Source organism: Amycolatopsis tolypomycina (assembly GCF_900105945.1).
Classification (GTDB): Bacteria; Actinomycetota; Actinomycetes; order Mycobacteriales; family Pseudonocardiaceae; genus Amycolatopsis; species Amycolatopsis tolypomycina.
Window position 1 is genome coordinate 4,206,265 of the sequence record NZ_FNSO01000004.1, and the last position, 57,671, is coordinate 4,263,935.

The following is a 57,671-nucleotide window of genomic DNA, read 5'->3' on the forward strand; positions in this document are numbered from 1 at the left end:
CGTACGCCACCGACGTGTCGAGCAGCCACTGCCCCGCCCCCACCAGCTGGGCGGCCACGGCCAGGACACCCCGGTCGAACGCGACGCCGCTCGAGGCGCCGGCGGCAGCGGGGACCCGGAACAGCCGCCGCGGCGGGTCGATCGAGCGCACGAAGTCGCCGACGCCCGTGAGCTCCGCGCCGGTGAGGTCCAACACCACGCCCGCGACGTCGGCGTCGAGGGCCAAGGGCACTTCCGGCGGCGCGACGACGGTGGCGACGAGGTCGCCCTCGGCGAGCGCGGTGAGCCGGTCGCCGGTCAGCAGCGAGGGGGCGACGGCGGCCGATTCGACGAGCGGGCCGGGAACGGCGTGGTAGCCGAGTGCTTCGCAGGCGACCACCAGGTCGACCGGGCCGGCGCCGAGGCCGCCGTGGTCCTCGTCGACCAGCAGCGCGAAGACGCCGACGTCGGCGAGTGCGCGCCAGAGCTTGAGGCCGCGGTCGTGCTCCCCCGCCGCCCAGGCCCGGGCGGCGGCCGCGGTGTCCGCTCCGCCCAGCAGCTCGTGGAGCGTCGCGGCGAACTGCCGTTGCTCCGGGGAGAGCCGGAACTTCATCGGCGGGCCTCCCTCGGGAGCTGCAGCAGCCGTTCGGCGATGGTGTTGCGCTGGATCTGGTCGGTGCCGCCGTAGATCGGACCGGCCAGGGAGAACAGGTAGCCGTTCACCCAGGCCGGGTCGGTCTCCGCCGCGGGGCCGAGCACATCGAGCGCGGTCTCGTGCAGCTCGACGTCCAAATGGGACCAGAACAGCTTGTTCACACTCGACTCCGGCCCCAGCTCACCCCCCTCCGCCAGCCTGCTCACCGTCCCGAACGTGTAGAGCTGATAGGCGCGGGCCCCGATCCACGCATCGGCCACTCTGTCCCTTGTGGACTCCGCAGCACCGCACGAACGCCACAGCTCCACCAGCCGATCAGCCGCCGCCAGGAACCGGCCCGGACTCCGCAACGACAGCCCACGCTCGTTGTTCGCCGTGGTCATCGCCACCCGCCAGCCCTGGCCCACCTCACCGATCACGTCCTCGTCCGGCACGAACACCTCGTCGAGGAAGATCTCCGCAAACCCCGGCTCACCGTCCAGCTGCGGAATCGGCCGCACGGTCACACCCTCGCCCCGCAGGTCGAACATGAAGTACGTCAGGCCGTGATGCCGCTGCGCCTCCGGATCCGTGCGAAACAGCCCGAACGCACGATCGGCGAAGGTCGCCCGGGAACTCCACGTCTTCTGCCCCGACAGCAACCAGCCACCGTCGGCGCGCACCGCCGAACTCCGCAACGCCGCAATGTCGCTACCCGCCTCGGGTTCCGACCACGCCTGTGCCCACACCTGCTCGCCGGTCGCCATCGCGGGCAGAATCCGGTCACGCTGCTCCGGCGTCCCGTGGGCGAACAACGTCGGCCCGAGCATGAAGATCCCGTTCTGCGACACCCGCCCCGGCGCCCCCGAGGCGTAGTACTCCTCCTCGAACAACAGCCACTGCAGCATCGACGCGTCCCGCCCGTGGTACTCGACCGGCCACGACACCACCGACCACCGCGCCTCGGCGAGTTCGGCCTCCCACTCCCGATGGGCCGCGAAACCTTCCGCGGTGTCCATCGACGGCAGCACCCGCACGTGCGAAGCCAGCCACTCCCGCGCCTCGTCGCGCAACGCCGCCGAAGCCTCGTCGATGTCGAGATCCATCAGGCCCCCTTGTTCGCGTCACGCATCGACCGCGCCGACTGCCCACCCAGCGAATCCTCCGACGTCTCCGCGTTGTGGGCGTGCGCCAGGTGATGCAGCCCGAACACCGAGTCCATCCCGGACCGCAAACCCATCAGATCCTCGGCCTGGTTGACCGCCTTCTTCGCCAACGCCAGCCCGAACTGCGGCATCCCGGCGATCTTCTCCGCCAGCTCCAGCGTGCGCTCCTCCAGCTCCGCACGCGGCACGATCCGGGTCACCATGCCCCACTCCTTGGCCTGCTGGACCGTGAACCGCTCCCCCGTGAACAGCACTTCCTTCGCCGCGCGGGGACCCAGCACCCACGGATGCGCGAAGTACTCGACACCCGGAATCCCCATCCGCACCACCGGATCGGCGAAGAACGCGTCATCGGAAGCCACGATCAGATCGCACACCCACGCCAGCATCAACCCACCCGCGATGCACGCACCCTGCACACTCGCGATCATCGGCTTCGGGATCTCCCGCCACCGGCGGCACATCCCCAGATACACCTCGGACTCCCGCGCGAACCGCTGATCACCACCGGCCCGGTCGACGTGGTCCCACCACATCACCGCCCGCCGGTCGAACGACTGGTCGGCGTCCCGGCCAGGGCTGCCGATGTCGTGCCCCGCCGAGAAGTGCTTCCCCTCCCCCGCCAGCACGATCACCTTCACCTCGGGATCGTTCACCGCCTCGGTGAACGCGTCGTCCAAGGCGTACGTCATCGCCGAGTTCTGGGCGTTGCGGTAGTCCGGGCGGTTCATGGTCACCACCGCGACCGGCCCGCGCCGCTCCGACCGGACCACCGATTCACTCATGCCTTCTCCTCGGTCAGCAGCCGCTTCAGCACCTTGCCGGCAGCGTTGCGGGGCAGCTCGTCGAGGAACTCGACGAACTTCGGGTTCTTGTAGTTGGCGAGCCGCTCGCGGCAGAACGCCGTGACGTCCTCCGCCGTCAGCCCGGTCCCGACGACGTAGGCCTTGCCGACCTCGCCGAGCCGCTCGTCCGGGACGCCGACGACGGCGACGTCGCGGACGCCGGCCAGCTCGGTCAGCGCGCTCTCGACCTCGGCCGGGTAGACGTTGAAGCCGCCGCAGATGTACATGTCCTTGAGCCGGCCGGTGATGGTGAGGTTGCCGCCGGCGTCGAGCTCGCCGACGTCACCGGTGTGCAGCCAGCCGTCCTCGTCGATGGCCTTGGCCGTCGCCTCGGGGTCGTCGAGGTAGCCGAGCATCACGTTCGGCCCGCGCAGGACGATCTCGCCCGGCGAGCCGTGGATCGCCACCTCGAACCCCGCCGTGGCCCGGCCCGACGTGCTCGCGACGAGTTCCGCGGGGTCGCCGGGACGGCACATCGTCACCATGACGGCTTCGGTGAGGCCGTAGGCGGTCAGGACCGTCTCGAACCCGAGCTCGGCCCCCATCCGCCGGACCAGCGACGCGGGCACGCTGGCCGCCCCGGTGACCGCGAGCCGCAGCGACGAGAGGTCGCCCTTGCGCGGCTCGTGCAGCAGGGACTGGAAGATCGTCGGCGCGCCCGGCAGCACGGAGATCCGCTCCCGTTCGATCGCCTTCAGCGCCTCGCGGACGTCGAAGACCGCCTGCGGGACGAGCGTCGCGCCGGTCAGCAGGCCCACGACGATGCCGGCCTTGTAGCCGAAGCTGTGGAAGAACGGGTTGATCACCAGGTACCGGTCTTCCGCGGTGACCTGGCCGCACTCGGCCCACGCCGCGGCGACGTCGACCGTCTGGCGGTGGACCGAGAGCACGCCCTTGGAGCGGCCGCTGGTGCCGGAGGTGAAGAGGATGTCGGCGACGTCGTCGGGGCCGACGGTGTCCGCCCGTGCCTCGGCTTCGGCTTCGGTGACGTCCTCGGCGCGCGCAAGGAACTCGTCCCAGCCCAGCGTGCCCTCGACCGGCCGGTGCGGCTCCTGCAGCGGCACCCGGACGACGGTGCCGAGGTCCGGCAGCTCGACGCCGGTCTCGCGGATCGCGGCGTGGCGGTCGGTGCCGAGGAAGTCGGCGGCCACGACGAGCGCCCTGGCCCGGCCGCGGACGAGCAGGTCGACCGTCTCGGTCGCGGTGAAGCGGGTGTTGACCGGGATCAGGACCGCCCCCGCGTAGAGGGCGCCCAGGGCCGAGAGGACCCAGTGGTGGGTGTTGGGGAGGGCGACCGCGACCCGGTCGCCCGCCTGGACGCCGCACGCGGCGAACGCCCGCGCGACCGTTCGAACACGTTCCAGAAGTTCGTCGTAGCCGAGCCGCACCGGTCCGTCGACCAGCGCCTCCGCGGACCCGAACTTCGCGGCGGCATCGCGGACGACGGCCGGGATCGTGGTCTGTCCCACCACAGCCTCCTCTGGACCGACAAAGTAGAACGTGTTCTCATTACCCTAGGTGCCGGACCGGCCCGGCAGCAAGGAGGCGTGCGTGGGACCGACGCGATTCCGCGAGGAGGTCGCGAGCTGGCTCGCCGACAACCTCACCGGCGAGTTCGCCCGCCTGCGCGGGCTCGGCGGTCCGGGACGGGAGCACGAGGAGTTCGACCTGCGGCTCGCGTGGGAACGCCACCTCGCCGGCGCCGGCTGGACCTGCGTCGGCTGGCCGGTCGAGCACGGCGGCCGCGGCCTGTCCCTGGAGGAGCAGGTCGCCTTCCACGAGGAATACGCGGCTTCGGGCGCCCCGGCGCGGGTGAACCACATCGGCGAACAGCTGCTCGGGCCGACCCTGATCGCGTTCGGCACCCCCGAACAGCAGCAACGGTTCCTGCCGGGGATCGTCGCCGTGCGGGACCTGTGGTGCCAGGGCTACTCCGAACCCGGCGCCGGCTCCGACCTCGCCGCCGTCTCGACGTCCGCGGTGCTGCGTGACGGCGAATGGGTCATCAACGGCCAGAAGATCTGGACCTCCCTGGCGCACGTGGCCGACTGGTGCTTCGTGGTGGCCCGGACCGAACCCGGTTCGCAGCGCCACCACGGGCTGTCCTACCTGCTGGTGCCCCTGCACCAGGACGGCGTCACGATCCGCCCGATCCAGCAGCTCACCGGCACCTCCGAGTTCAACGAGGTCTTCTTCGACGACGCCCGCACGGCCGCCGACCTGGTCGTGGGCGAGCCGGGCGAGGGCTGGAAGATCGCGATGGCCACGCTCGGCTTCGAACGCGGGGTCTCGACCCTGGGCCAGCAGATCGGGTTCCGCCGCGAGCTCGACGACATCACCGCCGAAGCGAAACGGCTCGGCACCTACGACGACCCGCTGTTGCGCGCCGACCTCGCCCGCGCCCGCGTCGGCCTCCGGGTGCTGCGCGCGCACGCATTGCGGACGCTCGGGCAGGCCGCCGGGCCGGAAGTGGCCGTCGGGAAGCTGCTGTGGGCGCAGTGGCACCGCGGGCTCGGCGAACTCGCCATGCGCGCCCGAGGCGCGCGGTCGATGACTTCCGACGGACCCGAGCTGGACGAGTGGCAGCGGCTGTTCCTGTTCACCCGCGCCGACACCATCTACGGCGGGTCCGACGAAATCGAACGCAACATCATCGCCGAGCGCGTGCTCGGCCTACCCCGGGAGGCTCGCCCGTGATCCCGACCTACCCACCCGGCCACGATCTGCTGCGGGGGAAAGTGGTCGTGGTGACCGCGGCCGCGGGCACCGGGATCGGCTCCGCGGTGGCGAAACGCTGCCTCGAAGAAGGCGCGCAGGTCGTCATCAGCGACTGGCACGAGCGGCGGCTGAAGGAGAAGGCCGCCGAACTCGGCGACGTCCACGCGATCCCGTGCGACGTGACCCAGGAAGACCAGGTCCAGGCCCTGATCGACGGCGCCGTCGAGCAGTTCGGGCGGCTCGACGTCATGGTCAACAACGCCGGGCTCGGCGGCACCAAATCGGTCATCGACATGACCGACGAGGAGTGGTCGCGCGTCCTCGACATCACGCTGAACGGCACTTTCCGCTGCACCCGCGCGGCCCTGAAACAGTTCGTGGCCCAGGGCGGCGGTGGCGCGATCGTCAACAACGCTTCGGTCATCGGCTGGCGCGCTCAAGCGGGCCAGGCCCACTACGCCGCGGCCAAAGCCGGCGTCATGGCCCTCACCCGCTGCTCGGCTTTGGATGCCGCGGAACACGGCGTCCGGATCAACGCCGTCGCCCCCAGCCTCGCCATGCACCCCTTCCTCGCCAAGGTGACCAGCGACGAACTCCTCGACGACCTCACCAAGCGGGAAGCGTTCGGCCGCGCGGCCGAACCGTGGGAAGTCGCCAACGTCATGGTCTTCCTCGCCAGCGACTACGCCTCCTACCTCACCGGCGAAGTCGTCTCCGTCAGCAGCCAGCACCCCTAGACGAGTAATGCGTAACTCGGTCAGTGGTCGTAGGCGGTCAGTGATCGGGTGATGGGTTGGCCGGTGGCGCGGTTGTGCCAGATGGCGGCGGTGAGGGCCAGGAGGCGTTGGGCGACGCGGACGCCGACGCCTTCGATGGTGCGTCCACCGTGCTGTTCCAGGTTCAGCTGGCCCTTGAGGGTGTCGTTGACCGACTCGATGAGCTGGCGGATGGACTTGAGCAGCGGCTCACCGGGATGCGGCTTGCGGTTGCGGTAGGACGGCCGGATCAGCCGGACCCCGCGCTCGGCCAGGAAGCGGTCCAGTTCCGCGGAGACGTAGCCCTTGTCGGCGATGATCAGCAGCCCCGGACGTTCGGTGAGCAGGTGGGGTTCGTGGTCGCAGATGGCCATGAGCACCTGCCGCTCGTCGACCTTCGGGTCGGCCAGCGCCCAGGCGACCGGGAGTCCGGCCGGGGTGCAGACCAGATGCAGCCGCAGTCCCCAGAACCAGCGCGAGTGGGAGCGGCAGAAGCCATACTTTGCCCAGCCGGCCAACTCCGAACGCTGGACCGTGGGTCGGGAGCGACCGCATTCGACCGGGGTGGAGTCCACGATCCAGGTGGTGTCGGTCCACAGGTCGGTGTCCGCCGCCAGCCAGCGCATGACCTGCTTGACCAGCGGCAACGCGGCACGCAGCCGACGGTTGTAGCCGGACTGGCCAGGCAGATAGCGGAACGCGCCGGGCATCCGGGCGGGCAGGAACCGCAGCCAGCGGGCCTCGGAGGTGAACCCCAGCAACGCCTGGGCCACGGCCAAGGTCACCAGCTCCGCGTCGGTCAGCTTCGGCGGCCTGCCCACCCGCCGCCTGCCGGCGAGGTGGTCGTCGATCTTGACGTAGAGTGCGGTGAGAAGGGTGTTCAGGTCTGTCGTCACAAACCGATCTTGAACACCCTTCGCCCATCTCCAGCCACCACCCAGACTTACGCATTACTCGTCTAGGAGTCCCCGTGCCCGAAGCCTTCCTCCTCGACGCGGTGCGCACCCCTGTCGGACGGCGCGGCGGCGCGCTCTCCGGGTGGCATCCGGCCGACCTCGCCGCGCACGTCATCAAGGCCGTCGTCGAGCGCACGAGCGTCGACCCCGACCTGGTCGACGACGTCATCCTGGGCTGCACCGACACTCTCGGCCCGCAGTCCGGCAACATCGCGCGCACCGGGTGGCTGGCCGCGGGTTTCGGCGACCACGTGCCGGGCGTGACCGTCGACCGGCAGTGCGGGTCGAGCCAGCAGGCCGTGCACTTCGCCGCCCAAGCCGTCATGTCCGGGACGCAGGACCTGGTGCTGGCCGGCGGCGTGCAGAACATGAGCCGCATCCCGATCAGCGCGGCGATGCTGGCCGGCCGCGAGTACGGCTTCGACGACCCGTTCTCCGGCTCGAAGGGCTGGCAGGAGCGCTACGGCAGTGTCGAGGTCTCGCAGTTCCGCAGCGCCGAGATGATCGCCGAGCACTGGGACCTCAGCCGCGCGGACATGGAGGAGTACGCGCTGCGCAGTCACCAGCGGGCGTTGTCGGCCATCGACGAAGGGCGGTTCGACGCGGAAACCGTGCCGGTGGAGGACTTCCGGCACGACGAAGGGCCACGCCGGGACACCAGCCTGGAGCGCATGCGCGGCCTGAAACCGCTGAGCGAGGGGTCGCGGCTGACGGCGGCGGTGGCCAGCCAGATCTCCGACGGTGCGAGCGCGGCGCTGCTGGCGTCGGAGGCGTTCGTGCGGGAGCACGGCCTGACGCCGCGGGCGCGCATCCACCACCTGTCGGTGCGGGCGGCGGACCCGGTGTGGATGCTCACCGGCCCGATCCCGGCCACCGCGTACGCCCTGCGCAAGAGCGGGCTCACGGTCGCCGACATCGACCTGTTCGAGGTCAACGAGGCGTTCGCGAGCGTCGTGCTGGCGTGGCTGGACGAGACCGGCGCGGACCCCGACCGGGTCAACGTGAACGGGGGCGGGATCGCCCTCGGCCACCCGATCGGGGCCACCGGCACCAAGCTCCTCGCCACGCTCCTGCACGAGCTGGAGCGCCGCGGGGGCCGTTACGGGCTGCAGACGATGTGCGAAGGCGGCGGCACCGCCAACGTCACCATCATCGAGCGGCTGTGATCAGCCGAGGGCGCGCAGCTTCGGGAGCACGTCCTCGGAGAACTGGGTCAGGAACCGCTCCTGGTCGTGGCCCGGGCCGTGGAACACGAGGTGGTTGAGGCCCGCGTCCAGGTACGGCTTGATCTGGGCGACGGCCTCGTCCGGGTCCGAGGCGACGATCCAGCGCTTGGCGACCTGCTCGATCGGCAGCTCGTCGGCCAGCCGTTCCATCTCCTCGGCCGAGGACACCGTGTGCTTCTGCTCCGCCGTCAGCGACAGCGGCGCCCAGAACCGCGTGTTCTCCAGTGCCTTCTCGTGATCGCGGTCGTAGGACATCTTGATCTCGATGGTCCGGTCGATACTTTCGGCGTCGCGCTCCGCCGCGGCAGCGCCTTCCTTGACCGCCGGCATCAGCTTCTCGGTGTAGAGGTCCATGCCCTTGCCCGAGGTGCAGATGAACCCGTCCCCCGACCGGCCCGCGTACTTGGCCACCACCGGGCCACCCGCGGCGACGTAGATCGGCACCGGCTGCTCCGGCCGGTCGTAGATCTTCGCGTTGACCAGCTGGTAGTAGTCGCCATCGAAGTTCACGTTGTCGCTGGTCCAGAGCTCACGGATCAGCCGGATCGACTCCCGCAGCCGGGCGAAGCGCTCCTTGAACTCCGGCCACTCCCGCCCCGACACCGCGATCTCGTTCAGCGCCTCACCGGTACCGACACCGAGGATCATCCGGCCGTTCGACAGCAGCGACATCGTCGCGAACGCCTGCGCGATCACCGCCGGGTTGTACCGGAACGTCGGGGTCAGCACGCTCGTGCCGATCTGCACCCGCTTCGTCCGCTCGGCCACCGCCGGCATCCACGCCAGCGCGAACGGCGCATGCCCGCCCTCGTGCCGCCAGGGCAGGAAGTGGTCGGACACCCAGACCGAGTCGAGGCCGACCTCTTCGGCGCGCACGGCGTACTCGACCAGGTCCCGCGGCCCGAACTGCTCCGCGGACGCCTTGTAACCGACCTTCAACACCGCTTCCTCATCCTCCCGTTTGCCGGCCGAGGCGCTGCAGGATCTCACCTGCCTCGGCCACCGCGCCCTCGACGATCTGCGCCACCGTGGGCAGGTCGTGGATCATGCCCACCACCTGTCCCGACGCTAGCACTCCCGCGTCCGTCCGGCCTTCGACCAGTCCCGCCCGCAGCAGCATCGGGGTGTTGGCCGCCATGACCAGCTGGCTCCACGTCAGATCGTTGCCGTGCTTCATCGCGAAGCCTTCTCGCAGCATCGCAACCGGGGACAGGCCGGTGATATTCCGGAAGCGCAGCGCGTTGCGCGCCGCCTGCGCCAGCCCGCGGATCCGGCCGGTGCGTTCGAGCTTCTCGACGAGCTCGGTGCGCAGCACGCGGTGCGGGAGGCCGTCGACGCGGCGGGTGACGATCGTCCCGGTGAGACCCTGCTCGAGGTAGAGGCGCTTGACCTCGTCGGGAACGGTGCTCTCCTTGCTCAGCAGGAACCGGGTGCCCATGGCGACCCCGGCGGCGCCGTAGGCGAGGGCGGCGGCGAGCCCGCGGCCGTCGAAGAAGCCGCCGGCCGCGACCACCGGGATGTCGACGGTGTCCAGCACCGAGGGCAGCAGCAGCGTGGTGGCCACGCCCCCGGTGTGCCCGCCGCCTTCGCCGCCTTGGACGATGACGGCGTCCGCGCCCCAGGCGGCGACCTTCTCGGCGTGCCGGGCCGCGCCGACCGACGGGATCACGACGATCCCGTGGTCCCGCAGTTTCGCGATCATCTCTTTGCGCGGCGCCAGCGCGAAGGAGGCAACCTTCACGCCTTCGCGGATCAGCAGGTCGACGCGTTCACCAGCGTCGGTGGCGTCGGCGCGGAGGTTGACCCCGAACGGCTTCTCGGTGCGCTTCTTGACCTCGGCGACGGCGGCTTCGAGTTCGGCGTAGGTCATCGTGGCCGAGGCGAGGATGCCGAGCGCGCCGGCTTCCGCGGTGGCCGAGACCAGGCGCGGGCCGGCGACCCAGCCCATCCCGGTCTGCACGACCGGGTGCTCCACGCCGACCAGCTCGGTCAGGGCTGTCTTCACGCCGGAACTTCCTTGTCCCGCAGGCCCTTCGGATCGATTTCGCGGATGAGCCGCAGCTCCTCGTCCGTCGGTTCGCGGCTGGTCCCGACGCCGGTGAAGTCGATCTCGAACGTCGTCGCCGCGGTCACTTCGTCGCGGGTGACGCCGGGATGCAGGGACACCGCCCGCATCGCGTGGTCCGGGCCGCCGAAGTCGAACACGCCGAGGTTCGACACGACCCGGTGCACGTCGTGGTACTTCTGCGCCGACGGCCCCGCCTTGGCCGCGTTGTCGTAGCCGACCCCCGACACGACGTCCACGCTGTCGACGAAGACGCGGGTGCCGTGGCGGGGTACCCAGTAGCTGGTGCGGTGGTTGACCGTGTTTCCCGGTGCACCCCGCACACCGAGGAGCTGTTTCTTCGGGCGGGCGTGGTCGCCGATGGCGGAGATGTTCTGGTTGCCGTACCGGTCGATCTGGTTGGCGCCCATGACGACGTGCCGTCGTCCGTGCGGGACGATCGTGTCCAGCATCTTGCGGAACGGCTGCCAGCCCTCGACCAAACCGTCGGTGGTCATCAGGTAGGCCTCGCCGTCGGACATCAGCAGGTCCGGCTCGAAGGTCAGCCGCGCGAGCTTGGCGCCCAGCTGCGGGATGAGGCCCATCGGGCTGGCCACGATCTCGCCGTCGCCGCGGAACACCTCCGCCATCGCCACCACGACGATCTCGGCCCGGGTCACGCTCATGCCGCCTCCGCCTCGAACTTGTCCACTTCGGACAGATATGCGCCCTCGTCGCCGGACAGGAACCGGTCCACGAACCCCGGCCACGCCTCGAGATCCTTCGCACACGCCGAATAATGCTTTTGGAAGCGTTCGTCCCGGCCGTAGTCCGGCACCGCCGTGGTGAAGTGCGCACCCCGCGGTGCCTCGATCACCCCGTCGACGGCGCCGCGGTTGAGCAGCAGCGACTGCACCGGCCCGCCCGCGGTCAGCTCGGCCGTCTCGACGACCTTCTCCACCGACACGAAGCACCGGTCCGCGGCGAGGCCGAACAGCTCGTCGAAGTACGGGTCCGGGCCCAGGTACTGGACGTTGCCACGGGCGTCGGCGCGGTTGAGGTGCAGCAACGCCACATCGAGGTGCTGCGCGGGGACCGCGACCAGCTCCTCGCCGTCGTCGTACGGCGAGCGCACGGTCCGCAGATCGGGGTTGGCGCGCATGACTTCGGAGCCGAGCCCGGCTCGCGTCGGCAAGAACGGCAGTCGTTGCGCCGCCGCGGACAACGCCGTCCCGAACATCCCCTCGTCATATTCGGTGACGGCGATCGCGCCGGTTTCCCGGGCGCGGCCGAACCACGGGTCATACGGGATCGAGTCCAGCGTCACGAAGCCGAACACGACCCGCTTGACCTTCCCCGCCGCGCACAGGAGTCCGACGTCCGGGCCGCCGTAGGACACGACGGTGAGGTCCTTCACCGGAGTGCGGAGGATCGCGCGCACGAGAGCCATCGGCTTGCGCCGGGAACCCCAGCCGCCGATGCCGATGGTCATGCCGTCCTTCAGCTCGGCCGCCACGTCGTCGGCGGTCGTGCGCTTATCGGCCATTCAAGAACTCCTCGCGAGCCTCGTCGGACGCACCCAGCAGGTTCAGCTCGAACGTGAAGCCCTGCTCGAACCGGTAACTGCGGTGCACCTGCTGGGTGTCGATCCCGTTCAACGCTTCTTTCGCCGCCCGGATGACCCGCGGATCCTTCTTCGCGATGTCCCGCGCGACTTCGAGAGCGGCCTCGTCGAGTTCGGCGCGCGGCACGACCCGGTAGACCGAGCCGTGGGCGAGCAGCTCGGCCGCGGTGATCTTGCGGGCGGTGAAGTACAACGTGCGCATGAGATGCTGCGGCACCAGCCGAGCCAGGTGGGTCGCCGCGCCGAGTGCGCCCCGCTCGACCTCGGGGACCCCGAACGTGGCGTCTTCCGAGGCGATGATCACGTCGGCGTTACCGACCAGGCCGATCCCGCCGCCGAGGCAGAATCCGTGCACCGCCGCGACCACCGGCACTTCGCAGTCGTAGACCGCACCGAAAGCCGCGTAGCAGCCCCGGTTCGCGCCGACCAGGGCGTCGTAGCCCTCGCTGCGCTGGATCTCCTTGATGTCCACGCCCGCGTTGAAGCCGCGGCCTTCCGCGCGGAGGATCACCACGTGCACGTCGGGATCCCGACCGGCCTGCGTGATCGCGTCGGCCAGGTCGAACCAGCCCTGTACCGGCAGGGCGTTCACCGGCGGGAAGTCGACCGTGACGACCTCGACGTGGCCGTCACGCTTGGTCAGGATGCCCATCAGCTCGCTCCGTAGACGGGTTCGGGCTCGGGCGCTTGCTCGAGCAGCTCCTTCACCACCGGCCCCAGCTCGGCCGGGTCCCACCGCTCGCCCTTGTCCACGACCGGGCCGTGCCGCCAGCCCTGCGCCAGCGACACCTTCCCGCCTTCGACCTCGAAGACGCGGCCGGTGACGTGCGAAGACTCCTCGCTCCCCAGCCACACCACCAACGGCGACACGTTCTCCGGCGCCATCGCATCGAAACCTTCGTCCGGACGGGCCATGGTCGAGGCGAACACAGCTTCGGTCATCCGGGTCCGCGCGGCGGGCGCGATCGCGTTCACCGTGATGCCGTACCGTGCCAGCTCCGCCGCGGCCACCACCGTCAGCCCGGCGATCCCGGCCTTCGCCGCCGAGTAGTTCCCTTGGCCCACGCTGCCGAGCAGACCGGCCCCCGAGCTGGTGTTGATGATCCGCGCGGTCGGCGTCCGGCCGGCCTTGGCCTCGGCCCGCCAATGTTCCGCAGCGTGCCGCAACGGCGCGAAATGCCCCTTCAGATGGACACGCACGACCGCGTCCCACTCGTCCTCGCCGAGGTTGACCAGCATCCGGTCGCGGAGGAACCCGGCGTTGTTGACCAGCACATCCAGGCGCCCGAAGGTCTCGACCGCCGTCCCGATCAGCTCCTTCGCGCCGGCCCAATCAGCCACATCGGACGTATTCGCCACCGCCCGCTCACCGATGGCCTCGACGACCTCGGCGGCCGCGTCGGCGTCCACGTCGTTCACCACGACCGACGCGCCCTCGGCGGCGAACGCCAGCGCGTGCGCCCGCCCGATCCCCCGGCCCGCGCCCGTCACGACGACCACGCGGCCCTGGCACAACCCGCTCACGAATCCTCCCGATTGACATCCGCCGCGGCGAGAAACGCCGGGACCTCACCGCCGCCGTGCACGCGCAAGGTCGCGCCGGAAACATAAGAAGCCAGACCGGAGGCGAGGAACGCGGCGCAGTGTCCGACCTCCGCCGGCTCGGCCAGCCGCCCGAGCGGGACGGTCTTCCCCACCGCCTCGACCGCGGCCTCGCTGCCGTAGTGCAGATGGGACTGCTCGGTCCGCACCATGCCCACGTCGAGCGCGTTGACCCGGACCTTGGGCGCCCACTCCACCGCGAGGCTCGCGGTCAGGTTGTCCAGCCCGGCCTTCGCGGCGCCATAGGCCGCCGTCCCCGGCGAGGGACGGGTCCCGCTCACGCTGGAGATCATCACGATCGCCCCGCCGGAATCCTGCCGCTGCATCACCGCATTGGCGTGCTGCGAGACCAGCAGCGGCGCCAGCAGGTTCAGCTGCACCACCTTCTCGTGCAGCCGCGACGACGCCTCCGCCGCCGACACGTACGGCGCCCCACCCGCGTTGTTCACGACGACGTCCAGGCGCCCGTGCCGCTCGACGATCCCCTCGACCAGCGCCGCCACCTGCGTCTCGTCACGGACGTCGCAGGCCACGAACTCCGCCTCCGTCGGCGCCTCCCGCCGCGCGCACACGACGACGCGGGCACCGTGGGCCAGGAACACGTCGGTGACGCCCCGGCCCACGCCGCGGACACCCCCGGTCACCAGCACCACCGCGCCGGCCAGGCCCAGCTCCGTCTTCACCGGCACACCACCTTCCGCCCCCAAAACTAGAACATGTTCTCGCCGGGGACAAGGTCAGGAGCCGCGGTGGGGCCGCCTCAGGTCTCAGGAGAGGAGAACTCGTTCCGGGCGACCGGCAGGCAGGCCCGCGTCAGCGGACGCCTCCGGGACCCCTACGCCTCCGGAGCGGAGAACTCGTTCCGCGCGACCCGCAACCCCGACGCACGCAACGCGGCCTGCATCGCGAACCGCGCGTCGGGATCGTCGAGGCGATCGCCGAACGCCTGCTTCAGCTGCCGCACCCGGTAGCGGACCGTCTGCGGGTGCACCGACAGGTCGACCGCGATCTTCTCCGAGTTGCCGCCGTTCTGCAGCCAGGACAGCAGGGTCTCGCCCAGCCGGCGGCGCGTCCGCTCCGGGAACTGCTCCAGAGGCGCCAGCTCCTGCCGGGCGACCTGGTCGGCCAGCGGCGAGTCCGACAGCAGCCACAGCTCCGTCAGGTGGTCGGTGCACCACGTCACCGGGGCGTCCGGGAGCGCGCCGTCCGCCACCAGCCGCAGGGCGGCGCGCGCCCAGCGCAGGGAATGCGCCGCCGCGCCGAGGTCCGTCGGCGGGCCGACCGCGACGCGCGTGCCGAGCCGGGTCAGCGTCCGCGCGTCCACCGGGGCGGGCAGCAGCAGGTACGGCTGCGGTGAATCGAGGTCGGCGAGGGCGTCGGGCCCCCACGAGGTGCTCACCGTCGTTTCCGCGGCGACGGCCGCCACTTCGCGGGGCACCGGCCAGCCCGCCGCCGCCGCGAGTTCGGCCAGCACCGCGTTCGGGATGGCGCCCGGGCCGGTCAGCAGCCGCAGCAGGCGCCGGCGCAGGCCCGCCCGGGTGCCTTCGATCTCCACCCACGCTTCGCGGTGGCCCCGGCTCGACATCCGGGCGAGCTCGTCGGCGTAGCCGAACAGCATTTCGGCCAGCTGCGCCATGGCCGCCGACGACAACCGGTGCCGGCGGCCCAGCCGCATGATCCAGCGCCAGCCGACGCGGGTGCCCACGCGGTAGGCCGCCTGCAGGTCGTCGAGGGTCCGGCCTTCGCGGGCCTCGCCGACGCCGAGCCGTCGGCAGGTTTCGTACAGCCGGTCGCGGGAGGCCAGCGGATCCTCGACCAGGTCGACGAACAGCTCGACGGCGCACTCGACGGCGTGGCGGGTCATGCGGCCGTAGGAACCGTCGCCCGGCCGGGCGTAGACGGGCACCGCCCGCAGGACTTCCCGGACGATCCAGTCCGCCAGCGCCGGCAGGGCCGGACGCATGAGCGCCGCCAGTTCTCTTCGCCGGAGAACCTCGTCTCCGGTGTCCCGGGGCGCCGGGACGGGTTGCCGAGCACTGTCGCGGGACACCAGGTTTCCTCCACCGGGGACGGCGGCTTCTCGTGCTTTACCGGACAGTAAAGCAAGGAGTCGTTACAGTACACCTCCATGAGCCGGCAGAGTCCTCCTGATCGATCCAGCGCTCGCCGCAGCCCCGCCGCCCGGCCCACCGACGACGAGCTGCTCGACGCCGCCCGCGCCGTGTTCGCGGAGCGGGGTTACGCCCAGGCCACCATGGGCCTGATCGCCGACCGCGCCGATTCCACGAAGCCCACCCTCTACGCGCATTTCGGGGACAAGGCCGCGCTTTTCCGGACCACCGTCCGGCGCGAGGTCGCCGCGCTGCGCGCCTGGGTGATCAGCGCCCACGAAACCGCGAACACGCGTCCGCTGGAGGAGCGCGTCCGGCTGTCGGTGATGGCCATGTTCGCCTACGCCGGCGCCCACCCCGAAAGTTTCCGGCTGCTGTTCGATTCGGCCGTCGACGAGATGTCGAACGAGCGCCGCGCGCTGGCCGATTCCATTGCCACGCACGTGATCGGGCAGGTGCGCGAGCACCTGCTCGCCCACGGCCGCCCGGTCGGTCCCGGCGCGGAGCTGCTCGGGGCGATGATGGTCGGCCTGGTCGGGCGGGCCGCGATGCACGTGTCCCACTCCCCCGGCGTCGACCCGATCGCCGCGGGCGAGCTGGCCACCGGGTTCGTCATGGCCGCGCTGCGCGGGCTCGACCCGGCGCTGCTGGAGCGGCTCGACACCCCGGACCGGGCCGGGCAGTGCGCCACCTGAGCGTCCACACCGGACTGTTTGTCATCGGCTGAACAATTACCGGCACTCCGGGAAATCACCTCTTGCCGGGTCCGGCAACCACTGCGACGCTGCGATAACCGCAAGCGCCGCAGGTATTTCCGCGCCCCACGGAAAGCGCTTGCCGACCCCTTTTCCCACAACGTTTTCTCACAATGAGGTGTGAACAGCCATGATTCGCGTACCCAAGAAGCGCCTGTCGTCCGCCGCGGCCGCCGTCGGCCTCGCCGTCGCCGGGCTCACGGTCGCCGCCGCACCGGCCGCGTCCGCCGCGCCGTGCACCGACATCGACGTCGCGGTGGCCCGCGGCACGGGCGAACCCGGCACGCTGGGCCTCATCGTCGGCGACCCGGTGTTCTCGGCCGTGCAGAACCGGCTGCGCCCGCGGTCGGTGAGCAGCTACCGCGTCGACTACCCCGCCGACCTCGGCCAGCCCGCCTCGGTGCAGAAGGGCAACACCGACCTGGTCAACCACGTGCGCACGCAGGCCGCGGCCTGCCCGTCCCAGCGGTTCGTCCTGGTCGGCTACTCCCAGGGCGCGAACGTGGTGGACAACTCGATCGGCATCAGCAGCGCCGGCGCGATCGTCGGCGGCCCGATCGTCGCGACCATCCCGGCGGACCTGGCCCCCCGGATCGCGGCGATCCTGTTGTTCGGCAACCCGATCCGCGCGATCGGCCGTTCGGTCACCGGCACCTACCAGAGCCGCACCAAGGACTACTGCGCCCTGGGCGACCCGATCTGCCAGGCGGGCGGCTTCAACATCCTGGCCCACCTGAGCTACGGCGACAACGCCAACGACGCGGCCGCCTTCGCCGCGAGCAAGGTCTGACCGGCCCGAGCGCACTGAAAGACTCTTTCCTGACGTCGGACGTCAGGAAAGAGTCTTTCAGTGCATCGGGATCAGCAGTTCGCCGGAGCCGGTTCCCCGTTGAACCGCTTGACGATCCATTGGTGCGCGTCGGCGTTGCCGGCGAGAATGCCACTGGCGTGCTCGGCCACGTAGGTCGTCCACTGCTCACGGACCCCGGCCGCGCAGTACGCCCGGTGCAACGCTTCCGCCTGCGGCGTGTTCACGATTTCGTCGACGCTCGCGTGGTACTGGAACACGGGCACCCGCGGCGGGTTCGCGCCCAGCTTGTTCTGCGCGAGCCGCGCCTGCCACTGCGGTGTCCCCAGCGGGTTCGACGTCGTGAAATCGCTGATCTTCTTGAAGGAATAGTTCAGCAGCAGTTCCGCTGTGCACGCGTTCTTCTTCGCGTCGGCGAGCTGCTGACGGCCGGTTTCGTTGAGGAACGAATCGAGCCGCAAATCCGGGTACGCCGCGTCCAGACCGACCGCGGCGAAGGCCAGGAACCCGAAGCCGAGGTAGCCGTCGAGACCCTTCGAGACCTCCGTCAGGTCGGCCGGGACACCGCCCGCGACGACGCCGACGACGTTCAGCTCCGGCGCGTACGCGGGCTGCTTCTCCCCGGCCCACATCGATCCGCCGCCGCCCTGCGAGTAGCCCTGGAAGATCACCTTGGCGCCGCGGGACAGCCGGGTGGCCGGCAGGTCCTGCGCCGCGCGCACCGAGTCGATCACGGCCGGGCCCATGGACTGCCCGGTGATGTAGGTCGGCACGGTCGCCGGCGAATAGCCCTCGTAGTCGGTCACGGCGACCGCGTAGCCGCTGGACAGCGAGTCGTTGATGGCCGGCTGGTCGTACAGCGTGCCGCGTTCCATCGCCTTCGACGCCGTGCACTTGAACGCCGGGCCCTGCGTGCCGACGGCGTAGCCGATGATCGGCGCCCTGGCCGGGTCGACGCCCTTGGGCACGAGGATCGTGCCGGTCACGGCGTTCCGGTTCCCGAGCGCGTTGGTCGAGAGGTACATGACCTGCCAGGCGTCGGCGTTGAGCGCGTTCAGCAGCGGTACCGTGGGCCGCCAGCGGATGACGTCACCCGGTTTGCCTGCCGGGAGCGGCGACGGCGGGGTGTAGAACGAGTCGTCGAACGGTCCGGGCAGCAGCGGCGCCGCGCCGGCGGGCGGGCTCGCGGCCGCCACGCCCAGCGCCACCAGGCAGCAGGTCAGGAGCGCCGAAAGCACGGCACGACAACGGGCAGGCTTCACCACAACCTCCAAACGGGGAAAGGGAACCGCTCAGGCCGGGAGGCCGAGCGCGCCGGCCAGGACCGGCCAGGACTGGTGCAGGGCCCGCTGCCAGTACGGCCAGCTGTGCGTGCCGGGCCCGTAGTAGTCGACGGTCGCCGGGATGCCGGCGGTCCGCAGGCGGTCGGTGAAGCTGCGGGACGACATCTCCGCCGTCGACTCCAGGAAGTCCGCCTGGTTCGGCGGATCGAGCGGCCCGGTCTGCCCGTTGCCGCAAGAGACGTAGAGCGCGGTGCCGCGCAGCTGGTCGACGTGGTCGTACGGGTTGTTGGCCGTCCAGAGCGTCTTCAACCCGAACGCGTCGCCCCAGAGGTTGAGGTAGTTGTAGAACCCGGCGCGCGCCAGGATGCCGATGATCCAGACCGGGAGCCCCGGGTAGAGCGTGTTCGGCACCCCGCTGTAGGAGGCGGCCGCGCCGAACATCCCCGGGTGCTTGAACGCGTACGCCATCGCGCCGTACCCGCCGATCGACAGCCCGGCGACCGCGCGGCGCGTGCCACCGCGGTAGCCGCGTTCGACGATCTGGCGCACCTCGGCGGTGTGGAAGGTGTCCCAGTCCGGGGTGTTCCAGAGGCCGAGGTTCCACCACTTCGTGTACATCCCCGCGGCCCCGTCCGTCGGCATCACGACCAGCGCGTCCTTGGCCGCGGTGAACGCCTTGACGTCGGTGAACTGGTCCCACGAGCGGTAGTCGACCGGCTCGCAGCAGCCGTGCAGCAGGTACAGCACGGGCCAGGTCCGGGTCGGCTGCGCCGCCCAGCCGGACGGCACGAGCAGCCGCACCATCCCGGTGGTGCCCAGTGCGGGCGAGCTGATCTGCAGGTCGACGGTCCGGGCGTCCAGCCAGGTTTCCTGGACGACTTTCGCGCCGTCGTCGGCCACGGCCGGGCTCGCCTGGGCCGGCGCCACGGCACTGGCGAGCAGGAGGACGACGGAAGACGCCAGCACGGCGATCCGCTTCATGGTGACTCCTCAGAGGGGGATGTTCCCGTGTTTCCGGGCCGGCAGGCTCTGGCGTTTGGTGCGCAGCGCCCGCAGTGCCCGCGCCACCTGGAGGCGGGTCTGCGACGGCGTCACGACCTGGTCGACGTACCCGCGCTCGGCGGCCAGGTAGGGGCCGCCGTGGCGCTTGCGGTACTCGTCGGTGAGCCGGCGGTGGGCCGCGTCGCGCTCTTCCGGCGGCAACGCGGCCAGCTCGCGCCGGTAGAGCACGCGCGCAGCGCCTTCGGCACCCATCACCGCGATCTCCGCGGTCGGCCAGGCCAGCACGGCGTCGGCGCCGAGGTGCTTGGAGCCCATCACGGCGTAGCCGCCGCCGTAGGCCTTGCGGACCACCACGGTCACCTTCGGCACGGTCGCCTCGGCGTAGGCGTAGATCAGCTTGGCGCCGCGGCGGATGATCCCGGCGCGTTCCTGATCCGTGCCCGGCAGGTAACCCGGGACATCGGCCAGGGTGAGCAGCGGGATCGAGAACGCGTCGCAGAAGCGCACGAACCGCGCCGCCTTCTCCGACGCGTCGATGTCGAGCACGCCGGCCTGGTGCCGCGGCTGGTTCGCCACGACGCCGACCGTGTGGCCCTGCACCCGGGCGAAGGCGCAGATGATGTTGGCCGCGAAAGCGCCGTGCACCTCGGTGAACTCGCCGTCGTCGACCAGCGCGGCGATCAGCTCGGCCATGTCGTAGGTCTGGTGCGGCGAGTCGGGCACCAGCCGGTCGAGCGCGAGGTCGGCGGCGGTGAGCCCGGCGCTGCTGTCGTCGGCGTAGGCGGGCGCGGGGTCGAGGTTGTTGGCGGGCAGGTAGCCGAGCAGCGTCTTGACCCAGTCGACGGCGTCCTCCTCGTCGGCCGCGCGGTGGTGGGCGTTGCCGGCGACCTCGCTCTGCACGGCCGCGCCGCCGAGCTCCTGCGCGGTGACGCGCTCGCCGGTGACGGCGTGCACGACGTCCGGGCCGGTGACGAACATGTGCGAGGTGTCGTCGACCATCACGGTGAAGTCGGTCATCGCGGGCGCGTAGACCGCGCCGCCGGCGCACGGGCCCATGATCATCGAGATCTGCGGGACGACCCCGGAGGCGTGCGCGGTCCGGCGGCCGAGCTCGGCGTAGTACGCCAGCGAGACGACGCCTTCCTGGATGCGCGCGCCGCCGGAGTCGTTGATCCCGACGACCGGGCAGCCGAGCGTCATGGCCAGGTCCATCAGCTTGAGGACCTTTTCGCCGGAGACCTCCCCGAGGCTGCCGCCGAAGACGCTGAAGTCCTGCGAGAAGACGCAGACCTGCCGCCCGTCGACGGTGCCGTGCCCGGTGACGATGCCGTCGCCCCACGGCCGGTTCGTGTCCGTCCCGAACTCGGTGCACCGGTGCCGCGCGAACTGGTCGAGCTCCACGAAGGACCCGGGGTCGAGCAGCAGCCCGATCCGTTCCCGCGCGGTCAGCTTCCCTTTGGCGTGCTGCCGGTCGACGGCTCGCTTTTCGGCGATCCGCACGGCTTCGTCCTGCCGGGCGGCGAGATCGGCGATCCGGAAGGCGGTGGTCGGGGTGAGCTCGTCCATCACCGCACCACCGCCCCGAGCCGGTCGGCCAGCACGTGCACGTGCGGCGGGTCGATCATCGAGACGTGGTCACCCGGGACCCGCACGACTTCGAGGTCCGTGCAGTGTTCGTCCCAGCCGAGGGTGTCGTCGGTGCGCAGGTAGCGGGGGTCCAGCGCGGTGGTGAGCGGGTGGGGTTGTCCGGCCCGCAGCAGGACGACACGTCCGCCGTAGCGCCGCGGTGTGTAGCGTTCCGCCACCCGGGCGTCCACATAGGACTCGTATTGGTGTTTGAGCACGCCTTCGCCGAGGTCCGGCACCTGCTCGGCCAGCTTGGTCATCACCCAGCGGAGCTGCGCGTCCTCGTCCAGGTTCGCGAGGTCGGCGCGGGGCACCGCGAACGGGACGCCGTAGGTGCGGGAGATGTGGCCGGCGAACCGGTCGAAGCGGTCGAGCAGTTCGTCGGCCGGCGTGCCGGTGGCGGGCAGCGGCAGGATGGTGTCGATGAGGAAGACGAGTTCGGTGGGTTTCAGGTGGCGCGCGGTCTCGTAGGCGAGGCAGCCGCCGAACGACCAGCCGCCCAGCCGGTAGGGACCGTGGGGCTGGACGCCCCGGATCAGCTCGGCGTACCGGGCGGCTTTGGTTTCGACGGTGGTCAGGTCGTCGAGCCGTTCGAGCGCGTAGACCGGCGGGCCTTCCGGGAGCAACCGGGCGAGTTCGCGGTAGACGTTGGCGGTGCCGCCGGCCGGGTGGAAGAGGAAGACGGGATCGGCGACACCGTCACGCAGGAGCCGCACGGGACCACCCCCGTGGCCTTCGAGTTCCGCCCGCAGGAGATCGGCCATGGCGGCGATGGTGGGGGTGGCGAAGAGCCGGGCCGGTGCGGGGACGGCGGTGAGGTGTTCGGCGAAGGCGGCGTGCAGCCGGCGGGCTTGGGTGGCGTCGCCGCCGAAGGGCTCGTGGACGCTCGGTTCGGGGGTGCCGAGGATGGCGCGCCAGTGCCGGGCGACCCAGCGCTCGGCGGGATCCCGCGGTCCGACGGCAATCGGTGCAGCAGCTCCAGCCGACTCGGTGACCACGGGCTCGGCGAGCTTCCGCGGCGCGACGGCGACAGGTGCAGGAGCTCCGGCCGACTCGGCGACTTCCCGCGACCCGGCACCAGCTCCGGCCGACTCGGCAACCTCCCCCGTCCCGCCGGCCGGCGCGTCCGGCCCGAACCCGGCCTGCTCGGCAAGGTACCCGGCCAGCTCGGCCAAGCTCGCCCCCCGCAGCAGCAACGGAATCGGCAGCGGCACCCCGAAGTCCTGTTCCACCGCACCGCGCGCCCGCATCGCCGACAGCGAATCCAGCCCCAGCCGCGTCAACGGCACCGTCCGGTCGACCTCCGCCAAGCCCAGCAGGTCCGCGACCAGCCCCGCCAGGTGATCGCCGATCGCCGTGCGGGCAGCTTCCGGTGTCGCCGAACGCAGGGCGTCCAATCCGTCCCATGTGGACGATTCCGCCGGCGGGGAGAACAGGCCGAAGAACGGCCGCTCCCCCAGCCGTGGGAACAGCGCGAGCACCGTCTCCGAGTCCACCCGGGCCACGCCGGTCGCGCCGCGGTCGCGTGCCAGCACGAACTCCAGCGCCGCCAGCGCTTCCTCGGTGCCGAGCGGGTCCAGCACCGGGTTGGCCGCCCCGGCTGCCGCGCCGACCTCGCCCCAGGCGCCCCAGCCGATCGTCGCCGCCGGGAGGCCGTGTGCGCGGCGCCACGCGACCAGCGCGTCGGCCCAGGCGTTCGCCGTCGCGTAGGCCGCTTGGCCCGGCGAGCCGAACAACGCGGCCGCCGACGAGTACACCAGCCACCAGTCGAGGTCGTGCCCCGCGGTCGCTTCGTGCAGGCGCCACGCGCCCAGCGCCTTCGGCCGCCACACGGCCTCGAGCGCGTCGGCGTCGAGACTGATCGCGGCGCCGTCGGCCAGGACACCGGCGGCGTGCAGCACCCCGCGCAGCGGCACGCCCCCGTCGACGGCCACCGCGACCAGCGTCTCGGCCGTCCCCGGCGCGGCGATGTCGCCCGGCACCACCCGGACGTCGACGCCGAGCTCGCCGAGCCCGGGATCGGCGGCGTGCCTGCTGTTCAGCACCAGCCGCGTCGCGCCCCGCGCGGCCAGCCACTTCGCGGCCGCCAGGCCCAGCCCGCCGAGGCCGCCGGTGATGACGTACGCGCCGTCGCGGACCGGCTCCCGCACCGGGTCGCCGGCAGCGGGACGGCCCAGCCGCCGCACGTACCGCACGCCACCGCGCCAGGCGATTTCGTCGTCCGGCCCGTCGGCGCGGATCTCGTCATGGAGCCGGTCGGTGCCGTCGAGGTGGCTGACGCGCAGTTCGGGGTGCTCGAAGGCCAGCACGCGCACGAGCCCGCGCAGCGCGGCCAGTCCGGGGTCGCCCGGCTCTCCCGGTTTGATGGCGTGTGCACCATCGCTCACCAGCCACAACCGCGGCGCCACGGGGAGTTCGGCCAGTTCGGCGACGACGCCGGACAGGGTTTCGACGAGCCTCGCGCCTCGCACGGGGTCGGGTTCGGCGACGACTCCGGCCAACGTCGCGCCGCGCACAGGGTCGAGCTCGGCGGCAGCTCCGGCCAACGTCGCGCCATGCGCCGGGTCCCGCTCAGCGGCAGCTCCGGCCAACCTCGCGCCACACGCCGGGTCCCGCTCGGCAGCGTCGCCGGCCAGGGGCTCGACCCCACCACCGAGCAGGGCGAGGACCGCGGTCGGTTCCCCGTCGCGCAGCAGCTTCGCGAGTTCAGCACGGTCGCCGAGGCGGGCGGTCCGGACGTCCTCACCCGGGAACTCCCGGTCGTCCTCGGACAGCACGATCCAGCGCTGCGCACGCTCGGGCCCGCGGGGGCGCCCCCCGTTTTCCACTCTACCGGCCGGCACCGACAATTCCGGCGCGGCGGGCAGCGGCACCGGCTGCCAGGCCGCCTCGAACAGCAGGCGCGTCACCGCCGCGTCGCGGTAGGGGCGGCAGTAGACGTCGCGGAACTCGACCAGGACCGCGTCGGTGGCGTCGACCAGCTGGACGCTGCCGAGCACGCCGTCGCCGGACTCCTGGAGGACCGCGTCCACCCGCACTCCGCGGCGGGGGTCGCCGGCGATCAGCACCTCGCCCATGCTGAGCGGGAGGTACAGCACCTCCGCGTCGCCGACCGCCGCGGCCAGGGCGTGCAGGCAGGCGTCGGCGAGTGCCGGGTGCAGCACGTACGCGGGGTGGTCGCTTTCCGGCTGGGCGATCGACGCCGACGCGCGGCCCGGTGCGGCGACCACCCGGCGCAGGCCGCGGAAGGCCGGGCCGTAGGACTGGCCCAGCTCCGCCAGCGCGCGGTAGACGTCGAACGGTTCCCCGGTCGTTTCCCCGAACGGTGCCGACGGCGTGCCGCCCGTGGCGAGTCGCGCGGTGGCGTGCCGGACCCACGATCCGGCTCGCGTGTGGACGCTCAGCTCGGTCCCGCGCAGGCTCGTCGTCACCTCCGTGTGTTCGCCGAGCGGAAGGACCTCCTGCAGTTCGAGGTCGCGGACGCGGCCGCCCGGTCCGGCGGCGGCGAGCGCGAGTTCGAGGAACCCGGTGGCCGGGAACACCGGGGTGTCCCCGACGGTGTGGCCGGCCAGCCACGGCAGCGCGGCGATCCCGACGTCACCGCGCCACAGGTGACCGCCGCCGGGGTCCTCGATGTGCACGCCGAGCAGCGGGTGCGTCCCGGCGGCGCGGACGGCCGGGCGCGGCCAGAAGCGTTCGTGCCGCCAGACCGGGCCGGGCAGCTCGACCGGCGGCGTCTGCGGGCGGCCGGCCGGCACTCCGGGACGGCTCAGCGCGAGGTTGTCACCGCCGAGCACGTGCAGCCGGGCGAGGCTGGTGAGGAACGCCGTCCGCTCGTCGATCCGGCGGCTCGCCGAGGGCAGGCCGAGCACACCGGACTGCTCGATAGCGGCGAGGGCCACCGGGTGCGGGGAGATCTCGACGAAGACCGTGTGCCCGTCGGCGGCCGCGGCGGCCAGTGCCTGGCTGAACCGCACCGGGCGGCGCAGGTTCGCCGCCCAGTACTCGGCGTCGAAGGTGGGCTGATCGTCGGAAACGCTGCTGTAGCACCGGATTTCGGGCGTTGCGGGAGTCAGCCCGGCGATCGCGGCGCGGAACGGGCCGAGCACCGGCTCGACGGCGGCGGAGTGCCCGGCCCCGCCGACCGGCAGCCTGCGGGCGAGCCTGCCGAGGCCTTCGGCGTGCGCGACCACGGCGTCGACGCGGTCGGCGGCCCCGCTGACGGTGCACTGGGTCGGCGAGGCGTAGACGGCGATGGTGACGTCGGGGAAGGCCGCGAGCTCGGCGGGCGTGAGTTCGACGACGGCCATGGCCCCGCCACCGCGTTCGTCGAGTTCGGCGAGCAGCCGGGCGCGGGCGGCCATGACCCTGAGGCCGCCGGCGACATCGAGCGCCCCGGCCACGACGGCGGCGGCGACCTCGCCCATCGAGTGCCCGAGCACAGCTGCGGGGACGACGTCGTGCGCCCGCCACAGGGCGGCCAGGGCGAGCTGCATCCCGAACAGGGCGAGCTGGGTCGCGGCGAGGTCGGGGAGGTCGTGTTCGAGGGCTTCGCGCAGGGAGAACCCGGCTTCGGCGCGGAAGACGGGGTCGAGGGCCTCGATTTCGGCCCGGAAGGCGGGCTCGGCTCCCAGCAACAGCCGGCCCATCCCGGACCACTGCGAGCCATAACCCGAGAAAACGAAGACGACACCGCGCTCGCCCCAGCGCCCCAATGTGGCGTTGGGTGCGCTCAACGCACCGAACGCCACATTGGGTGCGTCAGACGCACCGAACGCCACATTGGGGCGCTCGGTACCGGCCGCCAGCGAACGCAGAGCCTCCACCACTTCACCCCGGCTCTCGCCGACCACCGCTCCGCGTACCGGCAGGTGCTCCCGCCGGTGCGCCAGGGTCGCCGCGACGGCGTCCAGGGGTGCCTCGCTCTCCTCCAGCCACTCCGCCAGCTCGCCCGCCCGTGCCCGCAGCACCTCCGCCGACCGGGCCGACAGCGCGAACACCTGCGGCCCACCGGCGCCCGCCCGGGGCGGGAACGCCGCCGCCGGCCACTCCTCCAGCACCACGTGCGCGTTGGTCCCGCCGAAGCCGAACGCCGACACGCCCGCCCGCGCCGTCCCCGAGTACCGCGGCCAGTCCGTCCCCGTTGCCACCACGCGCAACGCCGTGAAGTCGATGTGCGGGTTCGGCTCGCGGAAGTGCAGGCTCGGCGGCAGCCGCCGGTGCGTCATCGCCAGCACCACCTTGAGCAGCCCGGTGATCCCGGCCGCGCCTTCGAGGTGGCCCAGGTTGCTCTTCACCGAACCGATCAGCAACGGACGCTCCGGCGCCCGTCGCTCCCCGAGCACCGCCGCCAGCGCGCCCGCTTCCAGCGGGTCACCCAGCGGTGTCCCGGTCCCGTGCGCTTCGACGTAGTCCACAGAGGACGGATCGACGCCTGCCGTGGCGTAGGCGTCGCGCAGCAACGCCGCCTGGGCTTCCGGGTTCGGCGCCGTCAGGCCGTTGGACCGGCCGTCGGAATTCACCGCGCTGCCGCGGATCACCGCCAGCACCCGGTCGCCGCGGGCCGCCCGCAGGGGCTTCAGCACGACCACGCCGCAGCCTTCGCCGCGGGCGATGCCGTCGGCTCCGGCGTCGAACGGCTTGCAGCGGCCGTCCGCGGCCAGCACGCCGGCCCGGTGGAACCCGGCCGTGATGCCCGGGGAGAGCAGGACGTTCACCCCGGCGACCAGCGCGAGCTCGCTCTCGCCGCGGCGCAGGCTCTGCACCGCCTGGTGCACCGCCACCAGCGACGACGAACACGCGGTGTCCAGCGTGAGACTCGGCCCGCGCAGGTCGAGCAGGTACGACAGCCGGTTCGCCGCGATGCTCGCCGCCGCGCCCGTGCCGGACCAGACGTCGACCCTCGCGACGTCGGTCATCGTCAGCGAGCCGTACTCGGTCGCCGACAGCCCGACGAACACGCCGGTCCGGCTGCCGCGCAGGCTCGACGGCGGGATGCCCGCGTGCTCCAGCGCCGCCCAGACGACCTCCAGGAGGATCCGCTGCTGCGGGTCCATCGCTTCGGCTTCCCGCGGCGTGATGCCGAAGAACCCCGCGTCGAACCCGGCGACGTCGGCGAGGAACCCGCCGCGCGCCGGCACACCGGCGAGGTCCGCCGCCGGGGCGAACGTCTCCCAGCGGCCTTCGGGAACATCGCCGATGCCGTCGCCGCCCGCGGCGAGGAAGCGCCAGAACGCCTCCGGGGACTCGATGCCGCCCGGCAGGCGGCAGCCGAGGCCGACGACGGCGATCGGTTCGCCGTCCTCGGGCAGCGGTACGGCCGCGGCAGCGACGTCCACATCGGACAGGTGATGGGCCAGCGCGGCGATCGTCGGGTACTGCCACACCAGGGTCGGGGCCAGCGGGCGGCCGACGAACTCGCCGAGGTCGGCCGCGAGGCTCGTCGCGTCCCGGGAGGACAGTCCGGTTTCGTGCAGCGGCCGGTCGGGGTCCACGTCGCCGAGCCGCGCGGTGAGCCACGCGCGGATCGCCGCGGCGTCCGGCGCGCTCATCCGAGCCGCCGTGCGGGCAGCGAGCCGTCCAGATAGGACACCCGGCAGCGGGCTCTGCTGATCTTGCCGCTGGAGGTGCGGGGCACCTCGCCCGGTGCCAGGAAGACGACGTCGTGCAGGCGCAGGCCGTGCCCGGCCGACACCGCCGCCCGCAGCGCCGCCGTCGCCGCGGCGATGCCGGCGTCGGCGCCCTTCGCGCGTTCGAGGACGACGACGGCGGCTTCCCCCTCGTCGCCGTCGATCGCGAAGGCCGCGGCCGAGTGCGGCCGGACGGCCGGGTGTTCCTCGACGGTCTGCTCGATGTCCTGCGGGTAGTGGTTGCGGCCGTCGACGACGACCAGGTCCTTCAGCCGTCCGGTCACGAACAGCTCGCCGTCGGAGAGCACGCCGAGGTCGCCGGTCGCCAGCCAGCCCTCGCCGGTGTCCGGATCGCGCGGGGGCAGGCCGAAGGCGGCCGCCGACGCTTCCGGCCGGCCCCAGTACCCGCGGCCGACGTTCGGGCCGCTGACCTGGATTTCGCCGACCTCGCCCGGTTCGGCGGGACGCCCGGTCACCGGGTCGGTGATCCGCACCCGCTGCCCGACCGGGCGGCCGCACGAGACGAGCGTCGTCGCGGACGCGCCCGGGCCGGCCGGCACCGCGTACCCGGCCGCCAGCCGCGCGCGGTCGAAGGTGGCCTGCCGGGGCGGTTTCCCCGCGTCCGTGACCGAAACCAGCACGGTGGCCTCGGCCAGGCCGTAGGAGGACCGGTGCACCTCCGGCCGCAACCCGCACCCGGCGAAGGCCGCGTGGAACTTCGCGATCGTGGCCGGCAGCACCGGTTCGCTGCCGTTGATCAGCGAGACGACCCGGCTCAGCTCCAGGTACACCTTGTCGGCCTCGGAGACGCGGGACGCGCAGTAGGCGTAAGCGAAGTTCGGGGCCGCGCTGATCGCGCCGGGGCTCGCCGAGAGCGCCCGCAGCCAGCGCACGGGCCGTTCGAGGAACGCCAGGGGGTCCATCAGGACCGACTCCAGCCCGCCCGCCATCGGCGCGCCGATGCCGAGGATCAGGCCCATGTCGTGGAACAGCGGCAGCCAGCTGACCGCCGACGTCGTCCCGCTTTCGGCGCCGTAGGCGGCACACGCCTGGCGGGCGTTGGCGAGGACGTTGCCGTGGGTCAGCACGACCCCGGCGGGCGAGCGCGTCGACCCGGACGTGTACTGCAGGTACGCCGGGGCGTCCGGATCGGGCGCCGGCCACTCGCGCGGCGCGGCCGTCGGCACGGCGTCGACGTCGACCACCACCGGGTCGACCGGGGAACCGGCGAGGAACCGGGTGACCGCCTCGTGCTCCCCGGCCGTGGTCAGCGCGACGCGCGGGCCGCAGTCGGCGAGCGCCGCGGCCAGGCGGCCCGCGTGCCCGGGCAGGCCGGGCGCGAACAACGGCACCGCGACCAGCCCGGCCCGCAGCGCACCGAGGAACGCGACGACGTAGTCCGCGGACTGCCCGGCCAGCACGGCCGCCCGCTCCCCCGGACCGGCCACTTCGGACAGCCGGGCCGCGACGGCCTCGACCCGGTCGTCGAGCTCGCGCCAGGTGAGCGTGACCGCCCGGCCGTCGGCGCCGTCGCGGTGGTCGAGGTGGGTCACGGCGATGCGGTCGCCGAGGCGGCGCGCCCAGTGACCCAGCAGGGTCGCGAACGACTCGCCCGCGGCGACGGGGGCACCGGTGACGGGAACCGGCCGGGAAATGGTTTCCAATGCATCCTCGCAGAGAGCGTTTACCGGCGCAGTGAATAACCGCGCCGATGCGGTTGTCAACGATTCAATCGTGGATACTCATGGGGAAACGGGTTACGGGACAGCACGTTTGTCACGCGGCGACGAGGTCTCGGCGGGGCGGGTGCCCGGGATGCGCACGGCCAGCAGCGCGCCGGCGAACGTCAGCCCGGCCGCGGCGAGCAGGCCCGCGGTGTACCCGCCGGCCAGTGCCGCCCCGGCGGGCACGCCCGCGTCGAGCCGCGCCGCGCGCACCGCGGTCAGCACCGCGCCGATCAGCGCGACGCCGAGCGCGCTCGACAGTTCCCGGGCCGCGGTGAGCCAGCCCGACGCCGTGCCGGAATGCCGCTGCGCCACCACGTCCAGCGCGTGCGACGTCATCGGGACGGTGAACGCCGAGCCCGCGCCGATCAGGACCATGCCCGGCACCCGCGGCCACAGCGCGGGAACGTGGTTCACCGCCGCGAGGGCGAGCAGCCCCGCCCCGACCACGGCCAGCCCGGCCGCGACGGTCCGAAGTGGACCGTGCCGGGCGGTGGCCGCCGGCACCAGCGGCGTCGCGGCCACGACCGCCACCGCGACCAGCACCAGGGGCAGCCCGGCGCCGGCCGGGCCGAGCCCGAGGAAGTCCTGGTGCAGCAACGGCGTGAAGAAGAAGACGCCGGAGATCCCCAGTCCCCACAGCAGCTGCAGGCCGAGCGAGCCCAGGAACACCGGGTTCCCGGTCAGGGCCGCCGGAACCAGCCGGCCGGCTGCCCGCCGTTCCCGGACGAGGAACGCCACCCCGGCCGCGATCCCGGCCGCGAGCAGCGGAAGCCGCCACCGGGGTTCGGCCAGCGCGGTGGTGACCAGTACCAGGCTCGCCGTCACCAGGACCATCGCCGCCGGCGGTGGCGTGCGGGTGCCCGCGTCGCGGCCGGGCGCCACGGTGCCCGGCAGCAGGGCGAGCATCGCGGCCACGAACGGCAGGTTGACGTAGAAGATCCAGGGCCAGCCCCAGTATTCGCTCAGGACACCGCCGAGCGCGGGCCCCAGGGCCAGCGCGGCCGCCAGGCACGCGGTCCAGACCGCGGCGCCGAGCGTCCGGCCGCGCGCGTCGAGGTTGGTGCGCAGCAGGCTCAGCAGCCCCGGCACCAGGAACGCGGCCGCGATCCCCTGGAGCACCCGGGCGGCGACGAGCAGCCACGCCGTGCCGGCCAGGCCACCCGCCGCCGCGCCGAAGCCGAACAGCAGGAGGGCACCGGTCAGGGCCGGCCGCCGTCCCCAGCGGTCGACCAGCGCCCCGGCCGCGGGCAGGAGCCCGGCGAACGGGAGCATGTAACCGAGCGCGATCCACGGCAGCGCCTCGACGGCCAGGCCGAGATCGCGGGCGACCGACGGCGCTCCCGCGGCGACGATCGTGTTGTCCAGCGTCGTCACGAACGCGCCGAGCGCGAGCACGACCAGGGTCCGCCGCGTCATCGCACGCTCCCCGCCAGCTCGCCGGCGGCCACGGCCTTCCGGCCCGGGAACCACCAGTTCGCCGCGCCCAGCCGGGCCATCACCGCCGGGACGAGCACGCACCGGACCACCACGGCGTCCAGCAGCACGGCGACGGTCAGCCCGACGCCCGCCTCGCGCACCACCCGGGCGTCGACGAAGGCGAACGACACGAACACCAGCGCCATGATCAGCGCGGCCGCGGTGATGGTCCGGCCCGTCGCGGCGACGCCGTCGACGATGGCGGCGCGGGTGTCGCCGTGGCGGCGCCAGGCCTCCTGGATGCGGGCGATGAGGAAGACCTCGTAGTCCATCGACAGTCCGAACAGCCCGGCGAACAGGAACACGGGCAGGTAGGGCTCGATCGGGGCGCCGAAGGCGAACACCACGGCGCCGGTCGTCGCGGCCGCGGTCAGCAGGTTCATCAGCGCCGCGGTGAGCGGGATCAGCACGCTGCGGAACACCCAGGCCAGCAGCAGGACGGAGATGCCGACGACGGCCGCGAGGAACAGCGGCAGGCGGTCGGTGATCGCCGCGGAGAAGTCGGCCCGTGCCGCGACGACCCCGCCGACGTGGGCGTCCGGGCTGCCGATGACCCGGGCCATCACCCGCGTCGAGGCGAGCAGCTCACCGGTCGCCGGATCGCTCGGCCCGGTCCGCGGGATCACCGTGAGCAGCCAGACGTCCCCGGGCAGCGTGGCGGGCGGTCCGACGTCGGCGCTGGCCAGGAGTGCTTCCCGCAGGTCGCCCACCGCCTCGCCGCCCCCGGTCCCGACCACCAGCAACGGCGCGTCGGCGCCCGGCCCGAAGCCCTCTTCCAGGAGCTCGGCGGCGGTCCGCGTGACGCTGCCGGGCGGGTCGAGCGCGGCGTCGGGCACGCCCAGCCGCAGCCCGGTCATCGGCAGCGCGAGCACGGCCACGACCAGCAGGGCGGCGAGGGTGTACGGGCCGGGCCGGGCGGTCACCGACCGGGCCAGCCGGGCCCACCGGCCGTCCCCGCCGTCCGGGCGCACGCGCATCCGGCGGGCGAGGAGCCGCAGCAGCGCGGGCAGCAGGGTCAGCGCGGCGAACGCGGTCAGCAGCACCGAGACCGCGGCGGCGACCGCGATCCCGTCCAGGAACGGCATGCCGACGGTGAACATCCCGGCCAGCGAGACGCACACGGTGACGCCGGCGAAGACCACGCTGCGGCCGGAGGTCGCGGCCGCGACGGCCAGGGCCGCCGCCGGTGGGGCGCCTTCCCGGCGGCCCTGCCGGTAGCGGGTGAGCACGAACAGCGCGTAGTCGACGCCGACGCCGAGCCCGAGCAGCGCGGCGATCTCGGTGCTGATCTTCGGCACGGTCATGACGTGCGACAGCAGCGTCACGGCGGCCAGGGCGCAGCCGACCGAAACGGCGGCGGTGAGCACCGGGAGCAGCACGCAGGCGAGCGAGCCGAAGGCGACCAGCAGCACCACGGCCGCGGCGAGCAGCCCGATCCCGGCGTTGCCCAGGTCGGGCGCGGCGGCCGTCATCGCGGCGAGCTCGCCGGACACCCCGGCGGTGAGGCCGTCGGCGGCACGGACCGCGGCGGCCAGCGCGTCGGCCGTCTCCTGCCCGAGGTCGGCGGCCGGCGCGTCGAAGCGCACGGTGAGCACCGCCGTCCGCCGGTCGGCGGACAGCTGCCCCGGCGGCGGGTCGACGGCCGTGACGTGCGGCAACGCCGCCAGCCGGGCGGCGAGCGCGTCGAGCCGGGCGCGGCCCGGGCCGCTGTCGACGGGGCCGTCCGGCGAGCGGACGACGACGCGTTCCCCGGCGCCGGTGGCGCCCAGCAGGTTCGCCGCCGCGGTGCTGTCGGCGGCGGGCAGGTCCACCGTGTCGCGGAAGGCCGGGCCGGCGTGCAGCGCGGCGGCACCGAGCCCGCCCAGCGCCACCAGCCACAGCACGATGACGACGCCGGCCCGGCGGAAACACCAGGAAACGAGCGCCGTCATCGGTTGTTCTCCTCCCGCGTGCCGGTTGATCACGCTAACAACGCGGCGGGTGGCGAAGATACCGCCCGAGCTCACAAATCGAATTCCGGAAACCTTTGCCGCGGTTAGTGTTCCCGCATTTGTCCGGCAGGTGACAAACTCCGGGGCAGCCGTTGATCCCGGCGTGACAGAACCCGCTCCCGGCGCAGAACCGGCGGTTGCCAAGTCCGATCCCGTGTGAGTACATGGCGTCCGCGCCGACGACGGCGCGAACTTTCCACGACGCGCGGCAAGGGGTGTGAGCCATGACCCGGACGATCACGCAGGCGATCCCGCAGCCGCGGGGCACCGGCCGCGCGCGGCAGCTGTGGTGCTCGCTGCCGACGGAAATGGCGCGCCGGTTCCGGCCGCACGCCGACCCGCTCGCGCGGCGGATCCTCGAGGAGGTCCAGAAGGCCGTCCCCGAGTACGCCAGGCCCCTCGAAGGCGAGTTCGGGAAGATGATCGTGCTGGCGATCGAGCAGGCGGTGCTCGGCTGCATCGACAGCATCGAGGACCTGGCGTCCACACAGGACAATGGGGCGAAGCTGTTCGCGGAGGTCGGCAGGCGGGTGCACCACGACGGCGGCAGCCTCAACTCCCTGCAGGCCGCCTACCGCGCGGGCGGCCGCGCGGCGTGGCGGTACGTGGCCGAGCTGGGCCAGGCCCACCGCTTCCCGGCGGCGGTGCTCTGCATCGGCGCGGAGGCGATTTTCGCCTACGTGGAAGAGATTTCCTCCTACTCGGTCGAGGGCTACACATTGGCGCAGGCGATGGCGGCAGGCACACTCGAACGACGACGGCGCCGGCTGTTCGAGCTGCTGCTGGCCACCCCGCCGTCCTCCCCGGCCACCCTGGACACGATGGCCAAGGCGGCGCAGTGGACGATGCCGGAGTGGGTCACGGTGATCGCCCTCGACCCGCGGAGCGACCAGCATCCGCCCCCGACGCCGCAGCTCGCCGCCGACGTGCTGGTGGACCTGGACGGCCCCGAACCGTGCCTGCTGACACCGAAGCCGGACCGGGACCTGAGAGGCCTCGAAGGCCGCCTGCCGGGCTGGCGCGCGGCGGTGGGCCCCCGGGTCCGCCCGGCGGAGGCGGCGACGTCGCTGCTGTGGGCCCGCCGCACACTGGACCTGGTCCGCCGCGGCCTGGCCGGCGACAGCGCGGTCACCCACACGGACGACCACCTGGCGACGCACTGGCTGCTGATCGACCGGTTCCTCCTGGACGAGCTGTCGGCAAAGGCACTGGCACCGTTCGCGGGCTTGACACTGAAGCAGCAGACGCGGCTGTCGGAGACGTTGCTGAGCTGGCTGGAGCACAACGGAAACACGCCGGAGATCGCGGCGGCCCTGCGGATCCATCCCCAGACGGTCAGGTACCGCGTGAGCCAGCTGAGCGACCTGTTCGGCGACCGGCTGGCGGACCCGGCGAAGCGGCTGGAGATCCAGATGGCGTTGCGCGCCCACCACCTGCTGGGCACCCGCCCGGCAGCGGGCGAACACTGACGGGCCCGGGAGCGCGTGCGGGCTTCCACCGGTGTCGCGACGTTCGCGCCCGCGGCCGGACCCGGCTGACAGCGGCAACGCGGTCGGCTAAGGTCTTCCCGGGCTGTTAGCGCTAACAGCCGGTTGGAGGACCCAGCGATGACCGAGTTCGAACTCACCCGCGAGTTGTTCGGCCAGGCCGACGGCGCCGACGTCCATCGGTACACGCTGGGGCGGCCCGGTGGGCCCGTCGTGCGCGTGCTCGACTACGGCGGCGTGCTCCAGTCCTTCGAAGCGCCGGACCGCGACGGGCAGCCCGGCAACGTCGTCCTCGGCTTCGCCGATCTCGGCTCCTACGTCGCCAACAACCGGCCCGATGCGGACCGGGTCTTCCTCGGCTCGGTCATCGGGCGGTTTGCCAACCGGATCGGCGGTGGCACCTTCACCCTCGACGGTGTCCGGTACCGGGTGCCGCTGAACAACGGGAAGAACAGCCTGCACGGCGGCCCCGCCGGGTTCGACACGCGCGTCTGGGACGCGACCGAAATCCGTGACGACGACGGCGTCGCCGTGCGGCTCACGCTGGTCAGCCCGGACGGCGACCAGGGCTACCCCGGCCGGCTCTCCGTCGAGGTCACCTACCGCCTCGATGCGCGCGATCGGCTGCGCATCACCTACCGGGCCACCACCGACGCGCCGACCGTTGTCAACCTCACCAACCACACCTACTGGAACCTCGCCGGCGAAGGGACCGGCGACGTCCACGGGCACCGGCTGGAGATCGCCGCGAGCCGGTTCTGCGCCACCGGTGATGATCTCATCCCGGCCGGTGAGCCGGTTCCGGTCGAGGGCACGCCGTTCGACTTCCGCCGGGCGGTGGCGATCGGTGCGCGCATCGGTGAGGCCGATCCGCAGCTCGTGATCGGGCAGGGCTACGACCACAACTGGGTGCTCGACGACGGCTCGCCGTTCGCCGCCCGGGTGTGGGAGCCGGTGTCCGGGCGGGTGCTCACGATGTGGACCACCGAGCCGGGGCTGCAGTTCTACTCGGGCAACTACCTCACCGCGGCGCTGACCGGCACCGGTGGCCGCCCGTACCACCGCGGAGCCGGCTTCGCGCTGGAGGCGCAGCACTTCCCGGACTCCCCCAACCGGCCCGACTTCCCCAGCACCGTGCTGCGGCCCGGCGAGGTCTACCACCAGGAGACGGTGTACGCCCTGACCACCGCGGACGAGCCACCCGTGGCGTGAGCGACAATCGCGCGGCGGACGCCCGCGACCGCCGTTACCCTCGCCGGTCATGGGAGACCTTTCCGCCGTCGCCGGGGACCTCGCGCCCACCGGCACCCTCCGCGCCGCCGTCAACCTGGGCAATCCCGTGCTCGCGCACGGCACGCCGGCGGAGCCGGGCGGGGTCACGGTCGACCTCGCCCGCGAAGTGGCCGCACGGCTGGCCGTTCCGGTGCGGTTCCTCTGCTTCGACGCGGCCCGGAAGTCGTTCGAGGCGCTGACCTCGGGCGCGGCCGACCTCGGCTTCCTGGCCATCGAACCTGCCCGCGCGGACCGGGTGGCGTTCACGGCGCCGTACGTCGTCATCGAAGGCGTGTATGCCGTCGCGGAGGACTCGCCGTTCGCCACGACGGCCGACATCGACCGGCCGGGCGTCCGGATCGGCGTCAAGGAGGGCTCCGCGTACGACCTGTACCTGACCCGGACCGTGCGGCACGCCACGATCGTGCGCGGCGCGGACGGCGTCACGGCGTTCGAGGACGGCGGCCTGGAGGTCGCCGCCGGGATCCGGCAGCCGGTGACCGCCTACGTCGCCGCGCATCCGGGCACCCGGGTGCTTCCCGGGCGCTTCATGGAGATCCGGCAGGCCGTCTGCACCACGCCGGACCGCGGTCCGGAGACGATCGCGTTCTTGAACGACCTGGTCGAGGAGCTGAAGGCGACCGGGTTCGTCGCCGACGCGCTGCGCCGGGCGGGCCAGGACGCCACGGTCGCCCCGCCCGCCTGACGGCGCTACTTGCCGGTGACGCCGTCGACCAGCTCGCGGCCGACGTCCAGGTGCCCGGCGTGCCGGGCGAAGCTCTGCACCAGGTGACACAGGATCCACGCGAACGTCGGGTGTTCTTCGGCCCCACCGCGGCGGGTCGTGCGCACGGCCCGGCGCTCCAGCGGCGTGACCGCGGCGAGCCGGGCGCAGTTTTCGCGCTCCGCCAGGAAGAAGGCCGTGATGTCCGCCGAGGGTTCCTCCGGCGCGACGAACCACTCCTGCGCGGCCGTGCCGGGCCAGGAGAAGTCGACGTCCTCGCCGGAGAAGAGGTACCGGATCCAGAAGCGTTCGGTGCAGGCGAGGTGCTTGACCATGCCCAGCGGCGTCCAGCCCGAAGGCAGCACGCTCCGGCGCAGATCGCGCTCGGAGAGACCGTCGAGCTTGCGCAGGACGGCGGCGGCGTTGTGGTCGAGGTAGCCCAGCAGCAGGGCGCGCGGATCGGCCAGGGTAGGCGGGGGTTCGGGAGTCTCGACCATGATCGAAAAGCTACTGGGCGACCACCCGCGGTGACGGGTTCCCGCGCCCTCACGACGGGGTGACCTCCGCCCGCGACAAGGCGGACACTCGCCGTATCGCTGTCTCGTCGCCATCGTCAAGGGCGCGACATTGCGCCTTCTCGACGGTCGCAACGAGTGCTACGTTCCTGAAGGGGACCGAGCGAGACAGAGGGGCTGCGATGAGGCTTACTCCCAGCGCTCACACCGACTCGTTCTGCCGCGACCGGCTGCCGCCGTCCGAGCAGTGGCCGCGGCTGGTGTTCGACCTGCCGGAGCTGCGCTACCCCGACCGGCTCAACGCCGCGACGGCCTTGCTCGACGACACCGTTGCCCGCCTCGGCCCGGATCGGCCCTGCCTGCGCTCGCCGCACGAAACGTGGACCTACGGCGACGTCCTGGCGCGCGCCAACCGGATCGCCCACGTACTCACCGCGGAGCTCGGGGTCGTGCCGGGCAACCGCGTGCTGCTGCGCGGTACCAACACGCCGTGGCTCGCGGCGTGCTGGCTCGGCGTCCTCAAGGCCGGCGCCGTCGCCGTCACGACCATGCCGATGCTGCGCCGCGGCGAGCTCGCCAAGATCACCGAGCGGGCGCGGCCCACGGTGGCCCTCTGCGACGAGCACCTGCTCGACGAGCTGCCGCCCGGGCTCCCCGTGGTGTCCTACGGTGCCGCGTCCGATCACACCGGGCTCGCCGAACGCTGCGCCCGGCACCCGGCGACGTTCGCCGACGTGCCGACGGCCGCCGACGACGTCGCCCTGCTCGCCTTCACCTCCGGCACGACCGGGACGCCGAAGGCCACGATGCACTTCCACCGCGACCTGCTCGCCATCGCCGACACGTTCTCCCGGCACATCGTCCGGCCCACCCCGGACGACCTCTTCTGCGGGACCCCGCCGCTGGCGTTCACCTTCGGCCTGGGCGGCCTCCTGGTGTTCCCGCTGCGCGCCGGCGCCTCGGTGCTCCTGGTGGACCGCGCCACCCCTCGGGAGCTGGCCTCGATCGTCGCCGAGTACGGCGTGACGGTGCTGTTCACCGCACCGACCGCCTACCGCGCGATCCTCGGCTCCGGTGACGGCCCGCTGCTGGCCGGGGTGCGCCGTGCCGTCTCCGCCGGCGAAGCGCTGCCGGCCGCCGTCGCCGAGCAGTACCGCGACACCGTCGGATCGCCGTTGATCGACGGCATCGGCAGCACGGAGATGCTGCACGTGTTCATCTCCGCGGCCGGCGACGACGCCCGCGTCGGCCGGACCGGCAAGGTCGTTCCCGGCTTCCGCGCCGCCGTGCTCGACCTCGACGGCCACCCGGTGCCGGACGGCACGCCCGGACTGCTCGCCGTCCAGGGCCCGACCGGCTGCCGCTACCTCGGCGACCCGCGGCAGACCGACTACGTCCGCGACGGCTGGAACATCACCGGCGACACCTACGTGCGCGAACCCGACGGCTACTTCCGGTTCGTGGCGCGCAGCGACGACATGATCGTGTCTTCCGGTTACAACATCGCGGCTCCCGAGGTCGAAGAGGTGCTCCTGACGCACCCGGACGTCGACGAGTGCGCGGTCGTCGGCACGCCCGACCCGGATCGGGGCGCGGTCGTGACCGCCTTCGTCGTGCTGCGGCCCGGCGTCACCCCGGGCCCGGACGTCGTGCACGCCCTGCAGGAGCACGCCAAGGCCGTGGCCGCGCCGTACAAGTACCCGCGCCGGGTGCGGTTCCTCGACGCGCTGCCGCGCAATGCCAGCGGCAAGCTGCAGCGGTACCTGCTGCGCGAGCGCTGACGGGGGTGACGGGCCCGCTGCCGAGGTGGGGTGGCGGTGGACCCGTCACGTCTGAGGGAGGACATGCCTCAAGCCTAGCCACGGATTCGAACACATGTTCAGGGCCATTCAGGTAGTTCTCGACTACGAAACGTCACCACAACACCGGCTTTCCCCGCCGCACCAACACTTCCGGGTGACAAACAGTCCTCTGTGGACACCGAAGGACCACGGCAAACGAGCCACCGGCGCCGCCCGCGACACCGTCACCCGGACCGCCGGCCGGGCCGGACCGGCGCGGCCGTTTCCCTGCCGTCACCGGGAAAACTCCACACACCGCGCTGACCTGCACGGAGGACCATCACCCTGGCGCGCCGCCGAGGCGGTGACAACGCCCGCGACCCGACCCCATAAAGTCTTCGCGCAGCCATCGGAGGTGACCACCCGCGTGCCCGACGTCGACTACTACGAGGTGCTCGGCCTCCGTCGCGACGCCACGGCGGCCGACGTCAAGACGGCCTACCGCAGGCTGGCCAAGACGATGCACCCGGACGGCGGCGGCACGGTCGGCACGTTCCGCCTGCTGCGCGAGGCCTACGACGTCCTGAGCGACCCGGTCGCCCGCGCCCGCTACGACACCGGCGGCGCGACGGTGGTCCCCGTCCCGGTCCGGCCCCGGCCGCGGCGGCGCTTCGGCGACGAGCCCGGCTTCGTCCCCGACCTGCCCGAGCTGGACGCCGAAGACCTGAGCTGGTGGCACTTCGCCGGCGAGGACACCCGCATGCGGCACGGCCGCCGCCGCGGCCCCGGCCACACGCCGGTCGTGGTCGCGGTCGCCGGGATGGTGCTGGTGCTCCTGCCGCTGGTCACCGGCGTCGGGTTCAGCACGCCGGTGCTGCTCGTCTGGCTGCTGCTGACCGCCGGCACGGCCCTGCTGGTGCAGCGGCTGGCGCGCGGGTACCTGCGGGCCGCGAAGGCCCGCGAGGCGTACGCCGAGGAGTTCGGCGGCCGCACGGTCTTCGGCGCGCCCGGCACCGAGCGCGACGAGCTGGCCGAGCGGCTCACCGCCGACCTGCTCGAGGGCTACCTGACCCGGCTGCCCGGCGCCCGCATCTTCCACGGGCTCGCCTGGCCGGGCTCGGTGTTCGCCGACGTCGACCACGCGGTGCTGTGCGGCAAGCGGCTGGTGCTCATCGAGTCGAAGCTGTGGCTGCCGGGCCACTACGAGACGGCCGAGGACGGCAGGCTGCTGCGCAACGGCCGCCCGTTCCGCGGCGGCGGGAGCCGGCTCGCCGAGAGCCTGGCGGCCTACCGCGACCTGCTCCCGGGCGTGGCGCTGCGCGGGGTGATGATCGTGTACCCGAGCCGCAGTGGCGACCTGACGACGGCGGACCCGGGCGATCTGCCGGTCGCGCCGATGACGCCGGAGGAGTTCCTGCACGAGATCGGCGAATGGCTCGCCGCCGATCCGTCCACTGTGGACCACGAGACGCTGCGGACGATGCGCGACCAGGTGGTCGGCGGCGGCCGGGCGGCCTGACCCGGTTCCGCGAAAAGCGATCGGCTGCCAGACTCCCCACTCGTGCGCGCGCTGATCTTCGACTTCGACGGGCTGCTGGTGGACACCGAGGCCTCGGCCTTCCACGCCTGGCGGCAGGTGCTGGCCGAGCACGGCGCCGACCTGCCGCTGCCGGCCTGGCAGGCGGTCATCGGCGGGCAGTCGAGCGTCACCGCCGTGCTGACCCACCTGGAAGCCGCGATCGGGACGGTCGACCGCGAGGCCGTCGTCGCGCGGTGGCGGGAGAAGCACCTGACCACGGCCTCCCGGCTGCCGCTGCGGGACGGTGTCGGCGAGTTCCTCGAGGCCGCGCGGGCCGGCGGGCTGCGGCTCGCCGTCGCTTCGGGCGCGACGCGCGACTGGGTCGGCGAGCACCTGGAACGGATCGGGGTGCGCGGCCACTTCGCGGTCGTGTCCGCCTTGGACGGGCACCGGCCCAAGCCCGCGCCGGACGTCTACCTGGCCGCGCTCGACGCACTCGGGGTGCCCGCCGCCGACGCCGTGGCCTTCGAGGACAGTCCGACCGGCGTCGCCGCCGCGGTCGCGGCCGGACTGCGCTGCGTCGCCGTGCCGAACGAGGTGACGTCGGGGCTGGGGTTCCCGGGCGCGGAGCGGGTGCTGCCGTCGTGGGCCGCGATCACCCTGGGCGATATCACCCATGATCGATCAAAATGCCACAGAGATTGACAGGACGATGGCCCCGATGTGAAGCTCATCAACCAGGATCGAACAGTCTGCGACACTGGGGGGTCAGATGTCGGGAGTGATGGGGCACCGCGGCCATGCGGCTCGCGCTTTCCTGTCGTGACCTCGCCGCCGACCGGTTCCTCGGCGACGGCGCCCGGGTCTTCGCGCGAGCTCGCGCGGCGGCCGAGGCCGGCCACCGGGTGTTCCTGGTCGCCGAGAAGCTGCCACCGTCGCGGAAGGACGATCGCGTCGCGTGGGTCCCGACCGCGCCCGCGCGGCCGGACCACCGCTACTTCGCCGAGGCGCACCGCTACGCCGACCGCGTCCTCGACACCCTCCGCACCCTCGGCGACCTGGACGTCGTGGAGTTCCTGGACGCCGGTGCCGAAGGCCTGAGCACGATCCGGGCGAAACGCCTGCTCGGCGAGTTCGGCGGCACCACGCTGACCGTCGTCCGCTGCCCGTGGTCGACCGCCGGCGGCGGTCCCGCCGCGCACCGGCCGCTCACCGCGGAGCACCAGTTCACCGTGTTCGCCGAGCGCTACTGCGCCGAGCACGCCGACGTCACCACCGCGGTCACGACGTCGGTGACACCCACCGCGAGCCGGACCCGGCCCGCGGTGTGGCGGCTCGGCGCGTACCGGCCGGACGCCGGGATCGAGACGTTCCTCGACGCGGCCGCGCTCGTGCTCGACGCCCACCCGGGAACCCGGTTCGAGCTGCGCGGCGAGGACACCCCGACCGATCCGCTCGGCCGGTCCTATCGCGACCACCTGCGCCGCGGCCTGCCGGCACACCTCTCCCGCGCGGTCACCTTCGGCGGCCCGCCCGGAGACGAGCCGCCGGGTGCCCGCTGCGTCCTCCCGGCCGGCGACACCGAATGCCCGAGCACCGCCGCGTTCGCCCTGGCGCGCGGGAGCACCGTCGTGGCGCCGAAGGGTAGTACCGCGGCCGACGTCGTCGAGCGGCACGGCGGCGGCATCGTCGTCGCCCCCGACGACCCGGCCGCCCTCGCCGAAGCCCTCTTCGCCGACGCACCGGAGTGCGCCGAGAGCCGGCCAGTGCTCCACTTCCCGCAGGTCGAGCCCGTCGCCACGGCGGTCGAGCCGGGGCTGGTGAGCGTCGTGATCCCGCTGTTCGACCAGGGCCGGTTCCTCGACGGCGCGCTCGCCTCCGTGCGTGCCGCCGGGTATGCCGACGTCGAGATCGTGGTGGTCGACGACGGGTCCACCGATGCCGGGACGGTCGCCGCGTTCGACGCGTTGACCGACGTGGTCAAGGTGCGCCAGCCCAACGCCGGGCTGTCCGCCGCCCGCAACGCCGGGATCGCCGCGAGCCGGGGCGAGTACGTCGTCCCGCTCGACGCCGACGACGAGCTGCCGCCGGGCTTCCTCGGCCCTGCCGTCACCGCGCTCGCGCGCCATCCGGAACTGTCCTATGTAGTCGGTCACGTGCGCTACACCGGCCTGCTGGACCACGTCCAGGCGCCGCTCGGGCACGCCGGCGACGTCAGCACGGTGGTCAACACGCACGGCCGCGCGACCGGCGTGTTCCGCAGGGAGGCGCTGCAGGCCGTCGATGGGTACGACGAGAGCCTGCCCGCGTACGAGGACTGGGACCTGTACCTGCGGCTGGCCCGCGCGGGTTTCGAGGGCGACGTCGCGCCGGTCGAGGGCCAGCGGTACCGGCGGCACGCCGATTCGATGACGTTCGGCCACAGCCGCGACGACCGGCGCGAGCTCACCCAGCTGCTCCTCAGGAAACACGCGGCGGACCTGCCGCCGGACCGGTCGCTGCCGCTGCTGCTGACCCTGGCCGAGCTGTGGAAATCCGGGTACGAGCCGAGCGCGTCGGCCCGGCTGCTGGAGGCGGGCGATGGCTGACACCATTCCCGGGCTGCTGCGCGACCGCGCGGCCCGCGAACCCGACCGCGTCGCGATCCGCGTCGGCGCGAACGCACTGACGTTCGGCGCATGGCACGACCGGGCAGCGCGGATCGCGGGCGGACTGGACGTCCGGCGGGGCGACCGCGTCGGGCTGCTCTTCGACGAGCACGACTGGCTCGACTTCGCGGCCGCCTACGTCGGGGTGCAGGCGGCCGGGGCGGTCGCGATGCCGATCTCCGCCCGCACCCCGGATCCCGAAGTCACCAGGCTGCTCGCCGACTTCGGCGCGGTGGGGCTGATCCGTGGCTCAGGTCTCGACGCCCAGGGCCGGCCGGTCGAGGAGGTCATCGCGGACCGGCCCGGCGGCGTCGACGTCGGGCCCGGCGACCTCGCCCAGATCCTGTTCACGTCGGGGACGACGGGCCGGCCGAAGGGCGTCAGCGCGACCCACGCCAACCTGACCCACGGCTACCACCCGCGGATGCGGCGGCGGCCGCTCGCCCACTCGAAGCTGTTCCTGCACGCCTTCCCGCTCGGCACCAACGCGGCGCAGACGATGCTGTTCAACGCCCTCACCGCCGAGCCCGCCGCACTCGTCCTCCCCCGGTTCGACGCCGAGGAGTTCTGCCGGCTCGTCGAATCCGAAGGCGCCGGGACGGCGTTCCTCGTCCCGGCGATGGCGATCGACCTCGTCGCGAGCGGTGCGCTGGACCGGCACGACCTGTCCTCGGTGGTGATGCTCGGCTCGACGGCCGCCGCGTTGCCGCCCGAGATCGCCAAGGCCCTGGCCACGGCGTTCCCCAAGGCCGACATCGTCAACTACTACAGCTCGACCGAGGCCGCGCCCGCCCAGACGGTGATGATCTTCGACCCGGACCGGCCCGCGGCGGTCGGGCAGCCCGCCGACGGCGACCTGAAGATCACCGACGCGGACGGCCACCCGCTGCCGGCCGGCGAAACCGGCGAGGTCTGGCTGCACTCCCCGACCACCGCGCGGACCTACTTCGGCGACGCGAACGCGACTTCGGCGGTGTTCCGCGACGGCTGGATCCGCATGGGCGACCTCGGCCGGCTCGACGACGAGGGCTACCTCTACCTCGTCGACCGCGAGAGCGACGTGATCAAGTCCGGCGCGTTCAAGATCTCGACCCTGCGGATCGAAGCCGAGCTGTACACGCATCCGGACATCCGCGAGGCCGCCGTGCTCGGCCTCCCGCATCCCGTGCTCGGCTCGGTCCCCGCCGCCGCCGTCGTCCTGCGCAAACCGGTCGACGACCTGCGCGCCTTCGCCGCCGGCCGGCTGGCGCGGCACGAGATCCCGGCGCGCTGGCTGGTCGTCGACGCGCTGCCCCGCAACGACGCCGGGAAGGTGCTCAAGCGGCAGCTGCGAGACCTCTTCGACGCGCCTTCCGAGCCCGCCGCTCCCGCCTCGGACGTCGAGGCGCGGCTCGCCGGCCTGTGGGCGCGGGCGCTCGGCCGGGACGTCCCGGCGGGCGCCGACTTCTTCGCCGCGGGCGGGGATTCGTTCGCCGCCGCCCGGTTCGCCGCGCTCGCGACCGAGGAGTTCGGCGTCGAGGTGCCGGTGTCGTTCGTGTTCGACTTCCCCGGACTCGCCGCCCAGGCCACCCACCTGCCCGACCGCCGATCCGCACCGGCCGAGGCCGACGTGCCGGACGGCGTCCCGCTCAGCTCCCTGCAGGAGTACTTCCTGCGGTGGCTCGGCGAGACGGCCGAGCCGCGGGCGGTCTCGGCGGTCGCGGTGGCGATCCGGATCACCGACCTCCTGGACGTCCGGGCGCTGCGCCGCGCCTTGGACGACGTCGTCGCCCGGCACGACGCGCTGCGCACGGTTTTCCCGGGAGGCCGCGCCGTGGTGCTGGACCGCTGCGAACCGGACTTCGACGAGGTCTTCGCCGACGATCCGGTGCGCCAGGCGTGCACCGAGCTGGAGCGCCCGTTCGACCTCGAACGCGGCCCGCTCGTCCGGGCGCTGGTCATCGAGGAAGGCCCGGAGGAGTTCGTGCTGGTGCTCGGCGTGCACCACCTCGTCTTCGACGGGCACTCGATGGGCGTGCTGCTGCGCGAGCTCGGCGAATGTTATGCGGGTCAAGGTCATCGGCTGCCGCCCGCGGGCCGCGCGGCCGACGTCTCGGCCTGGGCGCGGACCCGCTGGCCCGCGGCACGCGAGTTCTGGCAGCGCACGCTCGACGGCGCCCCGGCCGCCCTCCCCGGCGCACCACGCGCGGCCGCAGTCCCGGCGTTCGAAGGACATTCCGTGCCCTTCGAGATTCCGGTGGAGCTGTCCGAGCGGCTGCGGAAAGCCGTCGCCGAGCGGCGCGCGACCGTCTACATGGGACTCCTGGCCGTGTGGGCGAAGGCGATGGCGGAGTGGGCGGGCAGCGACGAGGTCGTCGTGATGTCACCGCTGCCCGGACGCACCAAGCCGGAGTTCGACGCCGTGGTCGGCTGCCTGGTCCAGTCGCTGCTGCTGCGGATCGACGTCTCCGACGACCCGCCGTTCGACCGGCTGCTTCCCCGCGTCCGGCGGGTCGTGCTCGACGCGACCGAGCACCAGTACCACCCGTACGAGGAGTTCAGCCGCCGGATCCCGCAGCCGGCCTGGCTGCGCTTCGAACGCTGGGGCGGGCCGGTGCACTTCCCCGGCCTCGACTCCGGGCCGGTCGAGCTGCCGCGCGAGCTGATGTTCGCGTGGCCGATGCCGGGCCCCGACCTGAGCGTGCCGGAACTGGCGCTCACCGAGCACCCGGACGGCCGGATCACCGGCTGGCTCGTGCACAACCGGCTCACCTACGCGCCGCCGGAGATCGACCGGCTGGCCGAGCTCGTCCTGGCCCAGCTGAAGGAGGTCCGATGAGGCAGGCATCGCTGGCCCAGAACGGGATCTGGTTCACCGAGCACGCGGTCGACGCGGGGTCGGCGTACCACATCCCGCTGTCCGTCGTCCTGCGCGGCGACCTCGACGTGGCCGCGCTGGAAGCGGCGTGCGGCGACGTCGTCACGCGGCACCCGCTGCTCGCGTGTGGACTGTCCGAAAGCGACGGCTCCCTTACCCTCGTCGAAGAGGATCCGCCGGTCCTGGAGCGCGCTGCGGGTACCCGGCGTGAGCTGATCGCGCGGCCGTTCGGCGACGGCCCGCTGTCCCGGTTCGTCCTGTTCGAGGACCACGAGCTGCTGATCGTCGTGCACCACCTGGTGTTCGACGGCGCGTCGAAGGACGTCCTGCTGCGCGACCTCGCGGCCTGCTACAACGCTCGCGTCGCCGGGACCGGGCCGCAGCTCCCGGCCGCGCCGCCGGACTACCGGGAGCACGTCGAGGGCGAGGCCGAACGCGTCGCCGCGGCGCTCGAGCAGGCCAAGGCGTTCTGGGCGACGCGGCCGCTTCCCGAGGACGTCGTGCTGCCCGGGCTCGACGGCCCGCCGGACGCCCGGGACGGCGAGTTCGTCAAGCTCACCCTGCCCGCCGGGCTGCGGGAGTCGGCCCGCGACCTCGGGCTTTCGCAGTTCGAGCTGCTGCTCGCCGCGATCCAGGTGCTGCTGTTCCGGTACGGCAACGCGCGGCCTGCGGTGGCGATCGACCTGTCGACGCGCACGCCGCGGCACCGGCACGCCGTCGGCGTGTTCGTCAACGAGCTGCCGATCGCCCTCGACGCCGACGCCGCAACGCCGTTCCGGGCGTTCGGGGAAGGCGTGCGGGCCGAGCTCCGCGAGCTGTACCGGCACTGGGAAGTGCCACTCGCCCGGGCGGTATCGGGCGTCCGGCCCGCGACCGCGCTCGCGCCGGTGTCGCTGAGCTACCGGGACCGGGCCAAGGCGCCGGAGTTCACCGGCCTGGAAGCCACCGTGGACTGGACGGAGTTCGCGTTCGCCGCGCGCAACGCGCTGCACTTCCAGGTCGTCGCCGGGGACGGCGAGCCCACGCTGATCCTGCAGTACAGCAGCCGCCGGATCGGCCACGCCGACGTCACCCGGATCGGCGAGCACCTGCGCACGCTGCTGGCCGCCGCCGTCGGCGCGCCGGACACCCCGCTCGGCGAGCTGCCGGTGCTCGGCGACGCCGAGCTGGCGAACGTCCTGACCGCGTGGAACGACACGGCAGGGGACTTCCCCGAGACCACGCTGACCGCGCTGGTCGAGGCACAGGCGGACCGGACGCCGGACGCGGTGGCGGTCACCTTCGACGGCGTCGAACTGTCCTATGCGGAGCTCGACGCCCGCGCCAACGGCATCGCCCGGCAGCTGCGCGGCCAGGGCGTGGGCCCCGATGACGTCGTCGCGATCTGCGCCGAACGCTCGCCCGAGCTGGTCGTCGGGCTCCTCGCGATCCTCAAGGCCGGGGCGGCCTACCTGCCGCTGGATCCCGAATATCCCGCCGAGCGGCTCGCGTTCATGCTCTCCGACGCCGCCCCCGCCGCGATCCTGACCCAGCGCCGCCTGCTCGACGAGCTGCCGCCCCTGGAGCGCAAGCCGATCCAGCTCGACGACGTCGTCCGCGGCGAGCGCCTGGACCCCGTCGCCGGGCCGGACAACGCGGCCTACGTCATCTACACCTCGGGCTCGACCGGCCGCCCGAAAGGCGTGGTCACCGAGCACCGCGCGATCGTCAACCGGCTGCACTGGATGCAGCGGACCTACGGGCTCGGCGCCGACGACGTGGTGCTGCAGAAGACCCCGGTGAGCTTCGACGTCTCGGTGTGGGAGCTGTTCTGGCCGCTGACCACCGGCGCCCGGCTGGCACTCGCCAAGCCGGGCGGGCACAAGGACGCCGCCTACCTCCAAAGCCTGCTCGCCGCGGGCGTCACGACCGCCCACTTCGTCCCGTCGATGCTGGAGGTGTTCCTCGCCGAGGAGACGGCCGGCGCACCGGCCCTGCGCCGGGTGATCTGCAGTGGCGAGGAACTGCCAGCCGGCCTCGCGCGCCGGTTCACCGCCCGCTTCCCCGGCGTCGAGCTGCACAACCTGTACGGCCCGACCGAGGCGGCGATCGACGTCAGCCACTGGCACTGCCGGCCGGACCTCCTCGACGGGCTGACGCGGGTGCCGATCGGGCGGCCCATCGACAACGTCCGGCTGTACGTCCTCGACGCCGGACGGCGGCTCGTCCCGCCGGGGACACCCGGTGAGCTGCACATCGGCGGCGTCGGCGTCGCGCGCGGCTACCTGAACCGGCCCGAGCTGACCGAAGAGAGGTTCGTGCCGGACCCCTTCGAACCCGGCTCGCGGCTGTACCGGACCGGCGACCTGGCGCGCCACCGGCCCGACGGCACCCTCGAGTTCCTCGGCCGGATCGACACCCAGGTCAAGATCCGCGGCCAGCGCGTCGAGCTGGGCGAGATCGAGGCCGCGCTGCGCGGTGACGACGTCCGCGACGCCGTCGTGGCCCTGCGCGAGGACCGGCCCGGCGACCAGCGCCTGGTCGCCTACCTCATCGGATCGGCGCGACCGGAGGAGCTGAAAGACCGGCTCAAGCGCCTCCTGCCGGACTACATGGTGCCGAGCGCGTACGTCGCCCTCGACGCGTTTCCCCTGACCCCGAACGGCAAACTCGACCGGAACGCCCTCCCCGCACCCGCGCCGTCCACAGTGGACGCGGGCGGTACCGAGCCGCGCACGGATGTCGAAAAGCTGATGGCGCAGCTCTGGCAGGAGGTGCTGGGCCTCGACCGGGTCGGCATCGACGACGACTTCTTCGACCTCGGCGGGCACTCCCTGCTGGCCACCAAGGTCGTCTCGCGGCTGCGCCGCCGGCTGCCCGAGGGCTCGCCCGGCATCACGGTGATGGACGTCTTCGCCGAGCCGACGATCCGCGAGCTGGCCGCGATGATCGAAACCCCGGACGCGGAAAGCCGCGCGGGCAAACGGCTCTACGAGCTGACCCGGCCGCTCCCCGACCACGAACGCGTGGTGACCTACGTCGGCGTGCCGTACGCGGGCACCAGCGCGGTCGTCTTCCAGCCCCTGGCCGACGCGCTGCCACCCGGGTGCACGCTGTTCGCCGTCGCCCTGCCGGGGCACGACCCCGGCATCGTCGAGGAATCGCTGCCCCTGGAGGAGATCGCGCAGGAGTGCGTCGCCGAGATCCTCGAGCGCGTCACCGGCCCCCTGGTCCTCTACAGCCACTGCCTGGGCAGCGCGCTGACCACGGAGATCGCGCGGCGGCTGGAGGCGGCCGGGCGCGAGATCGACGCGATCTACGTCGCCGCGAACTTCCCGTTCGCCCTGCCGGTGCGGGGCGCGCTCGGCAAGCTCGGCCAGCTGACCAAGCTCAAGCGGCTGCGCAGCGACCGGTCGTGGGCCAACTGGCTGCGCGGCATGGGCGCCGACCTCGAAGGCCTGCCGCCCGAAGAGATCCAGCTGATCGTCAAGCTGATGCGCGAGGACGGCGCCCACGCCGAGGACTACTTCTCCGCGCTGCTCGACACCGGCGCCGCGAAGCTGCGCGCGCCGATCATCTCGGTGGTCGGCGAACGCGACCCGATCACCGAGTACTACCAGGAGCGCTACCGGGAGTGGCAGATCGTCACCCGGAAGACGGCATTGGTCGTCCTCGACGAGGCCGGGCACTACTTCCTGCGGTTCCGTCCCGAAGAACTCGCCGAGATCATCACGTCCGTGCACCCGGCCCTCGCGGCCGGGACCACCGACGAGCTGACGCACGAGGCCCGCGGCGAGGACGCGAGCTGGTGGTTCACCGAGGTCTCCGAAGCACCCGACGACCTACCGCCACCCCGGACGCCGCAGCCGAGCCTCGGGCGGTTCCTCACCGTCGCGGCCGGGCAGCTCGTGTCCATCACCGGCTCGCAGCTGACGGAATACGCGATCCCGCTGTGGATCTACCTCACCACGGGCTCGCTGACGTCGTACGCGACGTCGTGGATCTTCGGCATGCTCGGGCTGTTCCTGGCCCCGGTCGCCGGGGCGATCGTCGACCGGTGCGACCGGCGGAAGGTGATGCTGGCCGCCGACTGCGCGTCCGGCGTCATCCAGGCCGTGTTCGCGCTGATCTACTTCACCGGGGAGCTGCGGATCTGGCAGATCTGGATCGGGCTCGGCCTGCTGTCGGTGGCACTGGTCTTCCAGCGGCTGGCCTACCAGTCCGCGGTGCCGCAGCTGGTGCCGAAGCACTTCCTCGGCCACGCCAACGGCGTCGTGCAGCTCTCGACGGGTGTCGGCCAGTTCATCGCGCCGCTGCTCGCCGCCGCCGCGATCTCGCTGTTCAGCCTCGGCGGCATCCTGGTGTTCGACCTGGTCAGCTTCGCGATCGCGGTCACCGTCGTCGCCGCGGTGAAATTCCCGCGGTCGATGCCGCACAAGCACCGCGAGTCGCTCGGCCGCGAGATCGTCCACGGCTGGCGCTATTCGGTCGGCAACCGCTACATCCGCGGCATGGTCGCCTACATGGGGCTGCTGAACATCTTCCTCTCCGCGGTGATCCTGCTGATCTTCCCGCTGGTGCTGTCCTTCGGTTCCCTGTCCACCGTGGCCACGGTGTCGTTCCTCGGCGGGATCGGGGCCGCGCTCGGCGGGCTGGCGATGTCCATGTGGGGCGGGCCGAGCCGGCGGCGGATGCGCGGGATGCTGACCGCGGGCGTCGCGATGGGCGTCTGCGGCGCGGTCGCCGGGCTGCACGCCGGCATCGCCGTCGTCGCGACCGGGCTGGCCGGGATGTTCTTCTGCGTGGCGCTGGTCAACGGCATCCACGCGACGATCGTGCAGGTCAAGGTGCCGCAGCGGTACCACGGCCGGGTGTTCGCGCTCGACCAGATGATCGCCTGGTCGACCATCCCGCTCGGGCTGATCGTGGTGGCGCCGCTGGTGATCGGGCTGTTCGAGCCGCTGCTCATGCCCGGCGGCGGGCTCGCCGAGAGCGTCGGCGCGGTGCTCGGGACCGGGCCGGGCCGCGGCATCGGGTTCAGCTACGTCGTGCTCGGGCTGCTGATCGTCGCGCTCGGCCTGGGGGCGCTGCGCACCCGCGTGCTCTCGCGCTTCGACGAGGACATGCCGGACGCGCTGCCCGACGACGTCGTCGGCATCCAGGCCCTGCGGGAACGGCGGGGAGAAGGAGCGCGCCGATGATCGAACCGGCCCGCGACGACCGGCCGGCGTTGCTCGCCGAGGACGGCACGGTCACCACCCACCGCGAGCTGGCCGGCCAGGTCGACGTGCTGTCCGCCTGGCTGCGCGGGATCGTGGAGCCGGACCAGGTCGTCGCGGTGGCCATGGGCAACACGCCCTCCGCGGTCGCCATGCTGCTCGCGACGGCGTCGGTCGCGGTCTGCGCGCCGCTGCCGCCCGGCGGATCGGCCGAGGGGCTGGGCGCCTCCGTGGTCATCGCGGAAGCGGCCGAGGCCGATGTTCCGGTGGTCCGGCCGTTCGACGACGTCGGGCGGGTAGCCGGGCCGCGGTGTTCGGTGCCGGGAACTGCTCTGCTCGTACGGACCTCCGGCAGCACCGGCGCGGCGAAGCTCGTGCCGCTGTCCGGTGACGCCGTGCGGTACGCGGCGTCGCTGGTCGCGGAGACACTCGAACTCACCCCGGCCGACCGCGCGCTGAACGCGCTGCCGTTGCACCACACGCACGGTCTCGTCGGCGTGGTGCTGTCGAGCCTGACGGCCGGTGCGAGCGTCGTCTGCCTGCCGGGCTACCGCGACGACGGGATGCTCGCCGCGTTCCGCGCGTTCACGCCGACCTGGTACAGCGCGGTTCCGGCGATCCACGCGCGCGTGGCCGCGTTCGCCGCCGACGGGAAACTCGAGGGACACCGGCTGCGGTTCGCGCGGTCGGCGTCCGCCCCGCTGCCGGAGGCCTTGCGCCGTCGGCTCGGGGACGCGCTCGGCGTCCCGGTGCTGCAGGCGTACGCGCTGACCGAAGCGCCGGGCGAGATCTGCGCGCACCGCCCGTCGGTGCCGGTGCCGCCGGGCACGGTCGGGCCGCCGGTCGGCTGCGAGGTCTCGGTGGGCGCGTCGGGCGAAATCCTGGTGCGCGGACCGCACGTCTGCGCCGGCTATCTGTCCACAGTGGATGGCCCACTGATCGGGCACCCGGATGGACTGCTGGCCACCGGCGACCTCGGGCGGCTCACCGAAGAGGGCGAACTGGTCCTGGCCGGGCGCCGCGACGACGTGATCAACCGCGCCGGCGAGAAGGTCTTCCCGGCGGACCTGGAGAACGTCCTGGCCGGGCACCCTGGCGTGACCGACGTCGTGGTCGGCGGTGCGGCCGACCCGGTGCTGGGCGAGGCCGTGGTCGCCGTCGTCGTCGCCGGGGACGTCACCGACGACGACCTCCGCCGGTTCTGCGCGCGGACGCGCCCGGCGCACGGCCCGGACCGGATCGCGCGGGTCGCCGAGATCCCGCGCTCGGCCACGGGCAAGGTGAACCGCCGCGCGCTGGTCGCCTCGCTCGGCCCCGCGCCCGAAGCCGCCGACGTGCTCGACGCCGTCGCCGCCATCTGGGCGGAGGTGCTGTACCTGCCTTCGCCCGATCCCGACACCGGGCTGGACGAGCTGGGCGGCGAGTCGCTGCACGGCGCCCGCATCGAGGCGCTGGTCGCCGAACGCCTCGACGTCCGGCTGCCGCCGTCGGCCGTCCTGGACCGCGGGATGACCATCCGCAGGATGGCGGCCCTGGTCCGGGATTCGTGAGCCCTGCCGCCACCCTCGCCACGGTGCTGCTGGCCTACCTGCCGGCCGCGGTCACCCCCGGCCCCAACTTCGTGCTGATCGCGCACACCGCCGCGGCCGGCACCCGGCGCGCCGCGGTGGCCGTCGCGCTCGGGGTGGTCGTGGCGGGTGGCCTGCTGGCCGCGGTCGCGGTCTTCGGGCTCGGCAGCCTGCTGGCCCGCACACCGTGGCTGGCGACGGCGTTGCGCGTGGTCTGCGGCGCGTACCTCGCCTGGCTCGGCGTGCGGCTGTGGCTCCGGGCCCGCGCCCCGGACACGGCCCCGCCGTCGGGTCACGGCAGCGCCTTCCGCCAGGGCGTGGTCAGCAACCTGACCAACCCCAAGGCCGCCGCGTTCTTCGGCAGCGTCCTCACCGCGACCCTGCCCCCGGCCGAACCCACGGCCGTCAAAGCCGCCGCGGTCGCGCTGATCGTCACCGCCTCGGCCGCGTGGCACCTGAGCGTGGCCCTGTTGTTCTCCGCGTCTTCGACCCAACGCTGGTACGCGCGCGCGAAACCGGCGCTCAACCGGGTCGTGGGCACGATTCTCGTCGTCCTTGGCCTCGTGCTCGCCTGGACGCCGTGAAGGCCTCCCCGCGCGCGGCGAGGAGGCCTTCACGAACGAGCCGCGGTCCTACCGGGTGCCGCCCGAAGCGCGCTGCTTCTGCGCGTGCGCGGACCGGGTGCAGACCTCGCCGACGTCGACCGTCTGGCCGCGGTCGGCGTAGACGTCGGCCACGCCGACCAGCTTGCCGCCCGGCGTCGAGCAGGTCAGCTGGTAGGCCTCCTTCGTCCCGTAGGTCGGCGGGATCGGCGACGAGAACGACACGTCACCGGTCCAGTCGTCGACCGCGTCCGGGTTCGCCTGGTCGTAGTTGACCACCACGGCCTTGTAGTCGCCGGCCGGCGGGTCGAACAGCACGGCGTGCTCGGCCGTCGTGCCGCCGTTGGCCGACGAGCTGACCAGGTTGCCCGCCGAGTCGTAGACGTAGAGGTCCCAGTCGGTCGAGGTGCTCGCCCAGTTGATGTTGACGCTGAACTTCCCGTTGTCGACCTTCGGCAGGCCGTCGACGTGGAAGGTGAACGAGTCACCCGCCGGGTCGGCCGGGTAGTTCTGGTTGATCGGCGGCACGCCAGCCGGGTTGGCGACCGCGTAGCCCTGCTGCGCGGGACCCTGCGGGGTGCGCCCGTACCGGCCGGCCACGTACGGCCGCGTCGACGGGTTGACCGACCACGCGAAGCGCCCGCCGGTGGCGGTGAACTTCGAGTTCAGGTCGTCGGTGATGTAGATCGGCGGCTTGGTGGAGCCGTCGGGCTGGATCACCGGCGACGTCGGCGTCTGGAACGTCTTGTGCAGCTTGAGCTGGTAGCCCTTGGGCGCCGAGCCGATCAGCGTCGAGTGCTGCTGCGGGTCGGCCGCGTTGCCCAGCATGTCCAGGAACGCCTGGCGGTTGCCGCCCTTGCCGGCACCGGCCGCGGGGGCCAGACCGGCGTACTCGGCCACGACGCTGTCGGCGTAGGGCCCGTGGAAGCCGTTGCCGCCGACCTCGATCGTGAAGCCCCAGCCGCCGGTGGCCCAGTACGACCAGTCCTCGGTGGTGCCGGTCGTGTCGTAGAGCGCCCAGCTCGGCTCGCTGGTGTAGCCGTTGCGCGAGGCCAGCTTGTCGCCGAGGGCCTTGTACTGCGGCTCCTCCAGCGGCGGGCGGACGTCCGCCACGCCCGGCGGGCGCAGCACGAGCGCGGCGACGGTGTGCATCGTGATCAGGTTGGTCACCTGCCGCGAGGACACGATCGAGCGGACGTTGCGCACCTCGGGCTCGCTGAACGGCGCGGACCCGCGGAAGGTGTCGCCGCTCCAGGTCAGCTCGGCCCCGGCGCCGCCCCAGAAGCCGCCGTAGTTGCGGTTCGGGTCGGTGCCGCGGACGCGGCCGCCCGGGTTCGCCTTGCAGACGCCGGTCGCGAACTGCGGCGGCGAGTCGTTGACGTTGCAGTTCTTGCGCTTCATCTCGTAGTCGAAGCGGGTGAAGTCGCCCTTGGGCTCGGCCTCGCGGGAGATCTCGAAGCCGTCCGGGTTGATGATCGGCACGACGATGTTGCGCGTCTTGCCCACCAGCGACCGGATGGCGGCGTCGCGCGAGTAGCCGTTGACCAGCTCGTACGCCCATTCCATGACGTGCTCGCCGGCCGGCCACTCCCGGGCGTGGTGCACGCCCATGGTGAAGTTCACCGGCTTGCCGTCGGTGACGTTCTTGACGTCCGTGGCGATCTCGACGCCGACGACGTCACGACCTTCCCACGTCGATTCCGGCATCGTGAACGCCGAGACCAGACTCGGGTTCTTGCGGGCCAGTTCCTTGAGCTCGTAGTTGTACTCGTAGAGGTGCCGGTAGCTGGTGCGCCCGGACGGCAGCGCCGAAGCGGCGGTCTTGGCGGCGTACTCGCGGTCGGTCCGGGCGTCCCGGACCGACTTGGCCGAGAGGTCCGCCTCGATGACCTTCGACTTGAAGCCGCTGTCCTTCAGCGTCTTGCGGTCGGCGTCGTCGGCGAGCACGACCTCGACCCCGGTCGCGTCACCCTTCTCGGTGACGTCGAGCCCGAGGGCGGTCAGCTTGCCCTTGTCGGCGCGGGTGGGCGTCTCGACGCGGACGAGCTCCGCGCGCTGGGTCGCCGGAGTCGGCGTGCCCTGCGGCGTCAGGGCCAGGAAGTCGACACCGAGCTGGACCTGGCCGGCCGAGCCGCCGTACCGGCAGCCCTGGACGACGAGCTCCTGGCCCTTCTTCACGAAGCTCTCGGCGAGTTCGTGGCTGCGCAACGCCGTCGAGGCGGCGACCACCGCACCGGTGGCCTTGTCGAACACGGCGACGTCCCAGTCGCCCTCGGCGCCCGACGTGGCCTTGAGCCGCGCCTGCACCAAGCCATCCACAGTGGACGTCAGCTCGCGGCGATCGGCACCCGAGGTGCCCTTGGGCAGGACTTTCGCGAAGCAGGAGCGGGGCACCGACTTGTCGGCGCGCAGGATGTTCTGCGCCGCGACCGCGGTGCCGGACGGCAACGCGACGAACGTTCCGGCCAGTGCGACGGCCGAAGCCAGCATCACTAACCGTCTTGGTGAATTCCCCACAGGTAGAGACCTCCTTGACGCCAGACCGGCACGCACGGACGTACCGGAACCGGAGGACCATAATGGAGGAAATCCGGCCGCGGTAACCGCCGTAAGTCGTACAGCGTTCAACCCGCTTTTCACCGGGAGTTCAACCACCGCTCGGCTACTGTCGGTTCATGGTCACGTTCCCCGCGCGACGGGTGTCGGTCGCGATCTCGCTGACGGGCATCGCGGCCTTGGTGCTCGGCGCGGGCCTGGTGCTGTTGCTGCAGGTCATCCCGCCGACGGACGAAATCAGTGTCACCCGCCGCACGATCAGCGAGTACGGGTTGTCCGATCACAAGTGGGTCTTCGACCTCGCGGTGCTCCTGGTCGCCGCCGGCTCGGCGGCGGGCCTGCTGGTCCTCCACCGCCAGGGCAGGCTGCCGGCCCCGGCGGCCATCCTGGGGACACTGTGGACGGTCGGGCTGCTGGTCATCGTGGCCTTCCCCAAGCCGGACTGGGCCACCGTCTCCCGCGCCGACTTCGGCGGCACGCTGCACCGGATCGCGAGCGTGGTGGCGTTCGTGGCGCTGCCACTGGCGGTCCTGGTCGCGGCACGCGCGGCGTTCCCGGCGTCCCCCGGCCGCCGCTGGCTGGCCCGGGTGCTGGCCCTGGTGTCGCTGGGCTGGTTCGCGGTGATCCTGGGCGCGGTCGTGGTGGCCGCGACGTCCGACGGCCGGTGGTGGACGTTGATCCCGCTCGGCCTCGTCGAACGCGGGATGGCGCTGACCGAGCTGGTGGCGCTGGGTGTCCTGTTCGCCCCGGTCGGCGAGCGGTCCCGACAACCGCGATGACCCCGCGTCCGGCCGTCGATAACCTACACTGTAGGTACGCGACCGGAGGGGAAGTCATGACCGGAGCCCTGGCCTGGACGAAACCCGTGGTGCGCTGGGGCCTCGGCCACGCGCTCCCCCGCACCGTGCTGCGGCGCGAGGCCAAGCGTGGTGACCTGCAGGGACGCATGGTCGTCGCCGCGGCCGAAGGGCGGGATCTCACCACTCTGTTCGAAGAGATCCGGGACGTCGGGCCGCTCGCGCGGACGCGCTTCGGCTGGATGACCACCACGCACGCCGCCGTGCGGGAAGTGCTCTCCAGTGAGGACTTCCGCGTCGGCGTCCTCGGGTCGGACGGCTCCGCGCTCGGCCGGCTCGTCGAATGGTCGGCCGGCGAGCACCTGCACCCCGTGCGGCCGCCGTCGCTGCTCGCCGTCAACCCGCCCGAGCACACCCGCTACCGCAAGCTCGTCACCGGCGTGTTCACCGTGCGCGCGGTCGAACAGCTGCGCGGCCGGGTGCAGGAGATCGCCGACGGCCTGCTCGACGAGCTCGATCCGGCCCGCCCGCTCGACCTCGTCGAGTCCTACTGCGGGCTGCTGCCGGTCACCGTCATCAGCGAGATCCTCGGCGTGCCGCCGTCCGACCTCGGCAAGGTGCTGTCCCTGGGCGCGGCCGCCGCCCCCAGCCTCGACCTCGGGCTCGGCTGGCGCACCTTCCGCGACGTCGAGACCGCGCTCGCCGAGTTCGACACCTGGCTCGGCGAGCACCTCGACCACCTGCGCCGGCACCCCGGCGACGACCTGTTCAGCAAGCTCGTCGCGGCCCGCGACGGCGGGGTCGGCCTCACCGAGACGGAACTGAAGTCCACCGCGGGCCTGGTGCTGGCGGCCGGCTTCGAGACGACGGTCAACCTGCTCGGCAGCGGCATCGCCCTGCTCGCCGGCGACCCCGGGCAGCTCGCCGTGCTGCGCGAACGGCCGGAGCTGTGGGGCAACGCCGTCGAAGAGGTGCTCCGGTACGACCCGCCGGTACTGCTGACCGGACGCGTGGCCACGCGCGCCACCGAGGTCGCCGGGGTTCCGCTGCCGCGCGGGGCGCTGGTCACCACGGTGCTGGCCGGCGCCAACCGCGACCCCGGCGTGTTCGCCGATCCGGCGGTCTTCGACGTCACCCGGGCCGGCGCGCGCGACCACGTGTCGTTCGGCGCCGGCCGCCACCACTGCCTG

Annotated in this window: 40 protein-coding genes (2 of these 40 only partly in view); 18 read left to right on the top strand and 22 right to left on the bottom strand. The window is 72.7% G+C overall.

What is annotated here, in order from left to right; translation table 11 throughout:
- The 4 genes in view from BLW76_RS29260 to BLW76_RS29275 are tightly spaced (each overlapping or abutting the next) and all read right to left on the bottom strand, a layout consistent with a single transcriptional unit that may run on beyond the window.
- Positions 1-592: the 5' portion of an acyl-CoA dehydrogenase family protein gene (locus BLW76_RS29260; RefSeq protein ID WP_091313333.1), read on the bottom strand. 326 nt of this gene lie to the left of the window's left edge; the window shows 592 of its 918 coding nt (coding positions 1-592); its start codon is at positions 590-592; its stop codon lies off the left edge, out of view.
- Complete coding sequence (locus BLW76_RS29265; protein WP_091313334.1) at positions 589-1,719, bottom strand: acyl-CoA dehydrogenase family protein; 1,131 nt, start codon at positions 1,717-1,719, stop codon at positions 589-591. The genes BLW76_RS29260 and BLW76_RS29265 overlap by 4 nt, the downstream gene beginning before the upstream one ends.
- Positions 1,719-2,564: an enoyl-CoA hydratase gene (locus BLW76_RS29270; protein WP_091313337.1), complete on the bottom strand. Its 846-nt coding sequence runs from the start codon at positions 2,562-2,564 to the stop codon at positions 1,719-1,721. Before BLW76_RS29270 ends, BLW76_RS29265 begins: the two co-directional genes overlap by 1 nt.
- The gene (locus BLW76_RS29275) at positions 2,561-4,093 is read right to left on the bottom strand and encodes a FadD3 family acyl-CoA ligase (RefSeq protein ID WP_091313339.1); all 1,533 of its coding nucleotides are present in this window, start codon (positions 4,091-4,093) and stop codon (positions 2,561-2,563) included. Before BLW76_RS29275 ends, BLW76_RS29270 begins: the two co-directional genes overlap by 4 nt.
- 82 nt (positions 4,094-4,175) lie before the next feature.
- On the opposite strand from BLW76_RS29275, the gene BLW76_RS29280 reads away from it, so the two are divergent.
- Together BLW76_RS29280 and BLW76_RS29285 are read left to right on the top strand one after the other, a co-directional pair.
- Positions 4,176-5,321 carry an acyl-CoA dehydrogenase family protein gene (locus BLW76_RS29280; protein WP_091313341.1) on the top strand — a complete coding sequence of 382 codons (1,146 nt, stop codon included), beginning with the start codon at positions 4,176-4,178 and terminating at the stop codon, positions 5,319-5,321.
- A complete protein-coding gene (locus BLW76_RS29285; protein WP_091313343.1) occupies positions 5,318-6,079 on the top strand; it encodes an SDR family oxidoreductase in 762 nt (253 codons plus the stop codon). Before BLW76_RS29280 ends, BLW76_RS29285 begins: the two co-directional genes overlap by 4 nt.
- A gap of 20 nt (positions 6,080-6,099) precedes the next feature.
- Here the strand turns inward: BLW76_RS29285 and BLW76_RS29290 are convergent, their stop codons facing one another.
- Positions 6,100-6,993, bottom strand: a complete 894-nt coding sequence (locus BLW76_RS29290; protein WP_091304040.1) for an IS982 family transposase — start codon at positions 6,991-6,993, stop codon at positions 6,100-6,102.
- Between the two features lie 74 nt (positions 6,994-7,067).
- Between BLW76_RS29290 and BLW76_RS29295 the strand changes: the two genes are divergently transcribed.
- On the top strand, positions 7,068-8,219 hold the full coding sequence (locus BLW76_RS29295; protein WP_091313345.1) for an acetyl-CoA C-acetyltransferase: 1,152 nt from the start codon (positions 7,068-7,070) through the stop codon (positions 8,217-8,219).
- On the opposite strand, the gene fgd is transcribed toward BLW76_RS29295, so the two are convergent.
- From fgd to BLW76_RS29335, 8 genes are all read right to left on the bottom strand, one after another.
- A complete protein-coding gene (gene fgd / locus BLW76_RS29300) occupies positions 8,220-9,221 on the bottom strand; it encodes a glucose-6-phosphate dehydrogenase (coenzyme-F420) (RefSeq protein ID WP_091313347.1) in 1,002 nt (333 codons plus the stop codon).
- A gap of 7 nt (positions 9,222-9,228) precedes the next feature.
- Positions 9,229-10,284: an NAD(P)H-dependent flavin oxidoreductase gene (locus BLW76_RS29305; RefSeq protein WP_091313349.1), complete on the bottom strand. Its 1,056-nt coding sequence runs from the start codon at positions 10,282-10,284 to the stop codon at positions 9,229-9,231.
- Entirely contained in the window at positions 10,281-11,009 is a 729-nt protein-coding gene (locus tag BLW76_RS29310; protein ID WP_091313351.1) for a CoA-transferase subunit beta, read from the bottom strand. The genes BLW76_RS29305 and BLW76_RS29310 overlap by 4 nt, the downstream gene beginning before the upstream one ends.
- A complete protein-coding gene (locus BLW76_RS29315; protein WP_091313353.1) occupies positions 11,006-11,869 on the bottom strand; it encodes a CoA transferase subunit A in 864 nt (287 codons plus the stop codon). The genes BLW76_RS29310 and BLW76_RS29315 overlap by 4 nt, the downstream gene beginning before the upstream one ends.
- Complete coding sequence (locus tag BLW76_RS29320; RefSeq protein ID WP_091313355.1) at positions 11,859-12,599, bottom strand: enoyl-CoA hydratase family protein; 741 nt, start codon at positions 12,597-12,599, stop codon at positions 11,859-11,861. Before BLW76_RS29320 ends, BLW76_RS29315 begins: the two co-directional genes overlap by 11 nt.
- The gene (locus tag BLW76_RS29325; RefSeq protein ID WP_091313357.1) at positions 12,599-13,471 is read right to left on the bottom strand and encodes an SDR family oxidoreductase; all 873 of its coding nucleotides are present in this window, start codon (positions 13,469-13,471) and stop codon (positions 12,599-12,601) included. The genes BLW76_RS29320 and BLW76_RS29325 overlap by 1 nt, the downstream gene beginning before the upstream one ends.
- The gene (locus BLW76_RS29330) at positions 13,468-14,232 is read right to left on the bottom strand and encodes an SDR family oxidoreductase (RefSeq protein WP_091319998.1); all 765 of its coding nucleotides are present in this window, start codon (positions 14,230-14,232) and stop codon (positions 13,468-13,470) included. The genes BLW76_RS29325 and BLW76_RS29330 overlap by 4 nt, the downstream gene beginning before the upstream one ends.
- Positions 14,233-14,384: 152 nt before the next feature.
- Positions 14,385-15,599: a helix-turn-helix domain-containing protein gene (locus tag BLW76_RS29335; protein WP_482746693.1), complete on the bottom strand. Its 1,215-nt coding sequence runs from the start codon at positions 15,597-15,599 to the stop codon at positions 14,385-14,387.
- A 78-nt stretch (positions 15,600-15,677) separates the two neighbouring features.
- On the opposite strand from BLW76_RS29335, the gene BLW76_RS29340 reads away from it, so the two are divergent.
- Together BLW76_RS29340 and BLW76_RS29345 are read left to right on the top strand one after the other, a co-directional pair.
- A complete protein-coding gene (locus BLW76_RS29340) occupies positions 15,678-16,355 on the top strand; it encodes a TetR/AcrR family transcriptional regulator (RefSeq protein WP_091313361.1) in 678 nt (225 codons plus the stop codon).
- A 190-nt stretch (positions 16,356-16,545) separates the two neighbouring features.
- Complete coding sequence (locus BLW76_RS29345; protein WP_091313362.1) at positions 16,546-17,205, top strand: cutinase family protein; 660 nt, start codon at positions 16,546-16,548, stop codon at positions 17,203-17,205.
- 71 nt (positions 17,206-17,276) lie between these two features.
- On the opposite strand, the gene BLW76_RS29350 is transcribed toward BLW76_RS29345, so the two are convergent.
- The 7 genes from BLW76_RS29350 to BLW76_RS29380 form a co-directional block, all read right to left on the bottom strand.
- On the bottom strand, positions 17,277-18,461 hold the full coding sequence (locus tag BLW76_RS29350; RefSeq protein ID WP_208613408.1) for a lipase family protein: 1,185 nt from the start codon (positions 18,459-18,461) through the stop codon (positions 17,277-17,279).
- 54 nt (positions 18,462-18,515) lie between these two features.
- Positions 18,516-19,487, bottom strand: a complete 972-nt coding sequence (locus tag BLW76_RS29355; RefSeq protein ID WP_091313364.1) for an alpha/beta hydrolase — start codon at positions 19,485-19,487, stop codon at positions 18,516-18,518.
- A 9-nt stretch (positions 19,488-19,496) separates the two neighbouring features.
- Positions 19,497-21,074 (bottom strand): acyl-CoA carboxylase subunit beta, encoded by a 1,578-nt coding sequence (locus BLW76_RS29360; protein WP_091313365.1) that lies wholly within the window; start codon positions 21,072-21,074, stop codon positions 19,497-19,499.
- Entirely contained in the window at positions 21,074-27,685 is a 6,612-nt protein-coding gene (locus tag BLW76_RS29365; protein ID WP_091313368.1) for a type I polyketide synthase, read from the bottom strand. The genes BLW76_RS29360 and BLW76_RS29365 overlap by 1 nt, the downstream gene beginning before the upstream one ends.
- A complete protein-coding gene (locus tag BLW76_RS29370; RefSeq protein WP_091313369.1) occupies positions 27,682-29,427 on the bottom strand; it encodes a fatty acyl-AMP ligase in 1,746 nt (581 codons plus the stop codon). The genes BLW76_RS29365 and BLW76_RS29370 overlap by 4 nt, the downstream gene beginning before the upstream one ends.
- 93 nt (positions 29,428-29,520) lie before the next feature.
- A complete protein-coding gene (locus BLW76_RS29375) occupies positions 29,521-30,906 on the bottom strand; it encodes an MFS transporter (RefSeq protein ID WP_091313371.1) in 1,386 nt (461 codons plus the stop codon).
- Entirely contained in the window at positions 30,903-32,897 is a 1,995-nt protein-coding gene (locus BLW76_RS29380) for an MMPL family transporter (protein ID WP_091313372.1), read from the bottom strand. The genes BLW76_RS29375 and BLW76_RS29380 overlap by 4 nt, the downstream gene beginning before the upstream one ends.
- A gap of 284 nt (positions 32,898-33,181) precedes the next feature.
- Here BLW76_RS29380 and BLW76_RS29385 point away from each other — a divergent pair, with 284 nt between their 5' ends.
- From BLW76_RS29385 to BLW76_RS29395, 3 genes are all read left to right on the top strand, one after another.
- Entirely contained in the window at positions 33,182-34,426 is a 1,245-nt protein-coding gene (locus BLW76_RS29385; RefSeq protein WP_091313374.1) for a PucR-like N-terminal domain-containing protein, read from the top strand.
- A gap of 138 nt (positions 34,427-34,564) precedes the next feature.
- Complete coding sequence (locus tag BLW76_RS29390; protein WP_091313375.1) at positions 34,565-35,656, top strand: aldose epimerase family protein; 1,092 nt, start codon at positions 34,565-34,567, stop codon at positions 35,654-35,656.
- A gap of 49 nt (positions 35,657-35,705) precedes the next feature.
- Positions 35,706-36,422, top strand: coding sequence for a transporter substrate-binding domain-containing protein (locus BLW76_RS29395; RefSeq protein WP_091313378.1), 717 nt, complete (start codon positions 35,706-35,708; stop codon positions 36,420-36,422).
- Between the two features lie 5 nt (positions 36,423-36,427).
- Here the strand turns inward: BLW76_RS29395 and BLW76_RS29400 are convergent, their stop codons facing one another.
- Complete coding sequence (locus BLW76_RS29400) at positions 36,428-36,937, bottom strand: DinB family protein (protein ID WP_091313380.1); 510 nt, start codon at positions 36,935-36,937, stop codon at positions 36,428-36,430.
- A gap of 200 nt (positions 36,938-37,137) precedes the next feature.
- On the opposite strand from BLW76_RS29400, the gene BLW76_RS29405 reads away from it, so the two are divergent.
- From BLW76_RS29405 to BLW76_RS29440, 8 genes are all read left to right on the top strand, one after another.
- Positions 37,138-38,736 carry an AMP-binding protein gene (locus tag BLW76_RS29405; protein ID WP_091313381.1) on the top strand — a complete coding sequence of 533 codons (1,599 nt, stop codon included), beginning with the start codon at positions 37,138-37,140 and terminating at the stop codon, positions 38,734-38,736.
- Between the two features lie 427 nt (positions 38,737-39,163).
- Entirely contained in the window at positions 39,164-40,255 is a 1,092-nt protein-coding gene (locus tag BLW76_RS29410) for a J domain-containing protein (RefSeq protein WP_091313383.1), read from the top strand.
- A 42-nt stretch (positions 40,256-40,297) separates the two neighbouring features.
- The gene (locus tag BLW76_RS29415; protein ID WP_091313385.1) at positions 40,298-40,960 is read left to right on the top strand and encodes an HAD family hydrolase; all 663 of its coding nucleotides are present in this window, start codon (positions 40,298-40,300) and stop codon (positions 40,958-40,960) included.
- A gap of 95 nt (positions 40,961-41,055) precedes the next feature.
- Positions 41,056-42,843 (top strand): glycosyltransferase, encoded by a 1,788-nt coding sequence (locus BLW76_RS29420; RefSeq protein ID WP_091313388.1) that lies wholly within the window; start codon positions 41,056-41,058, stop codon positions 42,841-42,843.
- Positions 42,836-45,721 (top strand): AMP-binding protein, encoded by a 2,886-nt coding sequence (locus tag BLW76_RS29425; protein WP_091313390.1) that lies wholly within the window; start codon positions 42,836-42,838, stop codon positions 45,719-45,721. Before BLW76_RS29420 ends, BLW76_RS29425 begins: the two co-directional genes overlap by 8 nt.
- Positions 45,718-50,940 (top strand): non-ribosomal peptide synthetase/MFS transporter, encoded by a 5,223-nt coding sequence (locus BLW76_RS29430; protein WP_091313392.1) that lies wholly within the window; start codon positions 45,718-45,720, stop codon positions 50,938-50,940. Before BLW76_RS29425 ends, BLW76_RS29430 begins: the two co-directional genes overlap by 4 nt.
- On the top strand, positions 50,937-52,508 hold the full coding sequence (locus BLW76_RS29435; RefSeq protein ID WP_091313395.1) for an AMP-binding protein: 1,572 nt from the start codon (positions 50,937-50,939) through the stop codon (positions 52,506-52,508). Before BLW76_RS29430 ends, BLW76_RS29435 begins: the two co-directional genes overlap by 4 nt.
- Positions 52,505-53,110, top strand: a complete 606-nt coding sequence (locus tag BLW76_RS29440; protein ID WP_091313396.1) for a LysE family translocator — start codon at positions 52,505-52,507, stop codon at positions 53,108-53,110. Before BLW76_RS29435 ends, BLW76_RS29440 begins: the two co-directional genes overlap by 4 nt.
- A gap of 48 nt (positions 53,111-53,158) precedes the next feature.
- Here the strand turns inward: BLW76_RS29440 and BLW76_RS29445 are convergent, their stop codons facing one another.
- Positions 53,159-55,618, bottom strand: a complete 2,460-nt coding sequence (locus BLW76_RS29445) for a M14 family zinc carboxypeptidase (RefSeq protein WP_208613409.1) — start codon at positions 55,616-55,618, stop codon at positions 53,159-53,161.
- A 185-nt stretch (positions 55,619-55,803) separates the two neighbouring features.
- On the opposite strand from BLW76_RS29445, the gene BLW76_RS29450 reads away from it, so the two are divergent.
- Together BLW76_RS29450 and BLW76_RS29455 are read left to right on the top strand one after the other, a co-directional pair.
- Positions 55,804-56,463, top strand: coding sequence for a DUF998 domain-containing protein (locus BLW76_RS29450; protein ID WP_244170360.1), 660 nt, complete (start codon positions 55,804-55,806; stop codon positions 56,461-56,463).
- 56 nt (positions 56,464-56,519) lie between these two features.
- Positions 56,520-57,671: the 5' portion of a cytochrome P450 gene (locus BLW76_RS29455; RefSeq protein ID WP_167384770.1), read on the top strand. Its footprint extends 150 nt past the window's final position; the window shows 1,152 of its 1,302 coding nt (coding positions 1-1,152); the start codon lies at positions 56,520-56,522; the stop codon falls past the right edge of the window.

Bases quoted from the DNA above. Each gene is read 5' to 3' on its own strand.
- BLW76_RS29265 (WP_091313334.1), bottom strand. From the start codon at position 1,719: ATGGATCTCGACATCGACGAGGCTTCGGCGGCGTTGCGCGACGAGGCG.
- BLW76_RS29270 (WP_091313337.1), bottom strand. From the start codon at position 2,564: ATGAGTGAATCGGTGGTCCGGTCGGAGCGGCGCGGGCCGGTCGCGGTG.
- BLW76_RS29310 (WP_091313351.1), bottom strand. From the start codon at position 11,009: ATGAGCGTGACCCGGGCCGAGATCGTCGTGGTGGCGATGGCGGAGGTG.
- BLW76_RS29315 (WP_091313353.1), bottom strand. From the start codon at position 11,869: ATGGCCGATAAGCGCACGACCGCCGACGACGTGGCGGCCGAGCTGAAG.
- BLW76_RS29320 (WP_091313355.1), bottom strand. From the start codon at position 12,599: ATGGGCATCCTGACCAAGCGTGACGGCCACGTCGAGGTCGTCACGGTC.
- BLW76_RS29340 (WP_091313361.1), top strand. From the start codon at position 15,678: ATGAGCCGGCAGAGTCCTCCTGATCGATCCAGCGCTCGCCGCAGCCCC.
- BLW76_RS29345 (WP_091313362.1), top strand. From the start codon at position 16,546: ATGATTCGCGTACCCAAGAAGCGCCTGTCGTCCGCCGCGGCCGCCGTC.
- BLW76_RS29355 (WP_091313364.1), bottom strand. From the start codon at position 19,487: ATGAAGCGGATCGCCGTGCTGGCGTCTTCCGTCGTCCTCCTGCTCGCC.
- BLW76_RS29360 (WP_091313365.1), bottom strand. From the start codon at position 21,074: ATGGACGAGCTCACCCCGACCACCGCCTTCCGGATCGCCGATCTCGCC.
- BLW76_RS29365 (WP_091313368.1), bottom strand. From the start codon at position 27,685: ATGAGCGCGCCGGACGCCGCGGCGATCCGCGCGTGGCTCACCGCGCGG.
- BLW76_RS29375 (WP_091313371.1), bottom strand. From the start codon at position 30,906: ATGACGCGGCGGACCCTGGTCGTGCTCGCGCTCGGCGCGTTCGTGACG.
- BLW76_RS29380 (WP_091313372.1), bottom strand. From the start codon at position 32,897: ATGACGGCGCTCGTTTCCTGGTGTTTCCGCCGGGCCGGCGTCGTCATC.
- BLW76_RS29385 (WP_091313374.1), top strand. From the start codon at position 33,182: ATGACCCGGACGATCACGCAGGCGATCCCGCAGCCGCGGGGCACCGGC.
- BLW76_RS29390 (WP_091313375.1), top strand. From the start codon at position 34,565: ATGACCGAGTTCGAACTCACCCGCGAGTTGTTCGGCCAGGCCGACGGC.
- BLW76_RS29395 (WP_091313378.1), top strand. From the start codon at position 35,706: ATGGGAGACCTTTCCGCCGTCGCCGGGGACCTCGCGCCCACCGGCACC.
- BLW76_RS29400 (WP_091313380.1), bottom strand. From the start codon at position 36,937: ATGGTCGAGACTCCCGAACCCCCGCCTACCCTGGCCGATCCGCGCGCC.
- BLW76_RS29405 (WP_091313381.1), top strand. From the start codon at position 37,138: ATGAGGCTTACTCCCAGCGCTCACACCGACTCGTTCTGCCGCGACCGG.
- BLW76_RS29420 (WP_091313388.1), top strand. From the start codon at position 41,056: ATGCGGCTCGCGCTTTCCTGTCGTGACCTCGCCGCCGACCGGTTCCTC.
- BLW76_RS29425 (WP_091313390.1), top strand. From the start codon at position 42,836: ATGGCTGACACCATTCCCGGGCTGCTGCGCGACCGCGCGGCCCGCGAA.
- BLW76_RS29430 (WP_091313392.1), top strand. From the start codon at position 45,718: ATGAGGCAGGCATCGCTGGCCCAGAACGGGATCTGGTTCACCGAGCAC.
- BLW76_RS29435 (WP_091313395.1), top strand. From the start codon at position 50,937: ATGATCGAACCGGCCCGCGACGACCGGCCGGCGTTGCTCGCCGAGGAC.
- BLW76_RS29445 (WP_208613409.1), bottom strand. From the start codon at position 55,618: ATGCTGGCTTCGGCCGTCGCACTGGCCGGAACGTTCGTCGCGTTGCCG.
- BLW76_RS29450 (WP_244170360.1), top strand. From the start codon at position 55,804: ATGGTCACGTTCCCCGCGCGACGGGTGTCGGTCGCGATCTCGCTGACG.